We start from the raw sequence: 57671 nt of genomic DNA, 5'->3' as shown, positions 1-57671 counted from the left end.
CCATGGAAGTCGACGCCGATGCCGACGTTCGGACCGACCGCATCCCGCACGGCGGCGACGTTGGCCAGGGCCTGGTCGACTTTTTCGAAGCTGTCGAGAAATTGCAGCTCTTCGGTGCCGTTCATTTTCACCGCGGTAAAACCACGGGCCACGGCTTCCTTGGCGGCGCGGGCAGTGTCGGCCGGGCGGTCGCCACCGATCCACGAATACACGCGGATCTTGTCGCGCACCTGGCCACCCAGCAGGTCGCTGACCGACACGCCGAGGGCCTTGCCCTTGATGTCCCACAGCGCCTGGTCGATACCGGCGAGAGCGCTCATATGGATCGCGCCGCCACGGTAGAAACCGCCGCGATAGAGCACGGTCCAGATGTCCTCGATATTGCGTGGGTCCTTGCCGATCAAGTAGTCGGACAATTCTTCGACGGCGGCAGCCACGGTATGGGCGCGGCCCTCGACAACGGGCTCGCCCCAACCAGTCACGCCCTGGTCGGTTTCAACCTTGAGGAAGCACCAGCGCGGCGGGACGATGAAGGTGGTCAGTTTGGTGATTTTCATCTTCTTATCTCTCTTGTAGATGGAGAACGCTGATCAGCCCAAGGCATGCCAGGCGGCGACGTAGGCCTGGGCGTTGCTCGCCACTTGGGCGACGCTCATGCCCGGCTTGAATAACCCGGAGCCCAGGCCGAAGCCTTTGACGCCCGCGTCGAAAAATACCTGCATGTTGTCCGGGGTGATGCCGCCTACCGGCAGCAGCACGGTGCCGGCGGGCAGTACTGCGAGCCAGGCCTTGACCACCGCCGGGCCCATTTGCTCGGCCGGGAACAGCTTCAGCACGTCGGCGCCTTCGGCCAGCGCGGCAAACGCTTCGGTGGGCGTGGCCACACCCGGCGACAGATACAGGCCCGCGGCCTTGGCGGCTCGCAGCACCTTGGCATCGCTATGGGGCATGACGATCACCTGGCCGCCGGCGGCTTTGACTTGATCGACCTGTTCCGGGGTCAGCACGGTGCCGGCGCCGATCAGGCAATCGGCGGGCAGGCTGTCCCGCAGGATGCGGATGCTGGAATAAGGATCCGGCGAGTTCAGCGGCACTTCGATCACCCTGAAGCCCGCCGTGTACAACACCTCGCCGATCGCCAGCGCCTCCTCCGGTCGCAGGCCGCGCAGGATCGCGATCAAACCGTTGTGTGTCAGTGCTTGCTTGAGCATGTCGGGCCTCTCGTCAGGTTGCAGGCAGCAGCCCCGCCGCCATGGCCAGTTGCCAAAGGCCACGCTCGGTAGCCTCCTGCGCCAGGGTCACGTGGGGGAAGCCACAGAGTTGGAGTGCACGCTGGTAGCGGGTGCAGAGTTGGGGTGTGCCGACCAGGACGATGTCGCGCTGCTGGCTGGGCTTGCGAGTGCGCAGGCCGGTCAGTTCGTGGCCGATCAACAGCCCGGACAGATAGTCCGGTTGCTCGTCAGGCGCCAGCTCGCCGGTCAATCCCAGGGAGCGTGCGCTGAACAAGTTCGACAACAGCCCCGTTTGGCCGTCTGCCGACAGCGCAACCTGAACACCGCGATCAAAAGCGGCCACCTGGAACTGTTCGGAAGGGCGCTGGGTGCGCCCCAGAATGCTGTGTTGACTGAGCACGGCGAACAACTCGCCGGTCATGAAAGTATCGAAGTGAGTGATGCAGCCTTCCACCACCTCCACCCACTTGGAATGGCTGCCCGGCAGGCCGATCAATACGTCGCGCCCGGTATGGGCAGCCAGGCTTTGCAGCACGCCGAGCACCTGGGTTTCTTCACCGCGCATCACATTGGGCAACGCGCCGCGTTGAATCACGCCGGGCACGATGTGCACCGCTGCGCCCCGCAGGCTGCGCACCACATGCAGCGCCTGGCCGAGGGTAGAGACGTCGGCCGGGGTGTCGCGGTAAGCCGCTTCGCTCCAGCCCTGGGCGCTGCCGACCATGCCGCAAGCGATAACGGGAAGGTCGGGCTGGGTGTCGAGCCAGTCACCGCAGGCTGCGTCGAATGCCAGCTCGAACCCGTTGCTGCAGCGAACACCGGCTATTTCCCGGGCTTCAGTGGGCAGGTGCATGATCCCCGACGCCAAGGTGCGCCGTTCGATCACGACGCCTGCCGGGCCGAGCTTGTAAGCACGAAGGGAACTGGTTCCCCAATCGAGCGCGATCAATTGCGCCTGCATCGCTTCACCTGAGTGTTCTGAGCGGATGAGGCGAATATAAACCCAAGACCGGCAAAGTCTCAATATATAAATATCAGTCCCATATATAGGGAAATTAAAGGCTTAAAATATTGACAGATCCAGCGTGCGCATCGCCCCCATCCAGATCGCGTGTTCGGTGTGGTCCTTGAGGTCATCACCGGTGGTCGGGTGCAGGAACACCACCAGGCCGTTGCGGTTGAGGGCCAGCCAAGGCAGCACGACGCCGATGTATTCAGGTTCGAATGCCAGCTGGCAGCTCCAGTCCGGGTGCGGGCCCACCGGGCGTTCATGCACGCGGCCCATGCGCAGCGGAAACAATTGCGCGGCGTCTTCGCAGAGTTTGCGCGCCTGGTCGATGGTGTTGGCGTCGAAATAGATATGGGCGTGGTAGCCCTTGATACGTTGCATGACAGGCTCCGGGCTCATTGATCGGCAAATCCTAGACCGCAATGGACGGCAGGGCCAGACCGGTCAGCGATTGTGCGCTGCTGGCCTGTTCGGTCATCAGCCAGTCGACGAAACGCTCGATCAACTGGCTGCGGCGTTTGCGCTGGGGCAGCACCACGTAATAGCCGAAGCGCGAGATCACCGTGTCGCCAATCGGCCGGCACAGCCATTTTTGCTCCAGCAGGTTATCCACAAGGTGACGCCAGCCGATGGCCACGCCCTGGCCCGCGATCGCGGCCTGGATCAACAGCGTGTAATTGTCGAAACGCAGTTGGCCCGGAGTGGGCGCGGTGGTGATGCCCAGTTCGCGAAACACCCCGCTCCAGTCGAACCACTGGTTGTTGTTTTGCTGGCGCAGGTGCAGCAAGGGGAACTCCAGCAGGCTCTGCACCGACAGTGGCGCGACTCGGTCCTGGAGTAGCTGCGGGCTGCACACCGGGAACACTTCCTCGTTGAACAGCCACAGGCTGTCGCCCTGTTTGAAGCGGCCGTCACCGAACAGCACCGCTACGTCGATATCGCTGCGCAACGTGGCGTGGTTACGCTCGCTGGTGACCAGGCTCACGTCCACCTGCGGGTTGGCTTCATGGAAACGATGCAGGCGTGGCATCAGCCAATACGCGGCGAAGGCAAAGTCGGTCGCCACCTGCAGGACTTCATGCTGGTCCTGCTCGGCAATCGCGCTCAGGCCCTGGTTGATGCTCTGCAAACCGGCCTGTACCTGCTCGAATAACAAGGCGCCCGCGTCGGTCAGCTCGATGCCACGGTAGATGCGATCAAACAGGCGCACCTTCAGCTGTTCTTCCAGGCGCTTGATCTGCTGGCTGATGGCCGGCTGGGTGGTGCCCAACTCCATCGCCGCTGCCGTAAAGCTGCGTTGGCGCGCTGCGGATTCAAAGGCACGCAGCAGGTCGAGTGACAGGTGACCGAGGGATTCATACATAAGCTGGGCTTATCCTAGACATTGCTTCTCATGGGCTTTACCACGATTTCCATGGCCTGCATGCTCATTCGCATAAACATCGACTATGGAATGCCGCGAAAACCATGAAGCGCAAGAACATTCTTTTTATCATGGCCGATCAAATGGCCGCGCCGATGCTTCCGTTCTACGGTCCTTCGCCTATCAAACTGCCAAACTTGAGTCGCCTCGCCGCTGAGGGCGTGGTGTTCGACGCCGCTTACTGCAACAGTCCGCTGTGTGCGCCATCGCGCTTTACCCTGGTGAGTGGGCAGTTGCCGAGCAAGATCGGCGCCTACGACAACGCGGCCGATTTCCCCGCCGACGTGCCGACCTATGCCCACTACCTGCGCCGCCTCGGCTACCGCACTGCGCTGTCGGGCAAGATGCATTTTTGCGGCCCCGACCAGCTCCACGGCTATGAAGAACGCCTGACCAGTGACATCTACCCGGCCGACTATGGCTGGGCCGTGAACTGGGATGAGCCGGACGTGCGCCCCTCCTGGTACCACAACATGGCGTCGGTGCTGCAGGCCGGGCCGTGCGTGCGCACCAACCAGCTGGATTTCGACGAAGAGGTGGTGTTCAAGGCCCAGCAGTACCTGTTCGACCATATCCGCGAGGATGGCGACCAGCCGTTCTGCCTGACCGTGTCGATGACTCACCCACACGACCCTTACACCATTCCCAAACCGTTCTGGGACCTGTACGACGACAACGACATCCCGCTGCCTGCAACACCGCCACAGGCTGACCTCGACCCTCACTCCCAGCGCCTCCTCAAGGTCTATGACCTGTGGGACAAGCCGCTGCCGCTGAACAAGATCCGCGATGCACGCCGCGCCTACTTCGGCGCGTGCAGCTACATTGACAGCAACGTCGGCAAGCTCCTGCAAACCCTGGAAGACACGGGCCTGGCCGATGACACCATCATCATCTTCTCCGGCGACCACGGCGACATGCTCGGCGAACGCGGGCTCTGGTACAAAATGCACTGGTTTGAAATGGCCGCCCGGGTGCCGCTGCTGATCAGCGCGCCGGGGCAGTTTGCCGCCGGCCGGGTGACCGCCGCCGTGTCCACCGCCGACCTGCTGCCTACCCTGGTGGAACTGGCCGGCGGCGAGCTGGACCCGAGGCTGGCGCTGGACGGCCGCTCGTTGGTGTCTCACCTGCAAGGGCAGGGCGGGCACGACGAAGTGTTCGGTGAGTACATGGCCGAGGGCACCATCAGCCCGCTGATGATGATTCGCCGTGGCGCCTACAAGTTCATCTACAGCGAGGACGATCCTTGCCTATTGTTCGATGTGCACAACGACCCGCACGAGCGGGAGGACCTCAGCCAGTCACCGGAACACCGGCCACTGTTCGAGGCGTTTTTGCGTGAGGCGCGGGCCAAATGGGACATCCCGGCGATCCACCAGCAGGTGCTCGCCAGCCAACGCCGTCGCCGCCTGGTGTTCGAGGCGCTGACCCAGGGCAAGCTGAAGAGCTGGGACCACCAGCCACTGGTAGACGCCAGTCAGCAATACATGCGCAACCACATCGACCTCGACGATCTGGAGCGCAAGGCACGTTTTCCACAACCCTGCCAAAACCAATAAAACTGAGGGGAAGGCCATGCAAAAGTTATCCACCGTGTTGAGCGTTGCGCTGCTGGCATTGAGCAGTGCCGGCGTCTACGCGGACACCAGCTGCGACACCGTGAAGATGGCCGATCCGGGCTGGAGCGATATCGCCGCCACCAATGCCATTACCGGTTTCCTGTTGAACGGCATGGGCTACAAGGCCAAGGTCGACACCCTTGCGGTGCCGATCACCTTTGGCGGGCTCAAGGACGGCCAGGTGGATGTGTTCCTGGGTAACTGGATGCCGGCGCAGCAAGGCTTCTACGACAAGTTCGTGGCCAATGGCGATGTGGTGCAACTGGCGAAGAACCTCGACGGTACCGAATTCACCCTGGCCGTGCCGGACTATGTCTGGGACGCCGGGGTGCATGACTTTGCCGACCTGAACAAGTTTGCCGACAAGTTCGACAAGAAGATCTATGGCATCGGTTCGGGTGCGCCGGCGAATCTCTCGTTGCAGGAAATAATCAAGAAGAACGACTTTGACCTGGGCCAGTGGAAGCTGATCGAGTCCAGTGAACAGGCGATGCTGGCCGAAGTGTCCCGGGCGGTGAAAAAGCAGAAGTTCGTGACCTTCCTCGGCTGGACGCCGCACCCGATGAACGTGCAGTTGAAGATGCATTACCTCAAGGGTGGGGAGAAGTACTTTGGTGACACCGGCAGCGTGTATACGTTGACCCGCAAGGGCTATGCACAGGCGTGCCCGAATGTGGGGAAATTGCTGACCAACCTGAGTTTCACCCAGGAGCTGGAGAACGCCATCATGGCTGAGGTGGTGAACAAGAAAGTCAGTAATGCGGACGCGGCGAAGGCGTGGATCAAGGCGAACCCGGCGGTGCTGGACAAGTGGCTGGACGGGGTTAAAACCGTGGACGGCCAGGATGCACTGGCCGCTGTAAAAGCCACACTCTGATGCACTGATCGTTCCCACGCTCTGCGTGGGAACGATCATCATGAGCCTGATACTCTGATTCAAACCTCTTCAACCGAGTTTCCAATGCCCTGGCCCAACCGCCATACACTCTTTCCCTTCCTCAGCTGGCTCCCGCGCCAAACCCGCGCCAGCGTCGGAAGGGACGCGGTCGTCGGCCTGAGCGGTGCAGTCCTGGCATTACCCCAGTCCATTGCCTACGCGCTGATCGCCGGTCTCCCACCGGAGTATGGCCTGTACGCCGCGATCATCCCGGTATTGATCGCCTGCTTGTGGGGCTCTTCCTGGCACCTGATCTGCGGCCCCACGGCAGCCATCTCTATCGTGCTCTACGCCAGCGTCAGCCCGCTGGCCGTGCCCGGCTCCCAGGACTACATCACACTCATCCTGCTGCTGACGTTCCTGGCCGGCGTCTTCCAATGGCTGTTGGGCATGCTGCGCTTCGGCGCCCTGGTGAATTTCGTCTCGCATTCAGTGGTGCTCGGCTTCACCCTCGGCGCTGCGGTGGTGATCGCCCTGGGCCAACTGCCCAACCTGCTGGGGCTGGACCTGCCCAGCCAGGCCACGGCGATCAACAGTCTGCTGGCGCTGATCAACCATGCCGGGGAGTGGAATCGTCCTTCACTGGTGCTCGGGCTCGGCACCTTGCTGGTGGGGGTGCTGCTGAAACTCTGGGTACCGCGCTGGCCAACCCTGTTGATCGCGCTGGCCCTGGGCAGCCTCATCCCGTGGCTGTGGCCGACGATGTTCGGGGAGGTGGCGCGGGTCAGTTCATTTGTCGGCAAGCTGCCACCGTTCAGCCCGCTGCCGATGGACCTGGACATGGTCCTGCGCCTGCTGCCGAGTGCCGTGGCGGTGGGCATGCTGGGGCTGGTGACCAGCCTGTCGATTGCGCGCTCACTGTCGGCCCGCTCCCAACAATTGCTCGATGCAAATCAGGAAGTGCGCGCCCAGGGTTTATCCAACATTGTCGGCGGATTTTTCTCGGGGTACTTGTCGGCAGGTTCCTTCACACGGTCGGGCCTGAGTTATGAGGCAGGCGCCTGTTCGCCGCTGGCGGGGGTGTTTTCCGCATTGTGGGTGGCGTTGTTCGCGCTGTTCGGTGCGGCATTGATCGCGCATATCCCGATCCCGAGCATGGCCGCCAGCATCCTGCTGATTTGCTGGGGGTTGGTCGACCATCGCGGTATTCGGGCGCTGTTCCGGGTCAGCCGCGCAGAGTTCGTGGTGATGAGCCTGACTTGCATCGCCACGCTGTTGCTGGAGTTGCAAACGGCCATTTACGCCGGGGTGCTGGCGTCGCTGTTTTTCTACCTCAAGCGCACCTCACAGCCGCGGGTCCAGCAATGGCGTGACGGAGAGGACGATGTGCTGCGGGTCGGCGGGTCGATCTTTTTCGGCGCCAGCCATTACCTGCAGGTGCGGCTGCAAAGCCTGCACGGCCAGCGGGTGGTGATCGAGGCGCAGCAGATCAACTTCATCGACTATTCCGGGGTGGAGATGCTGCACCAGGAAGCGCGCCGATTGAATGGAGTGGGGCGCAGCCTGGCGTTGCGCAAGGCCCGGCCGCAGGTGGTGGAAGAGCTGAAGAAACTGGAAGGGGCCGACCAATGCCCCATCCATTTCGAAGACTGAATGCGGTTAAAACTGTGGGAGCGGGCTTGCTCGCGAATGCGGTGTGACAGTCGCCGTATGTATCGACTGATCCACCGCATTCGCGAGCAAGCCCGCTCCCACATTTGGATTGCGTCAGGCCAGTTGGCTACGCAATTCAGCCAGCACCGGCGCGGAGTCCGGTCGAACGCCGCGCCACAGGAAGAACGCTTCCGCGGCCTGTTCCACCAGCATCCCCAGGCCATCCATTGCCACCGCCGCGCCCTGCTCACCGGCCCAGCGGCAGAAAGCCGTAGGCTCTTTGCCGTACATCATGTCGTAGCAAAAAGTCTTTCCGGGTTCGATCAGGCTGCCGGCAATCGGCGGTACATCGCCTGACAGGCTGGCGGACGTGGCATTAATGATCAGGTCCACCGGTTCACGCAGCCAGTCGAAACCGCTGGCGGACACCGGGCCGAGATCGTCGAACAGCTCGGCGAGCAATTCGGCTTTTTCCACGGTGCGATTGGCAATGATCAGCGAAGCCGGCTGCTCAGCCAGCAATGGCTCCAACGCGCCGCGCACCGCACCACCGGCGCCCAGCAGCAGGATGCGTTTGCCTTGCAGGCTGAACCCGGCATTCACCGTCAAATCCCGCACCAGGCCGGCGCCGTCGGTGTTGTCTCCCAACAGGCTGCCATCGCCGAGCTTGCTCAGGGTATTCACCGCGCCGGCCCGTTGGGCGCGTTCGGTCAGGGTATTGGCCAGGCGATAGGCCTCTTCCTTGAACGGTACGGTGACGTTGGCGCCACGGCCTTGTGCGAAAAATGCTTTTGCACAGCCGGTGAAATCCTCCAACGGCGCGAGCAAGGTGCTGTAGTCCAGTTGCTCGCCGGTCTGTTCGGCGAACAGACGGTGAATCAGCGGCGACTTGCTGTGGCCGATGGGGTTGCCGAAGACGACATAACGATCCATCAGACCGCCGCCTTGGGCAGCACACCCAGCCAGTCGCGGTCTTGCAGGAAGTAGTCGGTTAGGCGCGCTTCTTCGCTGTCGGGGGCGGCTTTCCAGTCATAGCTCCAGCGCACTTGGGGTGGCAGCGACATCAGGATCGATTCGGTACGCCCGCCCGATTGCAGGCCAAACAAAGTGCCGCGGTCGTAGACCAGGTTGAACTCGACGTAGCGGCCACGGCGGAATTCCTGGAATTCGCGCTGCTGCTCGGTATAGGCCATGGCCTTGCGGCGCTGGACGATTGGCAGGTAGGCGTCGATGTAGGCGTCGCCGATGGCGCGCATGAAGGCGAAGCTGGTGTCGAAGTCCCACTCGTTCAAATCATCGAAGAACAAACCGCCGATGCCCCGCGGTTCGTTGCGGTGCTTGATGTGGAAGTAGGTGTCGCACCAGGCCTTGTAGCGCGAGTACACGTCCGGGCCAAACGGCGCGCAGGCCTGTTCGGCGACGCGGTGCCAGTGGATGCAGTCTTCTTCGTTGCCGTAGTAGGGCGTCAGGTCGAAGCCGCCGCCAAACCACCACACCGGCTCTTCGCCTTCTTTTTCAGCGATGAAAAAACGCACATTGGCGTGGGAAGTCGGCACATGCGGGTTGTGCGGGTGGATCACCAGCGACACGCCGAGGGCTTCAAAACCGCGACCGGCCAATTCCGGGCGATGGGCACTGGCGGACGGTGGGAGGCCGCTGCCAAACACGTGGGAAAAGTTAACGCCGCCTTTCTCGATTACCGAACCGTTTTCGATCACACGGGTGCGACCGCCGCCGCCGGCAGGCCGGGTCCAGGCGTCTTCGATGAAGCGAGTGTCCGTCTCGAAGGTTTCCAGGGCGCTGCAAATGCGGTCTTGCAGGTCAAGCAGGTAGGCTTTGACAGCCTCGGTGCGGGTAGTCATGACATCACCTTGAATCGGGCAACGCTACACGAGGCCATTGGGCATCGGCGGCAAATGGGCGCACAGGATACCACTGCACCCACTGCTGCCACAGTTGACGAAGATCAAGCTTAGGAGTCCGATAGGGGGCTACGCGAGATGACTTAAGGAGAGTGCAGATGGCCAAACGTATCCAGTTCCGTGCCCATGGCGGCCCCGAAGTGCTTGAGTATGTGGACTACACCCCGGCAGAACCCGGCCCGCAGCAGGTTCGCGTGCAGAACAAGGCCATTGGCCTGAACTTCATCGACACCTATTTCCGCAGCGGCCTATATGCACCACCGGCCTTGCCGTCGGGCCTGGGCGCAGAAGGTGCCGGCGTGGTTGATGCGGTGGGCAGCGAAGTCACTCAATTCAAGGTCGGCGATCGCGTGGCCTACGGCAGCGGCCCGCTGGGCGCCTACAGCGAATTGCATGTGTTGCCGGCTGCCAACCTGGTGCACCTGCCGGACGACATCAGCTTCGAACAGGCCGCCGGCGCGATGCTCAAGGGCCTGACGGTGCAGTACCTGTTGCGCCAGACCTATGAGTTGAAGGGCGGCGAAACCATTCTGTTCCACGCCGCTGCCGGTGGCGTCGGCTCCCTGGCTTGCCAATGGGCCAAGGCCTTGGGCGTGAAGCTGATCGGTACCGTGAGTTCGCCGGAAAAAGCGGCGCTGGCCAAATCCCTCGGCGCCTGGGAAACCATCGACTACAGCAAGGAAAATGTCGCACAACGCGTGCTGGAACTGACTGACGGCAAGAAGTGCCCAGTGGTGTACGACGGCGTAGGCAAGGACACCTGGCTCACCTCGCTGGACAGTGTTGCACCACGCGGGCTGGTGGTGAGTTTCGGTAATGCTTCGGGGGCGGTGGATGGGGTCAACCTGGGGATTCTGGCGGCCAAGGGCTCGCTGTATGTGACCCGGCCGACATTGGCGACCTATGCCAACAACCCGGAAAACCTGCAGGCGATGGCGGATGATCTGTTTTCGATGATCATCAGCGGGAAGCTGCAGATTGATATTAACCAACGGTTTTCGTTGGGGGATGCGGCGAAGGCTCAGGCAGAGTTGTCGGCGCGGCGCACGACTGGGTCGACCATTCTGCTGCCATAGGGCGTTGGATTTTCAGCGGCTTTGAGGGCCTCTTCGCGAGCAAGTCGAATCGTCGCACCGCCGCTCCCACATTTGACCGCGTTCCAAAAGTTGGACTCGGTCAAATGTGGGAGCGGGCTTGCTCGCGAATGCAGGCGACTCGGTCTCAGGAAGGCCGCACAACCTCACCCGTCGCCAGATCCCGAATCAAACTCGGGTTCTTGCGCCCCCCCAGATTCCCCCCCAACACCAGATCCACCTGCCCACGGAAATACTGCTCCACACGAATCCGCGTGCGCGCCGCCGGGCGGCCCTGCGGGTTGGCCGAGGTGGAAATCAGTGGCCCGACCAGCGAGCACAGATCCCGCACTTGCGGATGATCAGTCACCCGCAACGCCACCGTGTCATGCACCCCGGTAATCCACTCGGGCAGCAAGTCCTGATGGGGCACCAGCCACGTATTCGGGCCAGGCCAGGTACTGGCCATGCGGTCCATCCACTCATCGGGAAAGTCTTCGAAGAGAAAATCGAACTGACGGATATTGTCGGCAATCAGGATCAACCCCTTATCCACAGACCGGCCCTTGATCGCCAGCAACCGATCCACCGCTTCTTCGTTCCAAGGGTCACAGCCCAGGCCCCAGACCGCCTCGGTTGGATAGGCAATCACTGCGCCTGCGCGAATTTCTCGTGCGGCTTCTCGCACCCGCCACCTGTTGACCATTACTCACTCTCCGGACTAAAGCTCTGCGCAGTTTACCGATCTTCGTTACAAAACCTAGCCGCGCGCAAGCCAGCGCCCGCTTTCGCAGATCACCCGGCCTTCCAGTTCCAGCTCCGTCAGGCTGGCCAGCACCTCGGACAAGGCCCTGCCGCTGGCAATCGCCAGGGCTTCACTGGTGTGGGGCGCCGCGTGCAACAGCGCCACCAGCGGATGATTGACCGCAATCGGCGCCGGGCGGGAGAGGGCCTGCCAGCCACGCAGGTTTTCGAGAATGTGTTCGATGGTTTCCACCAGCACCGCGCCATCGCGGATCAGTTGATGGCAGCCTTTGGCCCCGGGGTGATGGATGGAGCCGGGGATGGCGTATACCTCGCGCCCTTGCTCCGCCGCCAGCCGCGCGGTGATCAGCGAACCGCTGGCCATGCTGGCCTCCACCACCAGTACCCCAAGCGACAGGCCACTGATAATACGGTTGCGGCGCGGGAAGTTGCCGGCCTGGGGCGCGGCGTCCAACGGAAACTCGGAAACCACGGCACTGCCTTGGGCAATCATCGCCTCGGCCAAGCGTCGATGGCGCTGTGGATAAAAATTTTCGAGCCCGGTGCCCAGCACGCCGATTGTATGTCCACCAACATCCAAAGCCGCCTGGTGAGCAGCACCGTCGATACCCAGGGCAAGGCCACTGGTGATGACAAAACCGGCACTCGCCAGGCTGCGGGAAAACGCGGCGGCGGTATCCATTCCTGGCCTGGAGGCGCGACGGCTGCCGACCATCGCCAGCTGCGGTTTCTCCAGAATCGCCGGGTTGCCGGCGACGAATAATAGCGGGGGTGCGTCATCCAATTCTGCAAGCAATGCCGGGTAGTCGGGTTGGTCCCACATCAGCAAATGCTGGGCCGGACGCTCCAACCAGGCCAATGCCGCACTGGCACCATCACGTACTTCCTCGCAACGCCGGGCATCGGCGCTGGCCACCTTGAGCCCCAGGGAGCGCCAGGCACTGGCCGGTGCGCTGATGGCTTTTGACGCAGAACCAAAGGCCTCGATAAGTTTTTTAAAGCCCTTGGGCCCCAGTTCCGGCAGCCTGTGCAAGCGTAGTCGGGCTTCCAGTTCTGCCGGGGAAATTTCACGGTCATTCGTCGGTAACATTTGATCGTCCTTGATCGGAACAAGCTGTGGATAACTCTGTTGGTAACTTATTTAGCAACCTAATTATTGTCTTTGATCAGGCGCCTCAAAACGGTCCATTACCGCCAGCGATCGCGACGCGCTGAGCACCAGGCCGTAGCTGAGCTTTTCGTAGGTGCGGAACACCAATAGCGTCCCGGCCGGCTCGTCGGGCATCTTCACCGGAGCACCGGTCACTCGGTCCCGAACGGTTTCCCCGGTTTTCACCACGGCCAGCAAATGGCCTTCCGTCAGGCCGTCACGACGGCCCTTGTTCAGCGTCACCGCGTCCAGCACGCCGATCTGCGTCACGCCCCGTGGCACGTCGATGATGTGCCCGGCAGTGGCGCGAGCAGGCATCTGAATCACCAGGCTGGCCAGGTCGATGGGCGCTTGCTGGCTGAGCAATCGGTCGCCGGGCCGCACTTCCTGGGTGACGCGCTGCACACCCAACGTGCTGACATCGCCCGCCGTCACAAAACGTGCGGTGCCAATGTCGTCGACGTTGATACCCAGCAATTCCTGGCTTTGCGGGTCGGTATAGGCCTTGCCGCGACGGAAGATCCCGTAGCTTTCGACTGCAGGGTCCAGGGCACCTCGCGCATAAATACGCTCGCCATCGGCGCCCAATACTCGTCCGGCATCTGCTGCAACAATATAGGGAGCGTGCTCCAGTTCCTGGGGGGTATCGAGAATGCGGTTGTGCAGTAAAAAGCGCTGGATGGCCTGCTGCGTATGAAGTGGCAACGGTTGGCCGGGCTGTGGATAGCTCTCGGGAACCTGGGCAATAACGGCCTGGGCCCACAGCAGCAAGACGAGTAGCGATTTCCTCATGGGGTGAATCTCCTTTATTATGTGCATTCGCGTGAAACGCCTTGGCCTTCGCGGCTTTCGGACGTTTTCCCACGGCACTTATCCCGGCACATCAAGGGTCCATCCCCGGCGCCGACTTGCCTTTACCTCACATGTGCAGCAATTACGCTTATGGCTATTTTGAACATCCTCGAATTTCCGGACTCACGCCTGCGCACCATCGCCAAGCCAGTGGCCGTAGTGGACGCCAAGGTTCGTCAGTTGGTCGATGACATGTTTGAAACAATGTATGAAGCCCCGGGTATCGGCCTCGCCGCGACCCAGGTCGACGTGCATCAGCGCGTCGTGGTCATGGACCTGTCCGAAGACCGCAGCGAGCCCCTGGTGTTTATCAACCCTGAGTTCGAAACCCTGACCGACGAGATGGGCCAGTACCAGGAAGGCTGCCTGTCGGTGCCCGACTTCTACGAGAACGTCGACCGTCCCCAGCGCGTCAAGATCAAGGCCCTGGACCGTGACGGCAAGCCGTTCGAGATGATTGCCGAAGGCCTGCTGGCGGTGTGCATCCAACACGAGTGCGACCACCTCAACGGCAAGCTGTTTGTCGATTACCTGTCCACGCTTAAACGCGACCGGATCAAGAAGAAGCTGGAAAAGAAGCATCGCCAGCAAGCTTGATTCCCTTCTTTCAAAGGCTTGCTCCGGCAAGCCTTTTTCTTTTGTGAGACGTTTCCCATGACCGAGCCACTGCGCATCGTTTTTGCCGGCACCCCCGAATTCGCCGCCGAACACCTCAAGGCCCTGCTCGCCAGCCCTTATGAAATCGTGGCGGTCTACACCCAGCCCGATCGCCCGGCCGGTCGTGGGCAAAAACTGATGCCCAGCCCGGTCAAGCAGCTGGCACTGGAAAACAACATTGTGGTGCTGCAGCCGCCGACCCTGCGCAACGCCGATGCCCAGGCCGAACTGGCTGCGCTGAAGCCAGACCTGCTGGTGGTGGTGGCCTACGGCTTGATCCTGCCCCAGGCTGTGCTGGATATCCCGCGCCTGGGCTGCATCAACAGTCACGCCTCGCTGCTGCCTCGCTGGCGTGGCGCGGCACCGATCCAGCGTGCCGTCGAAGCCGGTGATGCGCAAAGCGGGGTGACCGTGATGCGCATGGAAGCAGGCCTGGACACCGGGCCGATGCTGCTGAAAGTCACCACCCCGATCACCGGGCAAGACACCGGCGGCAGCCTGCATGATCGCCTCGCCGAAATGGGCCCGCCGGCTGTCGTCCAGGCCATCGCAGGCCTGGCTGCCGGCACTCTGCAAGGTGAAGTGCAGGACGACAGCCTCGCCACCTACGCCCACAAATTGAACAAGGATGAAGCCCGCATCGACTGGAGCCGCCCGGCCGTTGAGCTGGAGCGTCTGGTGCGTGCCTTCAACCCGTGGCCGATCTGCCACAGCACGCTCAATGGCGAGGCCTTGAAAGTACTGGCCGCCACCCTGGCCGAAGGCAAGGGCGCCCCCGGCGAGATCATCGGCGCCAGCAAGGACGGCCTGTTGGTAGCGTGCGGTGAACAGGCGCTGTGTCTGACCCGTCTGCAATTGCCCGGCGGCAAGGCGCTGAACTTCAGCGATTTGTTCAACAGCCGCCGTGAGAAATTTGCCGTTGGCATCGTCCTCGGCCAAGCGGTGGACGCGCAATGAACCCACGTCTGGCCGCCGCCAAGGCCCTGGCCGCCGTGCTCAACGGCAAGGCTTCTCTCAACAGTTCGTTGCCGACCCAACTGGATAAAGTCGAAGACCGCGATCGCGGCTTTACCCAGGACCTGGCCTTCGGTACCGCCCGCTGGCAGCCACGTTTATCGGCGCTGGCGGCCAAGCTGCTGCAAAAGCCGTTCAAGGCGGCGGACGCCGATGTCGAGGCGCTGCTGCTGGTGGGCCTGTATCAACTGCTCTACACCCGCGTGCCGGCCCACGCGGCCATCGGCGAAACCGTCGGTTGCGCCGACAAGCTGAAAAAGCCTTGGGCCAAGGCCCTGCTCAACGCCGTGCTGCGCCGCGCCCAGCGCGAAAGCGAAGCGCTGCTGGCCGAACTGGAACATGACCCGGTGGTGCGCACCGCCCACCCGCGCTGGCTGCAAAAATCCCTGAAGGCATTCTGGCCCGAGCAATGGGAAGCCATCTGCGCCGCCAACAATGCGCACCCGCCGATGATCCTGCGGGTCAATCGCCGTCATCACACTCGCGATGCATATCTCGCGCTGCTTGGCGAAGCCGGCGTAGCAGCCACGGCCTGTGTCTACAGCCAGGACGGCATCGTTCTTACAGAACCGGGCGATGTCCGTAATCTGCCCGGGTTCGCCGAAGGCTGGATCAGCGTGCAGGACGAAGCCGCTCAACTGGCCGCCGACCTGCTGGACCTGGCCCCGGGCCAACGCGTACTGGACGCCTGTTGCGCCCCCGGCGGCAAGACCTGCCACATCATGGAAGTGCAAGCAGACCTGGCCGGTGTCGTCGCCGTCGACCTGGAAGCCAAGCGCCTGGTGCGTGTGCGGGAAAACCTCGCCCGCCTGGGCCTCAGCGCCGAGCTGATCGCCGCTGACGGCCGCGACACCGCCACCTGGTGGGACGGCAAGCCGTTCCAGCGCATCCTGCTGGACGCACCGTGCTCCGCCACCGGCGTGATCCGCCGCCACCCGGACATAAAGCTGACCCGCCAACCCGACGACATCGCCGCCCTGGCCGTGCTGCAAGGCGAGTTGCTGGACGCGTTGTGGCCGACCCTCGAAGTAGGCGGCATCCTGCTGTACGCCACCTGCTCGACGCTGCCTACCGAAAACACTGAAGTCATCGAAGCCTTCCTTGCCCGCACCAGCGGCGCACGGGAACTGGACCTCGACATCCAGGCCGGGATCAAGCAGCCTCATGGCCGCCAGTTGCTGGCCCAGGAAGGCGGTCACGACGGGTTCTATTACGCCAAGCTGATCAAGATTGCCGCCGCTCGCGGCTGAATGGTTTTAAGGGAGTGACCGGATGAAAATCATCATCCTCGGCGCAGGGCAGGTTGGCGGTACGCTGGCCGAGCATTTGGCCAGCGAAGCCAACGATATCACCGTGGTCGACACCGACGCGGAGCGCCTGCGGGATTTGGGCGACCGTTTGGACATCCGTACCGTACAAGGCCGCGCCTCGTTTCCTACAGTGCTGCGCCAGGCCGGTGCCGACGATGCCGACATGCTGGTGGCAGTCACCAACAGTGACGAGACCAACATGGTTGCCTGCCAGGTCGCCCACACCCTGTTTCACACTCCGACCAAGATCGCCCGAGTGCGTGAGGCGGCCTACCTGACCCGCGCCGGACTGTTCGACAACGACGCGATCCCGGTCGATGTGCTGATCAGCCCGGAACAGGTGGTGACCCATTACATCAAGCGCCTGATCGAACACCCGGGCGCCTTGCAGGTGATCGACTTCGCCGAAGGCAAGGCACAGCTGGTGGCGGTCAAGGCCTACTACGGCGGGCCGTTGGTGGGCCAGCAACTGCGCCAACTGCGCGAGCACATGCCCAACGTCGAGACGCGGGTGGCGGCGATCTTCCGTCGCGACCGGCCGATCCTGCCCCAGGGCGATACGGTGATCGAGGCTGACGACGAGGTGTTTTTCATCGCCGCCAAAGCGAACATTCGCGCGGTGATGAGCGAAATGCGCCGTCTGGATGAGACCTATAAACGCATCGTCATCGCCGGCGGCGGGCAGATCGGTGAGCGCTTGGCCGAGGCCATCGAAAGCCGCTACCAGGTGAAGATCATCGAGATGAATCCGGCACGCTGCCGGTATTTGTCCGACACCCTCGACAGCACCGTGGTCCTGCAGGGCAGCGCCTCGGATCGTGATCTGCTGCTGGAAGAAAACATCGCCGACGCCGACATCTTCCTGGCCCTGACCAACGATGACGAAGCCAACATCATGTCGTCGTTGCTGGCCAAGCGGCTGGGGGCGAAGAAGGTGATGACCATCATCAACAACCCGGCCTACGTCGACCTGATCCAGGGCGGCGATATCGACATCGCCATCAGCCCGCAACTGGCGACCATCGGCACCTTGCTGGCCCACGTGCGCCGCGGCGATATCGTCAGTGTGCACTCGTTGCGCCGGGGTGCGGCGGAAGCCATCGAGGCGATTGCCCACGGTGATTCAAAATCGAGCAAGGTGATTGGCAAGGCGATCCGCGATATCGGCCTGCCGCCGGGCACCACCATCGGCGCAATCATTCGCGATGAAGAAGTGATCATCGCCCACGACGACACGGTGATCGCCACGGGCGACCACGTGATTCTGTTCCTTGTGGATAAAAAACATATCCGCGATGTGGAGAAGCTGTTCCACGTGGGCCTGAGCTTTTTCTGATCAAACGGAGTGACCGACATGCTCGAATCCCTGGAAAAAATGCTCGCCAAGGGCGTGGATAACTCACTGCTGCGGTTTGGTTTGGGCAAGGGTTATCTTGATCTGAAGGACAACGCCAAAGCGGCCGAGCATTTGCAGAAATGCGTCGAGTTCGATCCGAAGTATTCGGCGGCGTGGAAGCTGTTGGGCAAGGCGCAGCTGGGGCAGGGTGATAACGCTGCAGCGCGGTTAGCTTGGGAGAAGGGTATTGAAGCGGCCCTGGCACATGGCGACAAGCAGGCCGAAAAGGAAATGACCGTATTCCTGAAGAAACTCGACCGCCAAGCTTAAGCAGAACCCAATGTGGGAGCGGGCTTGCTCGCGAAGGCGTCGTGTCAGTCACCGAATTTGTGTCTGATACACCGCCTTCGCGAGCAAGCCCGCTCCCACATTTTGTTTTGTGCCAACCTTGAGTCAGCCGTACATCAATACCACCGCGCCTCACCCGGCGGGCGTTTCTTGAAGCGTTTCATGCTCCACATGTACTGGCTCGGGTAAGCCCCCACATAGCGCTCCACCACCTTGCTCATCGCCGCACACGAAGTGGCTGTATCGGTGCTGTACATGTCTTCCGGCGCCGCTTCCAGGATCACTTTGTAGCCCGAGCCATCCGGCAGCCGCAGGGCATGCAGGAACACCCCGACCGCCTTGTGCCCCGCCAGCATGTTCGGCACGAACTTGCTGGTCAGCGCCTGGGTGGCGAAGAACGGCACGAAGATCCCGGCCGATTCCGCCGGCTCCGGATCCGCAGGAATCCCCACCTGGCCGCCTTTGCGCACTTCCTTGATGACGCTGAGGATGCCTTCCTTGGTGGACGCCGCCACGCGGTTACCCAGTTGCACCCGCTGTTTGCGCAGCAAGTCATCCACCGCCTTGAGCTTCGGCGGGCGGTAGAAAATGATCGGTTTACACTGGCTGCAATAGAAGTGGTTCAACACTTCCCAGTTGCCCAGGTGGCTGGTGATGCCGACCACGCCTTTGCCCGAAGCCAGGGCTTCGTGCAGCACTTCCAGGCCTTCGACCTCGCGCACCAGGTCGATGGAACGCTGGGCCGGCCAGATCCAGGCGCAGGCGCTTTCGGTCAGGGACTTGCCGATGTCCATCAGGCTGCGTCCAACGAGACGCTCGCGCTCGGCCGGATCCATGTCCGGGAAGCATTTGGACAGGTTGATCCGCACCGTCTCACGGGAACGGTTGGGGGTTTTCCACATGATCCAGCCAATTGCCGAACCGACCGCTTGCACCGCGCGCCAGGGCAGCAGGGCAAACAACCGAAGAGCGCCTACCAGCAAGGCGCCTTTAAACTTTTCCACAGGTCACTCCTGATCGTGTGTGGTGCGCAAAGCCGCCATTCTAACCGGCGTTGGCGAGGTCCGCGTAACGGTCGCAGTCCTGAGTGTGGTCCATGACCATGCCCGAGGCCTGCATGAACGCGTAGCAGATGGTCGGCCCGACGAAGGTGAAGCCGGCTTTTTTCAAGGCTTTGCTCATGGCCTCAGCCTCCGGCGTAATGGCCGGGACCTGGCTGCGGTCCTTGAAATGATTGACCTTGGGCACGCCGCCCACAAACGACCACAGAAACTCCACGGGGTCCTGCAGCGCCAGCCAGGCGGCGGCATTGCGCCGGGTGGCATTGAGTTTCAGGCGGTTACGCACGATGCCCGAATCGAGCATCAGCGCTTCGATCTCGGCATCGCTCAGTTGGGCCAGACGCTGCGCATCAAAGCCGAACAAGACCTTTCGATAATGCTCGCGTTTGCGTAAAACGGTGATCCAGGACAGACCCGCCTGGAACCCTTCGAGCAAAAGCAACTCGAACAGTCCCTGCGCATCGCGCAGCGGCGTTCCCCACTCCTGATCGTGATAAGCCATGTACAGCGGATCTTCAGAACACCAAAAGCAGCGTGGCATAAGGCTCCAGGGGATGGTGGCGCGGCCGAATCGGGTATACTCCCGCTCTTTAAATCGCAGCCCAAGTAACAGGTGAATTTCGTGAGCCAGCCTACGCCAGCCGTGCGTACCTTCCAAGACTTGATCCTCGCCCTCCAGCAATACTGGGCCGAGCAAGGTTGTGTGGTACTTCAGCCCTACGATATGGAAGTAGGCGCCGGCACTTTCCACACCGCTACCTTCCTGCGGGCCATCGGCCCGGAAACCTGGAACGCCGCTTATGTGCAGCCCAGTCGTCGCCCGACTGACGGCCGCTACGGCGAAAACCCGAACCGCCTGCAGCACTACTACCAGTTCCAGGTGGTTCTGAAGCCAAACCCGGACAACTTCCAGGAGCTGTACCTGGGCTCGTTGAAACATGTCGGCCTGGACCCGCTGGTCCACGACATCCGTTTCGTCGAAGACAACTGGGAATCGCCAACCCTGGGCGCCTGGGGCCTGGGCTGGGAAGTCTGGCTCAACGGCATGGAAGTGACGCAGTTCACTTACTTCCAGCAAGCCGGCGGCATCGAGTGCTACCCGGTGACCGGCGAGATCACCTACGGTCTCGAGCGCCTGGCCATGTACCTGCAAGGCGTGGACTCGGTCTACGACCTGGTGTGGGCTGACGGCCCGTTCGGCAAGGTGACCTACGGCGACGTGTTCCACCAGAACGAAGTGGAGCAGTCGACCTACAACTTCGAACACGCGAACGTCGAGAAGCTGTTCGAACTGTTCGACTTCTATGAAAGCGAAGCCAAGCGCCTGATCGAACTGGATCAGCCGCTGCCGTTGCCAAGCTATGAAATGGTTCTGAAGGCATCCCACACCTTCAACCTGCTGGACGCCCGTCGTGCCATCTCGGTAACTGCGCGCCAGCAATACATCCTGCGTGTACGCACCCTGGCGCGTTCCGTCGCCCAAGCCTACCTGTTGGCTCGCGCCAAGCTGGGCTTCCCGATGGCCACCCCGGACCTGCGTGATGAAGTGTTGGCTAAGCTGGAGGCTGCACAATGAGTGCTCAAGATTTCCTGGTTGAACTGGGCACCGAAGAGCTGCCACCCAAGGCACTGAATACCCTGGCCGACGCATTCCTGGCCGGTATCGAAAAAGGCCTGCAAACCGCTGGCCTGAAGTTCGCCGCAAAAAAAGTCTACGCCGCGCCGCGCCGACTGGCGGTGTTGCTCACCGCACTGGAAACCCAGCAGCCGGACCGCAGCATCAACCTCGACGGCCCGCCACGCCAGGCCGCCTTCGATGCTGAAGGCAACCCGACTCAAGCCGCCCTTGGTTTTGCCAAGAAGTGTGGCGTCGAGCTGAGCGAAATCGACCAGAGTGGCCCGAAGCTGCGTTTCAGCCAGGTCATCACCGGCAAGCCGACCGCCAGCCTGTTGCCGACCATCGTTGAAGACTCGCTGAACGACCTGCCGATTCCCAAGCGCATGCGCTGGGGTGCCCGCAAGGAAGAGTTCGTGCGCCCGACCCAATGGCTGGTGATGCTGCTCGGTGACCAGGTCATCGACTGCACCATCCTCGCCCAGAAGGCCGGCCGTGATTCACGTGGCCACCGCTTCCACCATCCTGAAGCCGTGCGAATCACCGCGCCCGCCAACTACCTCAATGACCTGCGTGCAGCCTATGTGCTGGCGGATGCCAATGAGCGCCGCGAGCTGATCAGCAAGCGTACCGAAGAGCTGGCCCGCCTGCAGGAAGGCACCGCCATCGTGCCGCCAAGCCTGCTGGACGAAGTGACCGCTTTGGTTGAATGGCCAGTGCCGCTGGTGTGCTCGTTCGAGGAGCGTTTCCTCGACGTGCCGCAGGAAGCGCTGATCACCACCATGCAGGACAACCAGAAGTATTTCTGCCTGCTGGACGTCGACGGCAAGCTGCTGCCGCGCTTCATCACCGTGGCCAACATCGAAAGCAAGGACCCGCAGCAGATCATCGCCGGTAACGAAAAAGTCGTTCGCCCGCGCCTGACTGACGCCGAGTTCTTCTTCAAGCAAGACAAGAAGCAGAAGCTCGAAGACTTCAACCTGCGCCTGCAGAACGTGGTGTTCCAGGAAAAACTCGGCAGCGTATACGACAAGGCCGTGCGGGTTTCCAAGCTGGCGGCCTACATCGCGCCACGCATTGGTGGCGATGCTGCCTGGGCTGCGCGTGCCGGCCTGCTGTCCAAGTGCGACCTGGCCACCGAGATGGTCGGCGAGTTCCCGGAGATGCAAGGTGTTGCCGGTTACTACTACGCCCTGAATGATGGCGAGCCGCAGGACGTCGCCCTCGCGCTGAACGAGCAGTACATGCCGCGCGGTGCCGGCGCCGAGCTGCCGACCACCCTCACCGGTGCGGCCGTGGCCATCGCTGACAAGCTGGATACCCTCGTCGGTATCTTCGGTATCGGCATGTTGCCTACCGGCAGCAAAGACCCGTATGCGCTGCGCCGTGCGGCCCTGGGCGTGCTGCGCATCCTGATCGACAAGAAGCTCGACCTCGACCTGACCCAGGCCGTGGTGTTTGCGGTTGGCCAGTTCGGTGCCAAGGTCAAGCAAGCGGGCCTGGCCGAGCAAGTGCTGGAGTTCGTGTTCGACCGTCTGCGTGCGCGTTACGAAGACGAAGGCGTGGACGTTTCGGTGTACCTGTCGGTACGTGCCCTGCAACCAGGTTCGGCGCTGGACTTCGACCAGCGTGTGCAGGCCGTACAGGCCTTCCGCAAGCTGCCGGAAGCCGGTGCCCTGGCCGCCGTGAACAAGCGTGTGTCGAACCTGCTGAGCAAGGCCGACAACCTCGGCAATGCCGAAGTCGACCCGGGCCTGTTTGCCGATGCCAAGGAGTTCTCGCTGAACTCGGCCATCGCCAAGGCGGAAAACGCAGTGAAGCCGCTGATCGTCGAACGCAACTACGCCGAAGCCTTGGCGCGCCTGGCCACCTTGCGTGAGCCGGTGGATGCGTTCTTCGAAGCGGTGATGATCAATGCCGAAGACGCGGGCGTGCGGAAAAACCGCTACGCCATGCTGGCGCGCCTGCGCGGCCTGTTCATCAATATCGCTGACATTTCCGTACTGAGCTGACCATGTTGAAACTGCTGATTCTCGACCGGGACGGAGTGATCAATTACGACTCCGACGCTTACATCAAATCGGTGGCGGAATGGATTCCACTGCCCGGCTCGATCGAGGCCATCGCGCAGTTGAGCAAAGCGGGCTGGACAGTGGCCATCGCCACCAACCAGTCCGGCATCGCTCGCGGCTACTACGACATCGCCACCCTCGACGCCATGCACGCGCGCCTGCGCACGCTGGTGGCCGAGCAGGGCGGTGAAGTAGGGCTGGTGGTGTATTGCCCGCACGGCCCGGATGAAGGCTGCGATTGCCGCAAGCCCAAACCGGGTATGCTTAAAACTATTGCTGAACATTACAACGTGCCGTTGGCTGGGCTATGGTTTGTCGGGGACAGCCTCGGTGACCTGGAAGCCGCCAAAGCCGTCGACTCTCAGCCAGTTTTGGTAAAAACCGGGAAAGGCGAAAAGACCCAGGCTAAAACCCTGCCGGTAGGTACTTTGATTTTTGACGATCTGGCGGCGGTTGCCGCAGAACTTATCAACAACTAGCAGCCCTTCTGACTTCCTGACCAAGGACTGTTCGGGAGCGCGCTTTTAACAGGCGGGCGTTGTCCCGCAACGGTAAATGCCGCCATGTCGATTTTGCAGGCCATCAGAACCTTCTTCTTTTACCTGCTGTTGGGCACCAGCTCTTTTCTCTGGTGCACCCTGAGCTTTTTTATCGCGCCTTTCCTGCCGTTCAAGGCGCGCTATCGTTTCATCAACGTCTTTTGGTGCAACTGCGCGCTGTGGTTGACCAAGGTGTTCCTGAACATTCGTTTCGAGATCAAGGGCGCCGAAAACGTCCCGGACCAGCCTTGTGTGATTCTGTCGAACCACCAGAGCACCTGGGAAACCTTTTTCCTGTCTGCGTACTTCTCGCCCCTGAGCCAGGTGCTCAAGCGTGAGCTGCTGTACGTGCCATTCTTCGGCTGGGCCATGGCCATGCTGCGACCGATCGCCATCGACCGCGACAACCCCAAGGCCGCACTCAAGCATGTGGCCAAGAAGGGCGATGAGCTGTTGAAGGATGGGGTTTGGGTGCTGATCTTCCCTGAAGGCACACGCGTGCCCTACGGCACTGTGGGCAAGTTCTCACGTGGCGGTACGGCCCTGGCGGTGAACGCCGGGCTGCCGGTGCTGCCGATTGCCCACAACGCCGGCAAGTTCTGGCCAAAGACCGGCTGGGCCAAGCGTGAAGGCACCATCACTGTAATCATTGGCGAGCCCATGTATGCCGAGGGCGAAGGCCCACGTGCCATTGCAGCGCTGAACGACCGTGCCCAGGCATGGAATGAAGCGCAACAAAGGGCCATGGGTTCGTTGCCGCCGGAGCCGGTTGTGGTCGACACGCCGGTGATTTGAGTTTCTGTGGATAACCTGTGTACGGTTTGTTGGCGAATTGCTCTTTTTGGCTTATAGGCTGCTGATTTACTTACATATTTCCCAAGCTCATAAAACAGCGGAAAAGGTGCATAAGTTTTTCCCGCATTAAAAAACCGGTCCTTGAGACCGGTTTTTTATGCACAGGTGAAAAGCCGCGATTCAGTCTCGCCACAATGGCAGCTGAAGGATGAAGGTCGTACCTTTATCCACCTCGCTTTCGCAGCGAATTCTCCCACCGTGACGATCCACGACGGCCTTGACCATGGTCAGCCCCAACCCCAATCCTTCACTGCCCTGAGCCGAGGCGAAGCGCCGGTATTGAGCGAAGAGTTCGGGCAAATCCTGCGGGGAGATTCCTCGCCCCTGGTCGCTGATGCGGCACTCCAACGCGTCTTCATGGCGGGTCAGGCTTAACGTAACGGTGGTGCCCGATGGGCTGTATTTCACCGCATTTTCCAACAGGTTGAATAAGGCGCGGGTCAGCAGCGATTGATCCGCCCACACCATTTCTTCGCCGTCTTCATCCAGGTGATGGACCAGGCGAATGCCTTTCAACTGGGCGTGCACTGCGACTTGATCAAATGCGTCGAGCACCAACATGGCGAACAGGCTGGGCTGGAATTGGTAGCCATCGGATTCGGCTTTCGCCAGCTGCACGAATGATTCGGTCAGGTTCAGGGCACGGCGGACTTGTTGTTCGATCAGCGCAAATATCGGCGCGGCGGAGTCCTGAACATCCAACAGGGCCAGGATCGCCGAATGCGGCGCACGCAGGTCATGGGACAGAAAGCGCAGCAGGGTCTCCCGTTGCTGCTGGGTATCACGCTCAATGCTCAGGTCTGTGAGGCTCAGCAGCCAGCCCAGGGCCACGTCACCGTCTGCAGGCAGCAGCGGCGCCAGGTCGAGGCGCAGGCTGCGGTCAAGGGTGTCGCGGAACTCGACAATCTCCAGCGTCGACAGGGCAGGGCGAACACCGTCCTGCAGCGGTGGATAACCTAATGTGGCGAGCTGATCCAAGAGGTTTTCGGCCACCAGTTCATTGTCGAACACATCGCGGGCAATTCGATTGGCCAGCAGGACGTTGCCCTTGGGATCGGTAATCAAGGTTGCTACAGGCAAACATTCCAGCCCATCGGCCATGAAGCGACGAGTGTCCCGGGTACGGCTGACCGCTTGTTCGAGGGCGAAGATTCGTCCCTGCAATACATCACCCTGGCTGGCGGGCGCTCGACGGCGCTCCGGGAGCACTTTGGGTTCGTTGTCCAGGCGTGCCAGTTCCCAGCCGAAGTAGGCCAGGATCACGCTCAGGCGCCGCCAGTTCCAGATCAGGTAGCTGAGCAGCATGCCAATCAGACTTGCTGCCGGCGACCACCAATGGCCCAGGCGCAACAGGCCCCATGAACCCAGAAGCGCAGCCCCCATGCAACCGAGGGTCAGCCACAGTGCATAACGCGGGCGAAACAGCAGAAGGCCCAACAGCACCGCGACCATCGCGGTGGCCAGTAGCGTCGCCATCCACACGGGCAGATCGACAATACTGCGCCCTTGCAGCAAGCCATTGAGAATATTTGCCTGGATCTCCACGCCCGGGGTGGTGCCGACACTGGCCGAAAGCGGCGTAACATAACGGTCGCCCATGCCCGGTGCCGTAGCGCCAATCAGGATCAAGCGGTCGCGCAGCAACTCGGATGGCACCTCCCCGCGCAAGACACTGATATACGGCACGCTGGGAAAGCCGGCATGACTGGCAATAAAAGGAATTCGAATGGCATTTTCCCGCTGCCAGCTGGAGCTTTCCGACGGACCAGGTGCGCCTGGCATTCCGGATGGCTGGCCGCTCAGTTCAAACGCCAGCCAAGCTAACTGCGGTGTCAAATTACCGGGTGGACCTTCACGCAAATACAGGCTTCGAACGATGCCGTCGCTGTCCGCTTCCACGTTGATATGGCCGACGCTACGGGCACAATCACGCAAGGGCAACACGGGCAGGATTTGCGCCACAGGCTGGCCGTAGCGTGGCGAGCCTTCACGAATCAAAGGCAACAGGACGTTGCCAGCGTTGCACATAGCCTCGGCCAGGCGCAGGTCATTGGCAGGCTCCCGGGCGGGCTCGCTGAAGATCACATCGAACAGGATGCCGGCAGGCTTGGCGGCGCTCAGCCGATCAAGCAGGTCGGCATGCACACGTCGGGACCATGGCCATTGGCCAAGTTCCTTCAGACTTCGGTCGTCGATCGTTACCAGCAGGATGCGTGGATCCACCGATAAAGGCGCCAGCCGGCGGAGGCTGTCATACAGCAGGTTATTGAGGGCCAGGCCAGGGCTCAGGGACAGGAAGGCCGAGATGGGTAATAGCAACAGGCTGACCCACAGCCATTCGCGCACCAGGCCATTGAACAGCCGCTGAGCCTGAGTCGGTTGGCGCTTTTCAGCCCTGTGCCACAGCCTCACCGGCTCGCGTCCAGGGCACTACTGCACGCGGTTCGCGGGTGGGTAATAGAAAATGTCATAAACCCCGGTTTCTCCCTCAAGCCCGTGTTCATCATATGCCGACAAGCGAACGTGATAGAACGATGCTTTCAGCCCAGTGAAGCGCATTTGCGGCTTGTCGGAGAAGTTTTCCTGCTTGATGTTCAGAAACTCCTTATCGGTCGCGACCTGGGCCCGGTAGCGTTGGGCCCCGGCCAATGGCCGCAGGAACAGGGTCCAGACAGGCGCATCGCCCTTTTGGCCGTCCTGGCCGACCAACCGTGGCGCATCAAGCAGTTCCACGGGTTTGAGTTCGCCTTGTTTCTTGAACGCGAGGCCCTGCCGCGCACCAACCTTTACTTCACCAGAGACTGGGCCGGTAATGGGCTTCTTCTTGATAGGGTGCGGGGTCGGTGGAGCGTCATCACGATTGACCGCCACTTGCCCGTTGAGTACTTCCACCAGCGATTGTTCGCCATCGTTACGTACACGGAAATGCGTGCCGCGTACCCCCAGAACGCCCACCGGGGTCATGATCTGGAAACGGTCATAGTCGCTGGCACGCTTGATCACGTAAGCCTCGACCTGACCCTCTTCAAGAATCACCTGGGGAATGGATTGCTCCTCGACCAGATGCAATCGGACCTGGGAGCTGGAGGGCAAGACAATCCGCGAGCCGTCCCCCAGCAACAGGCTGACAAATGCGCCCGATGAGGTTTTCACGCTTTCTTGTTCATTAATGAACATGCCTTCTTCCAGGGCCGCGGACACACCCTTGGCATCCAGTTTCCAGGCTTCGCCCGTGAGGTGCTGCACCACTGCCGGAAGCGGTTGCGCGCGGCACATCCGGTTGTCGTCGATATAGGGTGCACGGGGAGGGGCAGGGCGTGCCAAGGCCGGAAGACTCACTACGCCAAGCGTAACGATCAGGCCCGAACTCAACAGCGTAGAAGCGGCAGAGCGGAATCGGCAAGGGAAAAAGGTCATGGCGCTCATCAAGATTCTAGTTCTAATGGGTCATCAGAAAGCACTTTCAGGCAGCGTCTTGCAGCGGGAAGACCTTGAGTACCGTCTACGATACTCGATGAGGTATCCAGTCGATAGCCGAAATATCTGGGAGCGTGAGATCCATTGCAGAAGATGACACGTCCCTGTGTCGGAGCACTTCCGTCGCTCCAATCCGTGTGTCATCCAGCGAGAGCGAATTTACCTACAACATAGGTGCATCGGACCGATTCGCAACATTTCTTCAGATTTGCGGGTACTTAAAATACCCAACGTTGGGTCTGCTGCTGTTCGCTGAGTTGCTGAAACGGTGAACGGGCGAAGCCCATGCCATTGCCGGGCTCACTCAAAGTCTGCCGTTCCTCGAACGGCATAGGTATCGCCGGCTTAATGGCCCCGACCGTTTCCGTGCCCAGCGTAGCAACCATCACCACCAATACCAGTCTTCCCCATACATCAACCTTCCCCAGAACGGCCATACGTCTCGAAACAGCATAAAACCAGATTGCCATTGATCCTTTTCCTGAAGGTCTCGAGCCGGTATCTTCCCAGCTTGGGTGTTGACGATTTCCAATGGCTTGCGGCCATTTGATATCAGCGTACCGAGAGATTCAGAGGGCCTGAGAATCTGGCCATAATTGTTCAGATTCGATGCCCGCATTCTTCAATAAGAAAGGACCCTGCCATGCGTGTCGCAATATTGGATGACGAACCTGCTGAACTGCGGCGGGTGGAACAGACACTGCGACAAATCCCCAGCGCTGCGGATCAGCCATGGGCCCTGCACTGCTTCGAGCGTGGAGAAGACCTGCTGCGACAACTGCGCCGCGAGACCTTTGACTTGCTGATCCTTGACTGGCAACTACCTGACCTCAGTGGCCTGGCATTGCTGCGCTGGACCCGCGAGCACATGGAAGCGCCGCCAGCCGCCATCATGCTTACCAGCCGCGATGCCGAGAGCGATATCGTCCAGGCGCTGAACAGTGGTGCCGATGATTACGTCAGCAAGCCGTTTCGTCCCAATGAGCTTAAGGCTCGGGTGAATGCCGTTCTGCGTCGCCACGGGTTGCAGAAGTCTGCAGCCAGTGAGGTGCATACCTTCAATGACCTGACCTTTGATGATGCTGAACTCACGGTGAGCAGGGCGGGAAAACCCATCAGCCTGACGGAGCGCGAATACCGCCTGGCGCGGTGCCTGTTTGAGAACCTGGCGCGGCCGCTGTCTCGAGAGTACCTGTATGAACGGTTCTGGACCCATGAGGAGATGGTGTCGTCGCGGCCGCTGGATACGCATATTTATCGGCTGCGGAATAAGCTCGGGCTGACGGCGGATCGGGGTTGGCAGTTGCTGACGATCTATGGGTACGGATATCGGTTGGAGAGTGTGACGGCGGCTTCCGAGGACTGAGATGTTCCACGTGGAGCATTTATAAAATGCTCATATCCAGCCCATAAAAAAGGCCAACGCTAAGCGTTGGCCTTTTTTTTTGCTACAACCTGATCAGAAGTCCAGGTTGGAAACCGCCAGGGCATTGCTCTCGATGAAGTCACGACGAGGCTCGACCGCATCACCCATCAGGGTGTTGAAGATCTGGTCCGCGCCAATGGCGTCTTCGATGGTCACGCGCAGCATGCGACGCTGAGCTGGGTCCATGGTGGTTTCCCACAGCTGATCCGGGTTCATTTCGCCCAGACCTTTGTATCGCTGAATGGTATGGCGCTTGGTGCTTTCCGCCATCAACCAGTCCAGGGCTTCCTTGAACTCTTTGACCGCTTTCTTGCGCTCGCCACGCTGAATGTAAGCACCGTCGTCCAGCAGGGTGCTCAGTTGCGCGCCGAGGGTAACAACCGTCTTGTAGTCGTTGCTGCCGAAGAAGTCGCGGTTGAAGGTGACGTAGTTCGACAGGCCGTGGGAGATCAGTTCGACCTCTGGCAGCCAGACGTTACGTTCACGGTCTTCACGCAGGCTGGCTTTGTAGACCAGGCCGGATTTTTCAACGGTACGCAGGCGGACTTCGTACTGGGCCAACCAAGCCTGCATGTGGGCATGATCACCCAACTGCTCCAGGCTGACGGATGGCAGGTAGATGAAGTGCTCGGTCAGCTCCTGGGGGTACAGGCGCGACAAACGCTTGAGGGTCTTCATCACCATGCGGAAGTCGTTTACCAGGCGCTCCAACGCTTCACCGGAGATGCCCGGGGCTTCGTCGTTCAAGTGCAGGCTCGCATCTTCCAGGGCCGACTGCGTCATGTACTCTTCCATGGCGTCGTCGTCTTTGATGTATTGCTCTTGCTTGCCTTTTTTCACTTTGTACAACGGTGGCTGGGCGATGTAGATGTAGCCACGCTCGATCAACTCCGGCAACTGACGGAAGAAGAACGTCAGCAGCAGGGTGCGGATGTGCGAACCGTCAACGTCAGCATCGGTCATGATGATGATGTTGTGATAGCGCAGCTTGTCGATGTTGTACTCATCGCGGCCGATGCCACAGCCCAGGGCGGTGATCAAGGTGCCGACTTCCTGCGAGGAAATCATCTTGTCGAAACGCGCCTTCTCGACGTTGAGGATCTTACCCTTCAACGGCAGGATGGCCTGGGTGCGACGGTTGCGACCCTGCTTGGCGGAACCGCCAGCAGAGTCACCTTCCACCAGGTACAGTTCGGAGAGGGCAGGGTCTTTCTCCTGGCAGTCAGCCAGTTTGCCCGGCAGGCCGGCGATATCCAGCGCACCTTTACGACGCGTCATCTCACGGGCTTTACGCGCCGCTTCACGAGCCCGTGCTGCGTCGATCATCTTGCCGACAACCAGCTTGGCTTCGTTCGGGTTTTCCAGCAGGAAGTCGGAGAAGTACTTGCCCATTTCCTGTTCGACCGCTGTCTTCACTTCGGAGGACACCAGCTTGTCTTTGGTCTGGGAGCTGAACTTCGGATCCGGAACCTTGACCGAGATAATGGCGGTCAGGCCTTCGCGGGCATCGTCACCGGTGGTGGCGACTTTGTGTTTCTTCGCCAAGCCTTCCGCTTCGATGTAGGTGTTCAGGTTACGCGTCAGTGCAGAACGGAAACCCACCAGGTGAGTACCGCCATCGCGCTGAGGAATGTTGTTGGTGAAGCACAACAGGTTCTCGTTGAAGCTGTCGTTCCACTGCAGGGCGATTTCTACGCCGATGCCGTCTTCACGCTGGATGTTGAAGTGGAACACCTGATTGACCGCGGTCTTGTTGGTGTTCAGGTATTCAACGAACGCACGCAGGCCGCCTTCGTACTTGAACAGCTCTTCCTTGCCGCTGCGTTCGTCCTTGAGGACGATACCCACACCGGAGTTCAGGAAAGACAGTTCACGAATCCGCTTGGCCAGAATGTCCCAGCTGAAGTGGATGTTCTTGAAGGTTTCAGCCGAAGGCTTGAAGTGAATCTGCGTACCAGTGCTTTCGCTGTCACCGACGATTTTCATCGGTTCCTGTGGAACACCATGAACGTAAGTCTGTTCCCAGATCTTGCCGCTACGACGTACAGTCAGGATCAGCTCTTCAGAAAGGGCGTTTACTACCGAAACACCTACACCGTGCAAACCGCCAGATACTTTATAGGAGTTATCGTCGAACTTACCGCCGGCGTGGAGCACGGTCATGATGACCTCTGCCGCCGAAACGCCTTCTTCTTTATGCACATCTACCGGAATGCCGCGACCGTTGTCGCGTACGGTGATGGATTCGTCCGGGTGGATGATGATGCTGATGTCGTCGCAGTGACCGGCCAAAGCTTCGTCGATCGAGTTATCGACCACCTCGAACACCATGTGGTGCAGACCGCTGCCATCATCGGTATCACCGATGTACATACCGGGACGTTTGCGTACGGCATCCAAACCTTTAAGCACTTTAATGCTGGTCGAGTCGTACGTATTCGTATTTTCTTCGCTCATGCCTTCACTCCCGATGGTCGTGGGTCTGGGTGATACGGCCTTGTTCCACGTGGAACAAAGCGACTGGCGTTTCCGTCTGCCAGCCTTCCCTCAATAATTCGTGGTCTACACAGGTGATAAACACCTGGCAGCGTAAGTCTTCCAACAAGCGGCATAACGCGCGGCGGTGCTGCTCGTCCAGTTCGGACGGCAAGTCATCCACCAGATAAATACATTGCCCGCGCCGGGCCTGGCTAACCAGATGCCCCTGGGCGATACGCAAAGCGCAGACCACCAACTTCTGCTGACCGCGGGACAAGATATCCGCAGCATTATGTGCGCCCAATCTAAGGCGCAAATCAGCCCGTTGTGGTCCGGCCTGGGTGTGACCAATTTGCTGATCCCGTTGCAAGGACGTCGCGAGCACTGCACTCAGTTCCCGGTCTTTGTCCCAACCACGGTAGTAGCTCAACGTCAGCCCCTCGAGTTCAAGTAACTCGCTCAAGGTCTGCTCAAAGACTGGTTTCAAGGCTTTGATATAGGCGCGGCGGTATTCATCTATTTCAGCGCTGGCCAGGCACAGTTCCCGGTCCCAAGCAGCTTGCGAAGCGGCGTCAAGTGTACCATGCCGCAGCCATGAGTTCCGCTGCCGCAGGGCCTTCTGCAGGCGCTGCCAAGTGGCCATGAAACGCGGTTCCACGTGGAACACTCCCCAATCGAGGAATTGCCTGCGGATTTTTGGCGCGCCTTCCAGCAAGCGGAAGCTGTCCGGGTTGATCAGTTGCAGTGGCAGGATTTCTGCCAGCTGCGCAGCACTGCGAGCATTCTGCCCATCGATGCGGATTTGAAACTCCCCCTGACGATCACGAGAAATCCCCAGGCTGCTATGACCGCCTTCGGCCAATTCGACTTGGCCAAATACTGTGCACGCCAGTTGTTCGTACTGAATCACCGGTAACAAGCGGGCACTGCGAAAGGAACGAGCGAGCCCCAGCAGGTGAATGGCTTCCAGCACGCTGGTTTTGCCACTGCCGTTGGCGCCGTGGAGGATATTGATGCGGGGGGAGGGGGAGAAGGTCACCGGGTGCAAATTGCGCACCGCGGTGACCGAGACGCGACTGAGGGACATCTAGCTTCTGCTGAACATGATTACAGGCGCATCGGCATGACAACGTAAGCCGAGTCATCGTTGTCGGATTCTTGTACCAGGGCGCTGCTGTTGGAGTCAGACAGAATCAGGCGAACCTGTTCAGTGGTCATCACGCCCAGCACGTCCAGCAGGTAGCTGACGTTGAAGCCGATTTCCAGGTTGCCGCCGTTGTAGTCGACGCCCACTTCTTCTTCCGCTTCTTCCTGCTCAGGGTTATTCGCCTGGATTTTCAGTTGGCCGTTGGCCAATTGCAGGCGGATACCACGGTATTTCTCGTTGGAAAGAATAGCGGTACGGCTGAACGCTTCACGCAGGGCCTGACGATCACCGATCACCAGCTTGTCGCCGCCTTTAGGCAGAACGCGCTCGTAATCCGGGAACTTGCCGTCAACCAGCTTGGAAGTGAAGGTGAACTCGCCAGTGGTCGCGCGGATGTGGTGCTGGCCCAGCACGATACTGACATTGCCATCCGGCTCAGTCAGCAGGCGCGCGAGTTCCAGAATACCTTTACGCGGCACGATCACCTGGTGGCGATCCGGCTGACCGATATCGGCCTTCATCGAGCACATGGCCAGACGGTGACCGTCGGTGGCTACGGCGCGGATGATGCCTTCGGAGACTTCCAGCAGCATGCCGTTAAGGTAATAACGCACGTCCTGCTGGGCCATGGCGAAGCTGGTGCGCTCGATCAAGCGGCGCAGTCGGCTTTGTTCCAGGCTGCAGGTCAGCGAGCCTGGACCTTCTTCCACGGTCGGGAAGTCGTTGGCCGGCAAGGTCGACAGGGTGAAACGGCTGCGACCGGCCTTGACCACCAGCTTTTGCTCATCAACCTTGATGTCGATCAGCGCGTCGTTGGGCAGGCTTTTGCAGATGTCCATCAGCTTGCGCGCCGGCACGGTGATCTCGCCGGGTTCGGCGGGCTCTTCGAGCTGGACACGACCAACCAGTTCGACTTCCAGGTCGGTACCGGTCAAGGACAATTGCTGGCCTTCGACAACCAGCAATACGTTGGAAAGCACCGGCAAGGTCTGTCGGCGCTCGACGACGCCTGCGACCAGTTGCAGGGGTTTCAACAGGGCTTCGCGTTGAATGGTGAAATGCATGGTCTAGTCCCTTGCCTTAATAAGCTGCGCTGGTGTTCATCAAGTAGTCAGTGTACGCAGCAGGTTCTTGTAGTCCTCGCGAATATCCGCGTCGGATTCCTTAAGTTCGTTGATCTTGCGGCACGCGTGCAAGACCGTGGTGTGGTCGCGACCGCCAAACACATCACCAATTTCCGGCAGGCTGTGGTTGGTCAGCTCTTTGGAGAGCGCCATCGCTACCTGGCGGGGACGTGCCACCGAGCGCGAACGGCGCTTGGACAGCAGGTCGGAAATCTTGATCTTGTAATACTCGGCCACGGTGCGCTGGATGTTATCCACACTCACCAGCTTGTCTTGCAACGCCAGCAGGTCTTTCAGGGATTCGCGAATCAGCTCGATGGTGATGTCACGACCCATGAAGTGCGAGTGAGCGATGACCCGCTTGAGTGCGCCTTCCAGTTCACGCACGTTGGAGCGAATGCGCTGGGCGATAAAGAACGCGGCGTCGTGCGGCAGGTCGACTTTGGCCTGGTCGGCCTTTTTCATCAGGATCGCGACGCGGGTTTCAAGCTCCGGCGGTTCTACCGCTACGGTCAGGCCCCAGCCGAAGCGCGACTTCAGGCGCTCTTCCAGGCCTTCGATTTCCTTCGGATAACGGTCACTGGTCAGGATGACCTGCTGGCCACCTTCGAGCAACGCGTTGAACGTGTGGAAAAACTCTTCCTGGGAACGTTCCTTGCGGGCGAAGAATTGAATGTCATCGATCAGCAAGGCATCAACGGAACGGTAGAACCGCTTGAACTCGTTGATGGCGTTTAGCTGCAACGCCTTGACCATATCGGCCACGAAGCGCTCCGAGTGCAGGTACACGACCTTGGCATTCGGGTTCTTCTTTAATAGGTGGTTACCCACGGCGTGCATCAAGTGAGTTTTACCCAAGCCAACGCCACCATAAAGGAAGAGCGGGTTGTAACCGTGCTTGGGATTGTCGGCGACCTGCCAGGCAGCCGCGCGGGCCAGCTGGTTGGATTTACCTTCGACAAAGTTCTCAAAGGTGAACGTGCGGTTCAGATAGCTGGTGTGCTTGAGCGCACCCTCTACCTGGACGGTGCGCTGTTCGGCACGAACCGGGGCCTGTTGTGAACTGGCGCCGGCCATTGGGTCAAAGCTGTCGCGGGACGGCTCTTCATTTATAGGCGCGTTTTTCTGCGACGAGGATTTCGAAGGCGTCTGGGCGACCGGGGCTGGCGAGTTATTAACAGGTGCCGCAGCGGCCTGAGCCTGGGAGGCACTGGCTGCCAACGGTGCATTCGGCGCAGCACGAGGTGCCGAGCTACGTTTGCTGCCTATTAATAAGGAGAGCACCGGAGCAAGCCCGTTGCCATGTTCATCGAGCAATTCGAGAACGCGGCTCAGGTATTTCTCGTTGACCCAGTCGAGAACAAAACGATTGGGTGCGTAGACACGCAACTCGTCGCCTTCGGCTTCGACCTGTAGCGGACGGATCCAGGTGTTGAATTGCTGGGCAGGCAGCTCATCGCGCAAAAGCTCCACGCACTGCTGCCAAAGTTCCACTGACACGGATATCCCCTAAGTTGAAAGCCGGTGAGGCAAAAACAGCCGCCATTGTAGCGGCCAGCCGCCCACTTATCCACATGTAGGTTGCTCACAGGGCGCCAAGAATCAATGCCTTAACCGTAAAAAAGGCGACAAATGGTCTGTGCATAAGCTCTGTGGATAAGCGCCCCTAAGCTCGTTGTACAAGTGGGGTCGAAAGTCTGTGGGTAACTGGCCTGTGGATAACTAGCCATTCCACACACAGCTTATCCGATAGCGCAGCACAGGCAGAGCACCGTTTCTCCCCCGTGTTGTCATTCTCTGTACAGCCCGTAGAATATGGCCTAAAGGCAGTTATCCACAGAAGATGGGGTGCCTAGCTTTTATAAGCTTTACAGAAAAGCTTTAAATAACTTCCTTCTTTATTTTTATATATATGGCATTGCTCGTGAAAGGCGAATCGCCCGGATTCGGTCCGCAGGCCTCCAGATATCTAATTAAAGGAAAAGCTGGTTGGAAATTGACCTAGAGGCTTGCTTTCTCTAGAATCGCCGGTCTCTTAAAACGGGGGCCATTCCGGCCCGTTGTGGACGAACCAGGTAACACGCCATGAAACGTACTTTCCAACCAAGCACCATCAAACGCGCCCGTACTCACGGCTTCCGTGCTCGCATGGCCACCAAGAACGGCCGTGCTGTCCTGTCGCGTCGCCGCGCCAAAGGTCGTGCGCGTCTGGCAGTTTGATAATCCGGTACTGGTGGTGAGTCAGGACTTCAGTCGGGAAAAGCGTCTGCTAACCCCCCGGCATTTCAAGGCAGTCTTTGACTCCCCCACCGGCAAGGTTCCGGGGAAAAATCTCCTGCTCCTTGCGCGTAACAACGATCTGGATCACCCCCGTCTCGGGTTGGTGATCGGCAAGAAGAGCGTAAAGCTCTCCGTTGAGCGCAATCGCCTCAAGCGTCTGATGCGCGAATCGTTTCGCCTCCACCAGGAAACTCTGGTTGGTTGGGATATTGTTATCGTCGCGCGCAAAGGCTTGGGGGACGTAGAAAACCCCGAATTGATTCAGCATTTCGGCAAGCTCTGGAAACGTTTGGCTCGTACCAACAAGCCAGCACCAGCTGTCAGCACCGAAACTGTAGGGGTAGACAGTACTGATGCGTAAACTGGCCCTCGTTCCGATCCAGTTTTACCGCTATGCCATTAGTCCCCTGATGGCAAACCACTGTCGTTTCTACCCCAGTTGTTCCTGCTACGCGTTGGAAGCCATAGAAAATCATGGCCTTCTGCGCGGTGGCTGGCTGACCTTTCGTCGTTTAGGTCGCTGTCATCCGTGGAATCCCGGTGGTTATGACCCGGTTCCGCCTATCCCTACCTCCCGTTCTTCTTCGATGGCCGAGTAATCATGGATATTAAACGCACGATCCTGATCGTCGCCCTGGCAATCGTGTCCTACTCTATGGTTCTTAAGTGGAACCAGGATTATGGCCAAGCTGCCCTGCCGACTCAGAATGTTGCTACCAATCAGTCGGCGCCGGCTATTCCGGATACGCCACTGGGTAACAATGCTGCCGCCAGTGCCGATGTACCCAGCGCGAATGCCGATACCAGTACCCCGGTAGAAACCCCGGTCGTCACCAATAAAGACCTCATCCATGTAAAAACGGATGTACTGGACCTGGCAATCGACCCACAGGGTGGTGATATCGCCCAGCTCAAGCTGCCGCTGTATCCACGTCGCCAAGACCATCCGGATGTTCCGTTCCAGCTGTTCGATAACGGTGGCGAACGTGTATATCTGGCGCAAAGTGGCCTGACCGGTACTGACGGTCCGGATGCTCGTGCTACCGGTCGTCCGGTTTATTCGACCGAACAGAAGACTTATCAACTGGCCGATGGCCAGAACCAGTTGAACGTCGACCTGAAATTCAGTCACGACGGCGTCAACTACATCAAGCGTTTCAGCTTCACCCGCGGTTTGTACGATCTGAAAGTCACTTACCTGATCGACAACGAAAGCGCGAAGCCGTGGACGGGCAACCTGTTTGCCCAGCTCAAGCGTGACAACAGCGCCGATCCTTCTTCCAGCACCGCCACCGGCACCGCGACTTACCTGGGCGCAGCCCTGTGGACAAGTAGCGAGCCGTACAAAAAAGTGTCGATGAAAGATATCGACAAGGGCGCGCTGAAAGAAACCGTTCAAGGTGGCTGGGTTGCCTGGTTGCAACACTACTTCGTGACCGCATGGATCCCGAACAAAGGTGATGCCAACCTGGTTCAAACCCGCAAAGACAGCCAAGGCAACTACATCATTGGCTTTACTGGCCCGACGTTGACCGTCGCGCCGGGTGCCAAGGCTGAAGCCAGCGCCACGTTGTACGCCGGTCCGAAGAGCCAGGCAGTCCTCAAAGAGTTATCCCCAGGTCTGGAACTGACTGTGGATTACGGCATTCTGTGGTTCATTGCCCAGCCGATTTTCTGGCTGCTGCAACATATCCACAGCATTGTGGGTAACTGGGGCTTCTCGATTATCCTGCTGACCATGCTGATCAAGGGGATCTTCTTCCCACTGTCGGCCGCCAGCTACAAGTCGATGGCGCGTATGCGTGCCGTGGCCCCGAAACTGGCTGCGCTGAAAGAACAACATGGCGATGACCGGCAGAAAATGTCCCAGGCCATGATGGAGCTGTACAAGAAAGAGAAGATCAACCCGCTGGGTGGATGCTTGCCGATTCTGGTGCAGATGCCGGTGTTCCTGTCGCTGTACTGGGTGCTCCTGGAAAGCGTGGAAATGCGCCAGGCTCCGTTCATGCTGTGGATAACTGACCTGTCGATCAAAGACCCGTTCTTTATCCTGCCGATCATCATGGGCGCGACCATGTTCATCCAGCAGCGCCTGAACCCGACTCCGCCGGACCCGATGCAGGCCAAGGTAATGAAAATGATGCCAATCATCTTCACCTTCTTCTTCCTGTGGTTCCCGGCTGGTCTGGTGCTGTACTGGGTGGTCAACAACTGCCTGTCGATCTCCCAACAGTGGTACATCACACGTAAAATCGAAGCGGCTACCAAAAAAGCCGAGGCGTAATTTACTCTGTGGATAACACCACTCAAGACGCCCCCTAGTGGGGCGTTTTGCTTTCTGTCACTTTTATCCGGGTACCCGCCATGAGCGCTCCTCGTGAAACCATCGCCGCTGTCGCCACCGCTCAAGGTCGTGGTGGTGTCGGTATCGTTCGTATTTCCGGGCCGCTCGCCAGCGTGGCGGCCCAGGCCATCAGCGGGCGGGAACTGAAGCCGAGGTATGCGCATTACGGGCCGTTTTTAGGTGCTGATGAAGAAGTGCTGGATGAAGGTATCGCCCTTTATTTCCCGGGGCCGAACTCCTTTACCGGCGAAGACGTCCTCGAGCTGCAAGGCCACGGCGGCCCGATCGTTCTGGACATGCTGCTGCAGCGTTGCCTGCAGTTGGGTTGCCGCCTGGCACGTCCGGGTGAATTCAGCGAACGCGCGTTCCTCAACGACAAACTCGACCTGGCCCAGGCCGAGGCGATTGCCGACCTGATCGAAGCCAGCTCTGCACAAGCTGCGCGCAATGCGTTGCGCTCGTTGCAGGGCGCGTTTTCCCTGCGTGTGCATAACCTCACCGAGCAATTGATCAGCTTGCGCATCTACGTGGAGGCCGCGATTGATTTCCCGGAGGAAGAAATCGACTTCCTTGCCGATGGGCATGTCCTGGCGATGCTGGATAAGGTTCGCGACGAGTTATCCACAGTGCTGTGCGAAGCCGGGCAAGGTGCCTTGCTGCGTGACGGTATGACCGTGGTGATTGCCGGCCGTCCCAACGCCGGCAAGTCGAGCCTGCTCAATGCCCTGGCCGGGCGAGAGGCCGCGATCGTCACCGAGATCGCCGGCACCACGCGGGATATCCTGCGCGAACATATCCACATCGATGGCATGCCCCTGCATGTGGTGGACACCGCTGGACTGCGTGACACCGATGACCAGGTGGAAAAGATCGGGGTGGAACGCGCGTTGAAGGCCATCACGGAAGCTGACCGCGTGTTGCTGGTGGTGGATGCCACCGCGCCAGAGGCTGCAGACCCGTTCGCACTGTGGCCGGAATTCCTCGAACAACGGCCGGACCCGGCCAAGGTCACGCTGATTCGCAACAAGGCTGACCTGACGGGCGAGGCAATTGCCCTGGAAGTCAGTGAAGATGGCCACGTGACAATCAGCTTGAGTGCCAAGGCTGCAGGAGAAGGGCTGGAACTGCTGCGCGATCATCTGAAAGCGTGCATGGGCTACGAGCAGACTTCGGAAAGCAGCTTCAGCGCTCGTCGCAGGCACCTGGAGGCACTGCGGCATGCCAGCGCCGCCCTCGAGCATGGCCGTGCGCAACTGACGCTGGCAGGAGCCGGTGAGCTGCTGGCTGAGGATTTACGCCAGGCGCAGCAGCTGTTGGGTGAGATCACCGGCGCATTCAGCTCCGATGATTTGTTGGGGCGGATCTTTTCAAGCTTCTGTATCGGGAAATAGGCGGTTATCCACAGCTGGCTGGTTACCAGTTGTAGGAAACAGTTCCGAGTAGCGTCCGGCTTTCACCCCAGTAGCAGCGGCCCGCATCGTTGCAGCCGGACACATACTCCTTGTCGAACAGGTTCTTCGCATTCACGTCTACCGACCAGTGCTGGTCAATCTGGTAACCAATGGCGGCATCCGCCAACGTCACGCTTCCAGCATCCAGCTTCCCGTAAAGAGAAGGCGCGGTGTAAGCGAAAGTGCTGTCGAAGTAGCGCACGCCGCCACCGACGGACAAGCCCTTGAGCTGGCCATCAAGAAAGCGGTATTTGCCCCAGACCGAAGCCTGATTACGCGGAACACCGGTCATCTGGTGACCTTCCACGAGCGACGTTGCCGAATCCTTGGTAATCCGAGCATCGGTGTAGGTGTAGGCCGCAGTCACGTTCAAATTAGGTGTGAGGTTGCTGTTGACCTCCACTTCCACACCCTTGGCCCGGCTTTCGCCGACCTGGCGGTAGGTATTGGTCGTGGTGTCGAGGTACGTGTCGTCCTGCTTGCGCAAGTCATAGACCGACAACGTCATCGCCGTGTCCCAGCCGATCGGCTCGTACTTGAGGCCTACTTCATATTGACTGCTGGTGATCGGGTCCAGCGGTGTGCCGGCATTGGAGATCTGCTGTACCGGAACGAACGCGGTCGAGTAGCTGACATATGGCGTCAGGCCATTGTCGAACTGGTACATGATCCCGCCCTGATAGGTGAACTTGCGGTCTTCAGAGCTGATGCTGCCGGCCTTGGCCACCTTGTCGCGAAAATCACTGTCGACCCAGTCCTGCCGCCCGCCGAGCAAGAATAACCAGTGGTCATACTTGCTCTGAAGCTGTGCATAAACACCTTTCATCTGCTGTTCGAGCAACGTGTTTTGCACTGCGAGAGGCGTCAATGGGTCCCTTAGGTACACCGGGTTATACACATTGATCGTGCCTGCAAATCCGGCATTCCAATCCTGGCTGAACGAGGTACGGTCATAGCTGGCACCGAACAGCACGGTATTTTCCAGCCCGCCTACCTGGAATTTGCCTTCCAAGTGGTTATCCAGCGAGTAGACCATCGATTTGTTGTAGCGGTCGTAGGCATTCATGTTCAGCTGTGTGCCGAACCCCGCATTATTCAGGTTGCCTGGCCAGGTTTCATGGCGGGTGATTCGCGACTGCATGTAGCGCGAGTTCTGCCGAAACTGCCAGTCATCATTGAAGCTGTGGCTGAACTCGTAGCCGGTGCTCCAGGTTTCCCGTTCGAAGGTGTTCCAATCCGGGTCACCGAGCATGGTGTGCTTGGAGAGCTTTCCGTTGGGGTTGGTCAGTAACGTGCCTGCTGCAGGTAGGCCAAGTTCAAGATTGGTGTGGTCTTTCTGGTAGTTGGCCAGCAGCGTCAGGGTGTTGTAGTCGTCGAAATTGAGGGTCAGGGACGGTGCGATATACAGGCGGTCATCGGGAACGTGATCGGTCTGGGTGTCGGACTTCCTGCCGAGCATCACCACCCGTCCAAGGATATTGCCGCTGTCGTCCAAGGGACCGGAGATATCCACACCCACCTGGCGCCGGTTATTAGAACCGTAGGTCAGCTGAACTTCGCCTTGTGGTGTAGCTGTCGGGTGTTTACTCACCAGGTTGACCAGGCCACCGGGTGCGTTTTCGCCGTAGAGCAGGGAAGAAGGGCCACGGAATATCTCCACCCGTTCCAGGCCATAAGGTTCGCTGGTGGTGTCATACCGGTTGCCTTGGACTCGCAAGCCATCGCGCAGCAGGCCGTAGCCATAATCCGTAGCGTTGAAACCGCGAATGAAGAACAAGTCACCGGCCAGCCCGTCGCCCGCAGCGAAGGGAGGGGCAAAGATTCCCGGCACATAGCCCAGCACTTCTGTGAGCGTCTGGGATTTTTGATCCTTGATGCGCTGACCGGTCACCACCGACACCGAGCGCGGGGTTTCCGACAATGGTGTGCTGGTCTTGGTACCGATTCGGCTGTTTTGCGCCTTGTAACCTACGTCCCCGGCAATTTCCTGATTGAACCCAGTCTGTTGATAAGTGCTGACAGTAGTGGGGGCCAGCATGAGCTGTTCCCCGCTCGCAGCCGGCTGCAGCGCGTAGCTGCCGGGGCCTTGAACCGCCGCCTGCAATCCCGAGTTTTGCAGCAATAACGCAAACCCTTGCTCCACCGAGTAGTCACCCTCCAGCCCAGGACTTTGCAGGCGCGCCGTCTGCTGCGGCGAGAATGACAGAATCACATTGGCCTTCGACGCGAATTGGCTCAAGGCATTGTCGAGTGGCCCGGAGGCGATCACGTAATGTTGCACTGGGCTGGCAGCAATGGCCCGAGTGCATAGCAAGGTGCTGGCAGTCGCTGCCGTGGCCAGCAGCAAGCCATACGTGATGCCGTGATGGGAGAGACGCTGGCGAAGTTTTGTAGGAAGGCGCATGTGTGAGTAAGCCCTGAAGGTAGCATCGTGATTACCTGTAGGGCCGCGCCAGGTAAAAAAAAGATAACCCCCGCTGAGAGTATTTTTTCAGTATCAAGCTGTAAGCGTGACGGAGACCCAATAGCGCGTGAAATACTTCACGTGGATCGGCAGCGTGACCTGCAGGTTGGCCAATACGGCGTCGGTGGAATCCAGACGGAAAGTGCCGGACACCCGCAGCCGCGCTGATGCGGCATCGCACTGCATAACGCCCGGCCGATAGCGCGCCAGTTCGTCGATGACATCCCCCAGTCGCGCATCCAGAACGATCAGTTGGCCGTCGACCCATGCGGCTTGGTTCCCGCGATAGATATGGCTGGGGCCTACGTCTTGCGTGCCGAAGTCGACACTTTCACCAGGTCCGAGCACTCGGCTATGGGCCGGCTGGTCGACGGGTTGCACGCTGACCCGGTCTTCCAGCACACCAACCCGCGTCGACCCTTGCAGTTGGCGAACAGTGAACCGCGTACCCAAGGCTTGAACACGACCCTCATGGGTTTCGACATAAAACGGTGTTTGCCGGCCCGACTTTCCGGTGTGGATAAGTACTTCCCCCTCACGCAAACGGACCAGTCGCTGCTGCCCATCGAAAAGTACGTCGATAGCCGTGTTCGTATTGAGGTCAATTTGAGTGCCGTCGGCCAACCCGATTCGCCGTCGTTCGCCGACCTTGGTCCGATAGTCAGCCCAGAGGTTGCCCAGGGATGTGTGTTGTTGAACGTTCCACCCCAAGTACCCGGCGGCACCGAGCATCAGCATCAGCTTGAGCACTTGCCGCCGTTGTTGACTGGCCGAGAGCGCACGACGGGTGAAGTCCTTGGGTAGCGCACCGAGGCCACGTTGCAACTGCTCCATCTGGTTCCAGGCCGCCTGATGGGAGGGATCGCCGTTGAGCCATTGCTGCCAGGCACTTTGTTGCGCGGGTGTCGGTGGCTGCGATTGAAATTGCACGTACCAACTGGCGGCGGCTTCGAACGTCTTGCGATCCGGGGCCGCCATTACATGCCCGCCATGATCAAGGCGCATTCAGTCAGGGCCCGAACCATATGTTTCTTGACGGTGGTCAGCGAGACACGCAACTGATCGGCGATCTGTTGATAAGTCAGGCCTTCGACCTGGGACAGCATGAAAATTCGCCTGGCCCGTTCCCCCAGCCCACACAAGGCTTTATCCACAGCAACGAGGGTTTCAATGATGATGGCCTTGTCTTCTTCACTGATTGCGATCGCTTCGGGCCGGTCTGCCAGGGTTTGCAGATAGGCCTGCTCAATGGCGCGGCGGCGATAGCGGTCAATCACCAGTCCCCGGGCAACTGTGGCCAGGTAGTCCCTGGGCTCGAGGATCTGCGTCGCATTGCGGCCGCCCAGGATCCGCACGAACGTATCGTGTGCCACGTCAGCTGCATCGCAGGCGTTATGCAACTTTCCCTTGAGCCAGCTGTGCAACCACGAATGGTGCTGCTCATAGATGTGTTGGACTGCAACGGTATGAGAGGGAAGGGCCATGAGAGGTGACGAGGCAGGTTAATGATAATAACTATTATTAACTGCCGTGACGCTTTCTCACAATAGGCGTTCCATCAACCCGTTTCACAAATGCAAATGAACTGTTTCCTGCCTGACCGAGGATTTTCGGAGGCATCTGCCTGCCTGAAACTTATCGGGATCCGTATTTTCTGTGGATTAAGCCCTGTGAATAACCGCCCCTGTGCCCAGTTGATAACCAGGCTTGAAACCTGAGTAAAAACCCCTCTGTGGATAACCACCCGTTTAATCCACAGGCTTAAAGCACTTATCCAAGGGCCTCATTGGCACCTAACCACAGACTTTTGAATCTCTGTACATAAAGTAAATAAAGGCCTGTAGAGATCTATCCACAGAAACATGCCTCAGTAGAAATAAACATAAAAACAAAGATTTAATAAATTTCTCTCTTTTAATTTCTATTGTTCGTGATTCATCCACAGCTGGTTAAATTTTGTGCAAAGGGTTCTTTAGGAAGGGCGAAGTCCCTATACTTGCCGACTCGTTCGAAAACCTGATCTCGAACGCTCATTCCTAATTACCTACAGAAGCAGGCACGAGGTGCGTGGTGGATTTCCCTTCCCGTTTTGAAGTGATCGTCATCGGCGGCGGTCATGCCGGTACCGAGGCAGCACTGGCGTCAGCACGCATGGGGGCAAAAACCCTGTTGCTGACGCATAACGTGGAAACCCTCGGCGCCATGAGCTGCAACCCCGCGATCGGCGGGATTGGCAAAAGCCACCTGGTCAAGGAAATCGATGCCCTGGGCGGCGCGATGGCCATGGCCACCGATAAGGGTGGTATTCAATTTCGCGTATTGAACAGTCGCAAAGGCCCGGCCGTACGAGCCACACGTGCTCAAGCCGACCGCATCCTGTACAAGGCCGCTGTCCGCGAAACCCTGGAAAACCAGCCGAACCTGTGGATATTTCAACAGGCAGCCGATGACCTGATCGTCGAACAAGACCAGGTACGCGGTGTTGTCACGCAAATGGGCCTGCGTTTCTTCGCAGAATCCGTGGTGTTGACCACCGGTACCTTCCTCGGCGGACTTATCCACATCGGTATGCAGAACTATTCCGGTGGCCGCGCCGGTGATCCACCGTCAATCGCCCTGGCTCAGCGCCTTCGCGAACTGCCACTGCGTGTTGGTCGCCTGAAAACCGGCACGCCGCCGCGAATTGATGGCCGGTCTGTGGATTTCTCGGTGATGACCGAGCAAGCCGGTGATACACCGATCCCGGTGATGTCGTTCATGGGCTCCAAGGAACAGCATCCGAAACAGGTCAGTTGCTGGATTACCCATACCAACGCTCGCACCCACGAAATCATTGCTGCGAACCTCGACCGTTCGCCGATGTATTCCGGGGTGATCGAAGGTATTGGCCCGCGCTACTGCCCGTCGATCGAAGACAAGATCCACCGCTTTGCCGACAAGGAAAGCCACCAGGTCTTTATCGAACCGGAAGGTCTGACTACCCACGAGCTGTACCCGAACGGGATTTCAACTTCCTTGCCGTTCGACGTGCAAATCCAGATCGTGCAGTCGATTCGCGGTATGGAAAATGCGCACATCGTGCGTCCTGGCTACGCCATCGAGTACGACTACTTCGACCCGCGTGACCTGAAATACAGCCTGGAAACCAAGGTCATCGGTGGTTTGTTCTTTGCAGGGCAAATCAACGGCACCACCGGTTACGAAGAAGCCGGCGCCCAGGGTTTGCTGGCCGGAACCAACGCGGCACTGCGTGCACAGGGCAAAGACAGCTGGTGCCCGCGTCGCGATGAGGCGTACATCGGTGTGTTGGTCGACGACCTGATCACCCTCGGAACCCAGGAACCGTACCGGATGTTTACGTCCCGGGCCGAATACCGCCTGATCCTGCGGGAAGACAACGCCGACCTGCGCTTGACCGAAAAAGGTCGCGAATTGGGCCTGGTCGACGACGTGCGTTGGGCGGCCTTCTGCAAAAAACGCGAAAGTATCGAGTTGGAAGAGCAACGCCTGAAAAGTACCTGGGTTCGCCCGGGCACCGAGCAAGGCGATGCGATTGCCGAAAAATTCGGCACGCCGCTGACTCACGAATACAACTTGCTGAACCTGCTGTCCCGGCCGGAAATCGACTACGCTGGTCTGATCTCGGTCACCGGCGCTGGCGCAGAAGATCCACAGGTTGCCGAGCAGGTCGAAATCAAGACCAAATACGCCGGTTACATTGACCGTCAGCAGGATGAGATCGCTCGTCTGCGGGCCAGCGAAGACACCAAGCTGCCTGTGGATATCGATTACACAAACATTTCCGGGCTGTCGAAAGAGATCCAAGGCAAGCTGGGGATAACTCGACCGGAGACCCTGGGCCAGGCGTCCCGTATCCCGGGCGTCACGCCGGCAGCCATTTCGCTGTTGATGATTCATTTGAAAAAACGCGGCGCGGGCCGTCAGTTGGAGCAAAGCGCTTGAGTTCGTTGGTCACCTCGCAACACGCCGAAGAGTTATCCACAGGTGCTCGCCAGCTTGGCGTCAACTTGACCGAAGCCCAGCACGAGTTGCTGCTGGGTTATCTGGCCCTGTTGATCAAATGGAACAAGGCTTACAACCTCACGGCGGTGCGTGACCCGGACGAAATGGTCTCCCGCCATCTGCTCGACAGTCTCAGCGTGATGCCGTTTATCGAAAACGGCCGCTGGCTCGACGTTGGCAGCGGCGGCGGCATGCCCGGCATCCCGCTGGCGATCCTGTTTCCGGAGTCGCAAGTGACCTGCCTGGACAGCAACGGCAAGAAAACCCGCTTCCTGACCCAGGTCAAACTCGAACTCAAGCTGGATAACCTGCAAGTTATCCACAGTCGCGTCGAAGCCTTTACGCCTGAACAGCCTTTCAACGGAATTGTTTCCCGGGCGTTCAGCAGCATGGAGAACTTCAGCAACTGGACCCGCCACCTCGGCGACCGCGATACCCGTTGGCTGGCAATGAAGGGCATTCATCCAAGCGACGAGCTGTTAGCATTGCCGGCAGACTTCCACCTCGATAGCGAACACGCCTTGGCCGTACCCGGTTGCCAAGGCCAACGCCATCTGCTGATACTGCGCCGCACGGCATGATTGGGAACACAAGCAAGAATGGCTAAGGTATTCGCGATAGCGAACCAGAAAGGTGGCGTGGGCAAAACCACCACCTGCATCAACCTCGCAGCATCCCTGGTCGCTACCAAGCGTCGGGTGCTGTTGATCGATCTCGATCCACAGGGCAACGCCACCATGGGTAGCGGTGTGGATAAACACGGCCTGGAAAACTCGGTCTACGACTTGCTGATTGGCGAGTGCGACCTGGCCCAGGCCATGCACTTCTCCGAGCACGGCGGTTATCAACTGCTGCCGGCCAACCGCGATTTGACCGCGGCGGAAGTGGTGCTGCTGGAAATGCAGATGAAAGAAAGCCGTCTGCGCAGCGCCCTGGCGCCGATCCGCGAGAATTACGACTACATTTTGATCGACTGCCCGCCGTCGCTGTCGATGCTGACGTTGAACGCACTGGTTGCGGCCGACGGGGTGATTATCCCCATGCAGTGCGAGTATTTCGCGCTCGAAGGCTTGAGCGACCTTGTGGATAACATCAAGCGTATCGCCGAGTTGCTCAACCCGAACCTGCAAATCGAAGGCCTGCTGCGGACCATGTATGACCCGCGCCTGAGCCTGATGAACGATGTGTCGGCACAGCTCAAGGAACACTTCGGCGATCAGCTCTACGACACCGTGATTCCACGCAACATCCGCCTGGCCGAAGCGCCAAGCTATGGCATGCCCGCGCTGGCGTACGACAAGTCTTCCCGCGGCGCCATTGCCTATCTGGCGCTGGCCGGCGAGATGGTTCGCCGTCAACGCCGTAATTCACGCACCGCTGCAGCCCAGCCAACTTAAGGAATCCCCATGGCCGTCAAGAAACGAGGTCTCGGACGTGGACTGGATGCACTGCTGAGTGGTCCGACTGTCACTTCGCTTGAAGAACAGGCAGTGCAGGCCGACGAGCGCGAGCTGCAGCACCTGCCGCTGGACCTGATCCAGCGCGGCAAATACCAGCCGCGCCGGGACATGGACCCGCAGGCGCTGGAGGAATTGGCGAATTCGATCAAGGCCCAGGGCGTGATGCAGCCGATCGTGGTGCGCCCGATTGGTGCAGGCCGCTTTGAAATCATCGCCGGCGAGCGCCGCTGGCGCGCCAGCCAGCAGGCCGGCAAGGAAACCATTCCGGCAATGGTGCGCGATGTGCCGGATGAAACCGCCATCGCCATGGCGTTGATCGAGAACATCCAGCGTGAAGACCTCAATCCGATCGAGGAAGCGATCGCCCTGCAGCGTTTGCAGCAGGAATTCAAACTGACTCAGCAGGAAGTCGCGGATGCGGTGGGCAAGTCCCGGGTTACCGTGTCCAACCTGTTGCGCCTGATCGCGCTGCCGGAAGTCATCAAAACCATGCTTTCCCATGGCGACCTGGAAATGGGTCATGCCCGTGCTTTGCTCGGTTTGCCGGAAAATCAACAGGTTGAGGGGGCGCGACACGTTGTCGCACGAGGCCTCACCGTTCGTCAGACCGAGGCCCTGGTTCGCCAGTGGCTCAGTGGCAAACCTGCACCGGTCGAAACCGCCAAACCTGATCCGGATATTGCACGCCTGGAGCAGCGCCTGGCCGAACGCCTAGGCTCTGCGGTGCAAATTCGTCATGGCAAGAAAGGCAAAGGGCAATTGGTCATCGGATATAACTCATTGGATGAGCTTCAGGGCGTCCTTGCCCACATCCGCTGAAACAATTGCTTCTGTAGCGCGCAGTCGGAAATCACTACCCGGCAGTTGAATAGGGGCAGAACCGCCCCTATACTCTGCGCGCATTTTGTCGGCACAAATTATGCCAAGTTATTGATTTCCGGCAGCCGACCATTGAGGAGCAAGAGTGATGGAAACCCGCACGCCAAACACGTTGCCGTTCCATCGCTTGGCCGTTTTCCCGGTTTTAGTGGCTCAATTTGTCATTTTACTGATCGCCTCTTTGGCGCTCTGGTATTGGTATGGAGTCGTAGCCGGATACTCGGGACTCTGCGGAGGCCTGATAGCCTTGCTGCCCAATATGTATTTTGCTCACAGGGCCTTTCGGTTTTCCGGCGCCCGAGCAGCCCAGGCTATCGTCCGGTCTTTTTATGCCGGCGAAGCGGGGAAATTGATTTTGACGGCAGTGCTGTTTGCACTGACCTTTGCAGGTGTGAAGCCATTGGCGCCGCTGGCTGTATTCGGCGTCTTCGTGTTGACCCAACTGGTCAGCTGGTTCGCTCCCCTGCTAATGAAAACAAGACTTTCGAAACCTTAGGGCGTTTGAGGCAACCATGGCAGAAACAACCGCTTCGGGCTATATCCAGCACCACTTGCAGAACCTGACCTTCGGTCAGCTTCCCAACGGCGGCTGGGGCTTTGCCCACTCCGCAGCAGAAGCCAAAGAAATGGGCTTCTGGGCATTCCACCTGGATACTCTGGGCTGGTCTGTCGCATTGGGCCTGATCTTCGTCCTGATTTTCCGCATGGCGGCAAAGAAGGCGACTTCCGGTCAGCCAGGTGCTTTGCAGAACTTCGTTGAAGTATTGGTCGAATTCGTCGATGGCAGCGTGCGGGACAGCTTCCATGGTCGTAGCGCGGTGATTGCACCGTTGGCACTGACCATCTTCGTCTGGGTGTTCCTGATGAACGCCGTCGACCTGATCCCGGTCGACTGGATTCCTCAGCTGGCCATCCTGATCTCCGGCGATCACCACATTCCATTCCGTGCGGTTTCGACCACGGACCCTAACGCCACCCTGGGCATGGCCCTGTCGGTGTTCGCGTTGATCATTTTCTACAGCATCAAGATCAAGGGCATCGGCGGCTTCATCGGCGAACTGACCCTGCACCCGTTCGGCAGCAAGAACATCTTCGTTCAAGCGCTGCTGATCCCGGTGAACTTCCTGCTGGAGTTCGTGACCCTGGTCGCCAAGCCGATTTCCCTGGCCCTGCGACTGTTCGGCAACATGTATGCCGGCGAGCTGGTGTTCATTCTGATCGCTGTGATGTTCGGCAGTGGTCTGCTCTGGCTTAGCGGCCTGGGCATTGTTCTGCAGTGGGCGTGGGCTGTGTTCCACATCCTGATCATCACCCTGCAGGCGTTTATCTTCATGATGCTGACCATCGTCTACCTGTCGATGGCGCACGAAGAGAACCATTAAGACCAGTCTCGACTAGTCTGATGTCCCTCCCGGTCAAACGGGAGGGTAGCCCTGAAGGGCTATGAAACGATTTGTTTTACCGCTTTAAAATCTAAAAAACCTAAACCATACGACGTAAAAGTCGGGAGGAAAGATGGAAACTGTAGTTGGTCTAACCGCTATCGCTGTTGCACTGTTGATCGGCCTGGGCGCCCTGGGTACTGCCATTGGTTTCGGCCTGCTGGGCGGCAAGTTCCTGGAAGGCGCAGCGCGTCAGCCAGAAATGGTTCCAATGCTGCAAGTTAAAATGTTCATCGTCGCCGGCCTGCTCGACGCCGTGACCATGATCGGTGTTGGTATCGCTCTGTTCTTCACCTTCGCGAACCCCTTCGTTGGTCAACTCGCCGGTTAATCACTCGTTTTTTCGAGTGATTGGTGTGTTGTGCAACGAACGAGCGAGGTATTGGCGTGAACATTAATGCAACCATTATTGGTCAGTCCTTAGCGTTCTTGATTTTTGTAGTTTTCTGCATGAAGTTCGTATGGCCTCCGGTCATCGCGGCTTTGCACGAACGTCAGAAGAAGATCGCAGACGGACTGGACGCTGCCGCACGAGCAGCTCGCGACCTGGAGTTGGCCCAAGATAAAGCGGGTCAACAACTGCGCGAAGCGAAAGCTCAGGCAGCTGAAATCATTGAGCAAGCCAAGAAACGCGGTAACCAGATCGTTGAAGAGGCTGTTGAAAAAGCCCGTATCGACGCTGACCGTGTGAAGGTTCAGGCTCAAGCCGAGATCGAGCAGGAACTGAACGGTGTCAAAGATGCGCTGCGTGCCCAACTGGGTGCTCTGGCCGTCGGCGGTGCTGAGAAGATCCTGGGTGCCACAATCGATCAAAACGCGCACGCGGAGCTGGTAAACAAACTGGCTGCTGAAATTTAAGCGAGGGCGATCATGGCAGAATTGACCACGTTGGCCCGACCTTACGCTAAGGCAGCCTTCGAGCACGCCCAGGCCCACCAGCAGCTGGCCTCTTGGTCAGCCATGCTCGGCCTGGCTGCAGCAGTGTCGCAAGACGACACCATGCAGCGCGTGCTCAAGGCCCCGCGACTGACGAGCGCAGACAAGGCCGCCACGTTTATTGACGTGTGCGGCGACAAGTTTGATGTGAAAGTGCAGAACTTCATCCACGTCGTTGCCGAAAACGACCGTCTCCCGCTTCTGCCGGAGATCGCCGCTCTGTTTGACCTGTACAAGGCCGAACAAGAGAAATCGGTAGATGTTGAAGTGACCAGTGCTTTTGCATTGAACCAAGAACAGCAAGACAAACTCGCCAAGGTTCTCAGTGCACGACTCGACCGGGAAGTGCGCCTGCAAGTTGCGGAGGATGCCACCCTGATTGGTGGTGTCATCATTCGCGCCGGCGACCTGGTTATCGATGGCTCGATTCGCGGCAAACTCGCGAATCTTGCCGAAGCATTGAAATCTTGAGTTTGAAGGGGCAGCAGAGCAATGCAGCAACTCAATCCTTCCGAAATAAGTGAAATTATCAAGGGCCGCATCGACAAGCTCGATGTGACCTCCCAAGCCCGTAACGAAGGCACTGTCGTCAGCGTATCTGACGGCATCGTGCGGATTCACGGTCTGGCCGACGTAATGTACGGCGAGATGATCGAGTTTCCGGGCGGCGTCTACGGTATGGCCCTCAACCTGGAGCAAGACTCTGTAGGTGCCGTTGTATTGGGCTCCTACCAGACTCTGGCCGAAGGCATGAGCGCCAAGTGCACAGGCCGCATCCTGGAAGTTCCGGTTGGTAAGGAACTGCTGGGTCGCGTTGTCGACGCACTGGGTAACCCAGTTGACGGCAAAGGTCCGCTGAACAACACCGAGACCGATGCGGTCGAGAAAGTTGCTCCAGGCGTGATCTGGCGTAAGTCGGTAGACCAGCCTGTACAGACTGGCTACAAGGCTGTCGATGCCATGATTCCTGTCGGCCGTGGCCAGCGTGAGCTGATCATCGGTGACCGTCAGATCGGTAAAACCGCTCTGGCGATCGACGCGATCATCAACCAGAAAGACAGCGGGATTTTCTGCGTCTACGTAGCCATCGGTCAGAAACAATCGACCATCGCCAACGTGGTTCGCAAGCTGGAAGAAAACGGCGCCCTGGCTAACACCATCGTCGTGGCCGCCAGTGCTTCGGAATCCGCTGCACTTCAGTTCCTGGCACCGTACTCCGGTTGCACCATGGGCGAATACTTCCGCGACCGCGGTGAAGACGCGCTGATCGTTTATGACGATCTGTCCAAGCAAGCAGTGGCTTACCGCCAGATTTCCCTGCTGCTGCGCCGTCCACCAGGCCGTGAAGCTTACCCAGGCGACGTGTTCTATCTCCACTCCCGTCTGCTGGAGCGCGCATCCCGCGTTTCGGAAGAATACGTAGAGAAGTTCACCAACGGCGCAGTGACCGGCAAAACCGGTTCCCTGACCGCACTGCCGATCATCGAAACCCAGGCTGGCGACGTTTCCGCGTTCGTTCCGACCAACGTGATTTCCATCACCGACGGTCAGATCTTCCTGGAATCGGCCATGTTCAACTCCGGGATCCGTCCTGCAGTGAACGCCGGTGTTTCGGTATCCCGTGTGGGTGGTGCCGCTCAGACCAAGATCATCAAGAAGCTCTCCGGTGGTATCCGTACCGCTCTGGCTCAGTACCGTGAACTGGCGGCATTCGCCCAGTTCGCTTCTGACCTGGACGAAGCGACCCGTAAGCAACTTGAGCATGGTCAGCGCGTTACCGAGCTGATGAAGCAGAAGCAATACGCACCAATGTCGATCGCTGACATGGCGCTGTCGCTGTATGCCGCTGAGCGTGGGTTCCTGACCGACGTTGAAATCACCAAGGTCGGCAGCTTCGAACAAGCGCTGATTGCTTACTTCAACCGCGATCACGCCGAATTGATGGCGAAGATCAACGTGAAGGGTGACTTCAATGACGACATCGACGCTGGCATCAAAGCCGGTATCGAGAAGTTCAAGGCCACCCAAACCTGGTAAGCCGCAGCGGGGGCCGCGAGGCTCCCGCTTGCTAACCTGATAGGTGTTACATGGCAGGCGCAAAAGAGATTCGCAGTAAGATTGCGAGCATCAAAAGCACGCAAAAGATCACCAGCGCCATGGAAAAAGTGGCGGTCAGCAAAATGCGCAAGGCACAAATGCGCATGGCTGCTAGCCGTCCCTACGCGGAGCGTATCCGCCAGGTTATTGGTCATCTGGCCAACGCCAACCCGGAATATCGCCACCCGTTCATGATCGATCGCGAAGTAAAGCGCGTCGGTTATGTCGTGGTGAGCAGTGACCGTGGTTTGTGCGGTGGTTTGAATACCAACCTGTTCAAGGCCCTGGTCAAGGACATGGCGGTAAACCGCGAAAAAGGCGTCGAGATCGATCTGTGTGTGGTCGGTAGCAAGGGTGCGGCCTTTTTCCGCAACTTCGGCGGTAACGTCGTTGCAGCTATCAGCCACCTGGGTGAAGAACCGTCGATCAATGATTTGATCGGCAGCGTCAAGGTGATGCTGGATGCATACCTGGAAGGCCGGATTGACCGCCTCTCCGTGGTATCCAACAAGTTCATCAACACCATGACGCAACAGCCTACCGTGGAGCAGTTGATTCCATTGGTGGCCGCCCCGGAACAAGAACTCAAGCACCACTGGGACTACCTCTACGAACCAGACGCCAAAGAGCTGCTTGACGGCTTGATGGTGCGCTACGTGGAGTCGCAGGTGTACCAGGCGGTGGTCGAGAACAACGCGGCTGAACAAGCTGCGCGGATGATCGCGATGAAGAACGCTACCGACAACGCCGGTGATTTGATCAGCGATTTGCAGCTGATCTACAACAAGGCGCGTCAGGCTGCGATCACCCAAGAGATCTCGGAAATCGTCGGCGGCGCTGCCGCGGTTTAACGGTTCAAATATTCAGAGGATCCAGCTATGAGTAGCGGACGTATCGTTCAAATCATCGGCGCCGTTATCGACGTGGAATTCCCACGCGACAGCGTACCGAGCATCTACAACGCTTTGAAAGTCAAAAGCGATGCAGGCACCACCCTGGAAGTTCAGCAGCAGCTGGGCGACGGCGTGGTTCGTACCATTGCAATGGGTTCCACCGAAGGCTTGAAGCGCGGTCTGGAAGTCACTGACTCTGGCGCAGCCATCTCCGTACCGGTCGGTAAAGCGACTCTGGGCCGGATCATGGACGTCCTCGGTAACCCGATCGACGAAGCCGGTCCAATCGACACCGAAGAGCGCTGGGGCATTCACCGTCCTGCGCCTTCCTTCGCGGAACAAGCAGGCGGCAACGACCTGCTGGAAACCGGCATCAAGGTTATCGACCTGGTTTGCCCGTTCGCCAAGGGCGGTAAAGTCGGTCTGTTCGGTGGTGCCGGTGTAGGCAAAACCGTAAACATGATGGAACTGATCCGTAACATCGCCATCGAGCACAGCGGTTATTCCGTGTTCGCCGGTGTGGGTGAGCGTACTCGTGAGGGTAACGACTTCTACCACGAGATGAAGGATTCCAACGTTCTGGACAAAGTGGCACTGGTTTACGGTCAGATGAACGAGCCGCCGGGTAACCGTCTGCGCGTAGCACTGACCGGCCTGACCATGGCCGAGAAGTTCCGTGACGAAGGTAACGACGTTCTGCTGTTCGTCGACAACATCTATCGTTACACCCTGGCCGGTACTGAAGTATCCGCACTGCTGGGCCGTATGCCTTCCGCAGTAGGTTACCAGCCGACCCTGGCCGAAGAGATGGGTACTCTGCAAGAGCGTATCACTTCGACCAAAAACGGTTCGATCACCTCGATCCAAGCGGTATACGTACCTGCGGATGACTTGACTGACCCGTCGCCAGCGACCACGTTCGCCCACTTGGACGCCACCGTCGTACTGTCCCGTGACATCGCCTCCCTGGGTATCTACCCAGCGGTCGATCCACTGGACTCGACTTCGCGCCAGCTGGACCCGAACGTCATCGGCCAGGAACACTACGACACCGCTCGCGGCGTCCAGTACGTTCTGCAGCGTTACAAAGAACTGAAGGACATCATTGCGATCCTGGGTATGGACGAGCTGTCGGAAACCGACAAGCAGTTGGTATCCCGCGCTCGTAAGATCCAGCGCTTCTTGTCGCAGCCGTTCTTCGTGGCTGAAGTCTTCACCGGTGCCTCGGGTAAATACGTTTCCCTGAAAGACACCATTGCTGGCTTCAAAGGCATCCTCAACGGTGACTACGACCACCTGCCAGAACAAGCGTTCTACATGGTCGGCGGCATCGAAGAAGCGATCGAGAAAGCCAAGAAACTGTAATTCCGGCGCCCGGTAACGGGCGCTAATCAGGTTGAGGCAAGCAGATGGCTATGACATTCCATTGCGATATCGTCAGCGCGGAAGGGGAAATCTTCTCCGGTCAGATCGAGAGTGTGATTGCACACGGCGAACTGGGCGACCTGGGTATTAACTTTGGCCACGCGCCATTGATTACATCCTTGAAGCCTGGTCCGATCACTCTGACCAAGCTGGGCGGGGAACGGGAGGTGTTTTACATCTCCGGTGGTTTCCTCGAGGTTCAGCCGAACATGGTCAAGGTACTTGCCGACACCGTGCAACGTGCTGCCGACCTGGATGAAGCCTCCGCTCAGGAAGCCGTCAAGGCTGCCGAGAAGGCCCTGAACGAAAAAGGCGCAGATTTCGACTACGGTTCTGCTGCTGCACGTCTGGCCGAGGCCGCAGCTCAGCTGCGCACCGTCCAGCAGATCCGCAAGAAGTTTGGCGGCTAAGCCGTCAAACCTCATGCGTGATTGATTAAAAAGGGTAGCCTCGGCTACCCTTTTTCTTTTTTTGCAAAACACTTCTTTGGTCTGAAGTCTGACCGCCCAGGATTGGTAGCCATTCATGTCTCTCGAAATCGTAATTCTTGCCGCAGGCCAGGGCACCCGTATGCGTTCGGCCCTGCCCAAGGTGCTGCACCCGGTTGCCGGCAACTCCATGCTTGGCCATGTTATCCACAGCGCCCGGCAGCTGGATCCACAGCGCATTCATGTGGTGATCGGCCACGGTGCCGATGTGGTGCGTGAGCGGCTGGCGGCGGATGACCTGAATTTCGTATTGCAGGACAAGCAATTGGGTACCGGCCATGCCACCGCGCAGGCCGTGCCGTTCATCAAGGCCGACACCGTGCTGATCCTCTACGGTGACGTGCCGCTGATCGAAGTGGAAACCTTGCAGCGCCTGCTCAAGCACGTGGTGCCAGGCCAGATGGGCTTGCTCACTGTCGAGTTGGACGACCCGACCGGCTACGGTCGCATCGTGCGCAACGCTGACGGCAAGGTCGCCGCCATCGTCGAGCATAAAGACGCCAGCGAAGCCCAGCGCGCCATCACTGAAGGCAACACCGGCATCCTCGCTGTGCCGGCTGACCGCCTGGCTGACTGGATGAGCCGCTTGTCCAACAACAACGCCCAAGGCGAGTACTACCTGACCGACGTCATCGAGATGGCCGTCAGCGATGGCCTGGTGGTAGCCACCGAACAGCCCCACGACCCGATGGAAGTGCAGGGCGCCAACGACCGCAAGCAACTGGCGGAGCTGGAGCGTCACTACCAACTGCGTGAAGGCCGCCGCCTGATGGCGCTGGGCGTGACGCTGCGTGATCCGGCACGTTTCGATGTGCGGGGTGACGTCACCGTTGGCCGCGACGTGCTGATCGATATCAACGTGATTCTCGAAGGCCGCGTGGTCATTGAAGACGACGTGGTGATCGGGCCGAACTGCGTGATCAAGGACAGCACCCTGCGCAAGGGTGTGGTGATCAAGGCCAACAGCCATATCGACGGTGCGGTGATGGGCGAGGGCAGCGATGCCGGCCCGTTCGCGCGTTTGCGTCCGGGCAGCGTGTTGGGAGCCAGGGCCCACGTGGGTAACTTTGTCGAACTGAAAAACGCCCGGATGGGTGACGACGCCAAGGCCGGCCATCTGGCTTACCTCGGCGATGCAGTGATCGGTGCCCGCAGCAATATCGGCGCAGGCGCCATCACCTGCAATTACGACGGCGCCAACAAGTACCAGACGACCATTGGCGAAGACGTGTTTATCGGCTCCAACAACTCGCTGATCGCCCCCGTCACTATCGGTGATGGTTCAAACACCGCCGCAGGTTCCACCATCAACCAGGATGTGGATAAGTCCCAGTTGGCCGTCGCCCGCGCCCGCCAGCGCAACATCGACGGCTGGAAACGCCCGGTCAAAATCAAAAAGACCTGAGTTATCCACAACCCTCAAACACTGCGGTACTTATGTGGGAGCGGGCTTGC

At 59.3% G+C, this 57671-nt stretch carries 55 protein-coding genes (1 of these 55 running past the window's edge); 33 read left to right on the top strand and 22 right to left on the bottom strand.

All coding sequences use genetic code 11. The features are described 5' to 3' along the window. The 5 genes from dgoD to HX869_RS07595 all read right to left on the bottom strand — a co-directional run. Positions 1–557 carry the 5' end (the start) of a galactonate dehydratase gene (gene dgoD / locus HX869_RS07615; protein WP_003213645.1) on the bottom strand. The gene continues 592 nt to the left of window position 1, outside the view, so the window shows 557 of its 1149 coding nt (coding positions 1–557); the start codon lies at positions 555–557; its stop codon lies beyond the left edge, outside the window. 33 nt (positions 558–590) lie between these two features. Next, positions 591–1211 carry a 2-dehydro-3-deoxy-6-phosphogalactonate aldolase gene (locus tag HX869_RS07610; RefSeq protein WP_003213643.1) on the bottom strand — a complete coding sequence of 207 codons (621 nt, stop codon included), beginning with the start codon at positions 1209–1211 and terminating at the stop codon, positions 591–593. A 13-nt stretch (positions 1212–1224) separates the two neighbouring features. After that, the gene (locus tag HX869_RS07605; RefSeq protein ID WP_008439579.1) at positions 1225–2193 is read right to left on the bottom strand and encodes a 2-dehydro-3-deoxygalactonokinase; all 969 of its coding nucleotides are present in this window, start codon (positions 2191–2193) and stop codon (positions 1225–1227) included. Positions 2194–2295: 102 nt separating this feature from the next. After that, positions 2296–2622: a DOPA 4,5-dioxygenase family protein gene (locus HX869_RS07600; protein ID WP_003213639.1), complete on the bottom strand. Its 327-nt coding sequence runs from the start codon at positions 2620–2622 to the stop codon at positions 2296–2298. Between the two features lie 31 nt (positions 2623–2653). Continuing rightward, positions 2654–3604 carry a LysR family transcriptional regulator gene (locus HX869_RS07595; protein WP_008439576.1) on the bottom strand — a complete coding sequence of 317 codons (951 nt, stop codon included), beginning with the start codon at positions 3602–3604 and terminating at the stop codon, positions 2654–2656. Positions 3605–3708: 104 nt separating this feature from the next. On the opposite strand from HX869_RS07595, the gene betC reads away from it, so the two are divergent. The 3 genes from betC to HX869_RS07580 all read left to right on the top strand — a co-directional run bounded on the left by betC (position 3709) and on the right by HX869_RS07580 (position 7813). After that, a complete protein-coding gene (gene betC / locus HX869_RS07590) occupies positions 3709–5223 on the top strand; it encodes a choline-sulfatase (RefSeq protein ID WP_178902942.1) in 1515 nt (504 codons plus the stop codon). A 16-nt stretch (positions 5224–5239) separates the two neighbouring features. Beyond that, on the top strand, positions 5240–6160 hold the full coding sequence (gene choX, locus HX869_RS07585) for a choline ABC transporter substrate-binding protein (protein WP_178902941.1): 921 nt from the start codon (positions 5240–5242) through the stop codon (positions 6158–6160). A gap of 84 nt (positions 6161–6244) precedes the next feature. Beyond that, the gene (locus HX869_RS07580) at positions 6245–7813 is read left to right on the top strand and encodes a SulP family inorganic anion transporter (protein WP_003213628.1); all 1569 of its coding nucleotides are present in this window, start codon (positions 6245–6247) and stop codon (positions 7811–7813) included. A gap of 114 nt (positions 7814–7927) precedes the next feature. On the opposite strand, the gene aroE is transcribed toward HX869_RS07580, so the two are convergent. Beyond that, positions 7928–8746 carry a shikimate dehydrogenase gene (gene aroE / locus HX869_RS07575; protein ID WP_003213626.1) on the bottom strand — a complete coding sequence of 273 codons (819 nt, stop codon included), beginning with the start codon at positions 8744–8746 and terminating at the stop codon, positions 7928–7930. Beyond that, positions 8746–9675 carry an oxygen-dependent coproporphyrinogen oxidase gene (gene hemF / locus HX869_RS07570; protein WP_003213625.1) on the bottom strand — a complete coding sequence of 310 codons (930 nt, stop codon included), beginning with the start codon at positions 9673–9675 and terminating at the stop codon, positions 8746–8748. The genes aroE and hemF overlap by 1 nt, the downstream gene beginning before the upstream one ends. 158 nt (positions 9676–9833) lie before the next feature. On the opposite strand from hemF, the gene HX869_RS07565 reads away from it, so the two are divergent. Further along, the gene (locus tag HX869_RS07565; RefSeq protein ID WP_008439566.1) at positions 9834–10811 is read left to right on the top strand and encodes an NADPH:quinone reductase; all 978 of its coding nucleotides are present in this window, start codon (positions 9834–9836) and stop codon (positions 10809–10811) included. Between the two features lie 145 nt (positions 10812–10956). Here the strand turns inward: HX869_RS07565 and HX869_RS07560 are convergent, their stop codons facing one another. The 3 genes from HX869_RS07560 to HX869_RS07550 form a co-directional block, all read right to left on the bottom strand. Next, positions 10957–11514, bottom strand: a complete 558-nt coding sequence (locus HX869_RS07560) for an L-threonylcarbamoyladenylate synthase (RefSeq protein ID WP_003213622.1) — start codon at positions 11512–11514, stop codon at positions 10957–10959. Between the two features lie 54 nt (positions 11515–11568). Further along, the gene (gene dprA, locus HX869_RS07555; protein WP_003213620.1) at positions 11569–12663 is read right to left on the bottom strand and encodes a DNA-processing protein DprA; all 1095 of its coding nucleotides are present in this window, start codon (positions 12661–12663) and stop codon (positions 11569–11571) included. A gap of 63 nt (positions 12664–12726) precedes the next feature. Continuing rightward, positions 12727–13515 carry a peptidoglycan-binding protein gene (locus tag HX869_RS07550; protein WP_178902940.1) on the bottom strand — a complete coding sequence of 263 codons (789 nt, stop codon included), beginning with the start codon at positions 13513–13515 and terminating at the stop codon, positions 12727–12729. Between the two features lie 150 nt (positions 13516–13665). On the opposite strand from HX869_RS07550, the gene def reads away from it, so the two are divergent. Genes def through HX869_RS07525 form a run of 5 tightly spaced genes read left to right on the top strand, consistent with a single transcriptional unit; the run spans position 13666 to position 18222 of the window. Further along, positions 13666–14172 (top strand): peptide deformylase, encoded by a 507-nt coding sequence (gene def / locus HX869_RS07545; protein WP_003213617.1) that lies wholly within the window; start codon positions 13666–13668, stop codon positions 14170–14172. 57 nt (positions 14173–14229) lie between these two features. Next, on the top strand, positions 14230–15189 hold the full coding sequence (gene fmt, locus HX869_RS07540) for a methionyl-tRNA formyltransferase (protein ID WP_003213615.1): 960 nt from the start codon (positions 14230–14232) through the stop codon (positions 15187–15189). Further along, positions 15186–16496, top strand: coding sequence for a 16S rRNA (cytosine(967)-C(5))-methyltransferase RsmB (gene rsmB / locus HX869_RS07535; protein WP_177069844.1), 1311 nt, complete (start codon positions 15186–15188; stop codon positions 16494–16496). Before fmt ends, rsmB begins: the two co-directional genes overlap by 4 nt. Positions 16497–16518: 22 nt before the next feature. Next, on the top strand, positions 16519–17892 hold the full coding sequence (gene trkA, locus HX869_RS07530) for a Trk system potassium transporter TrkA (RefSeq protein WP_003213611.1): 1374 nt from the start codon (positions 16519–16521) through the stop codon (positions 17890–17892). A gap of 18 nt (positions 17893–17910) precedes the next feature. After that, the gene (locus HX869_RS07525; RefSeq protein ID WP_003213608.1) at positions 17911–18222 is read left to right on the top strand and encodes a lipopolysaccharide assembly protein LapB; all 312 of its coding nucleotides are present in this window, start codon (positions 17911–17913) and stop codon (positions 18220–18222) included. Between the two features lie 134 nt (positions 18223–18356). On the opposite strand, the gene HX869_RS07520 is transcribed toward HX869_RS07525, so the two are convergent. Both HX869_RS07520 and HX869_RS07515 read right to left on the bottom strand, forming a co-directional pair. Then, the gene (locus HX869_RS07520; protein ID WP_003213605.1) at positions 18357–19244 is read right to left on the bottom strand and encodes a lysophospholipid acyltransferase; all 888 of its coding nucleotides are present in this window, start codon (positions 19242–19244) and stop codon (positions 18357–18359) included. A 40-nt stretch (positions 19245–19284) separates the two neighbouring features. Beyond that, a complete protein-coding gene (locus HX869_RS07515; RefSeq protein WP_003213603.1) occupies positions 19285–19842 on the bottom strand; it encodes a DNA-3-methyladenine glycosylase I in 558 nt (185 codons plus the stop codon). Between the two features lie 81 nt (positions 19843–19923). On the opposite strand from HX869_RS07515, the gene glyQ reads away from it, so the two are divergent. The 4 genes from glyQ to HX869_RS07495 all read left to right on the top strand — a co-directional run bounded on the left by glyQ (position 19924) and on the right by HX869_RS07495 (position 24322). Further along, complete coding sequence (glyQ, locus tag HX869_RS07510; protein ID WP_003213601.1) at positions 19924–20877, top strand: glycine--tRNA ligase subunit alpha; 954 nt, start codon at positions 19924–19926, stop codon at positions 20875–20877. Beyond that, positions 20874–22928 (top strand): glycine--tRNA ligase subunit beta, encoded by a 2055-nt coding sequence (glyS, locus tag HX869_RS07505; RefSeq protein ID WP_178902939.1) that lies wholly within the window; start codon positions 20874–20876, stop codon positions 22926–22928. Before glyQ ends, glyS begins: the two co-directional genes overlap by 4 nt. 2 nt (positions 22929–22930) lie before the next feature. Beyond that, entirely contained in the window at positions 22931–23467 is a 537-nt protein-coding gene (gene gmhB / locus HX869_RS07500; RefSeq protein ID WP_166742131.1) for a D-glycero-beta-D-manno-heptose 1,7-bisphosphate 7-phosphatase, read from the top strand. Positions 23468–23551: 84 nt separating this feature from the next. Next, positions 23552–24322: a 1-acyl-sn-glycerol-3-phosphate acyltransferase gene (locus HX869_RS07495; RefSeq protein WP_003213596.1), complete on the top strand. Its 771-nt coding sequence runs from the start codon at positions 23552–23554 to the stop codon at positions 24320–24322. Positions 24323–24502: 180 nt separating this feature from the next. Here HX869_RS07495 and HX869_RS07490 read toward each other — a convergent pair whose 3' ends face one another. From HX869_RS07490 to HX869_RS07480, 3 genes are all read right to left on the bottom strand, one after another. Continuing rightward, positions 24503–26794 (bottom strand): CHASE2 domain-containing protein, encoded by a 2292-nt coding sequence (locus HX869_RS07490; protein ID WP_178902938.1) that lies wholly within the window; start codon positions 26792–26794, stop codon positions 24503–24505. Between the two features lie 18 nt (positions 26795–26812). Further along, positions 26813–27808 (bottom strand): FecR domain-containing protein, encoded by a 996-nt coding sequence (locus HX869_RS07485; RefSeq protein WP_256736753.1) that lies wholly within the window; start codon positions 27806–27808, stop codon positions 26813–26815. Between the two features lie 269 nt (positions 27809–28077). Beyond that, on the bottom strand, positions 28078–28329 hold the full coding sequence (locus HX869_RS07480; RefSeq protein ID WP_178902937.1) for a hypothetical protein: 252 nt from the start codon (positions 28327–28329) through the stop codon (positions 28078–28080). Positions 28330–28502: 173 nt separating this feature from the next. Here HX869_RS07480 and HX869_RS07475 point away from each other — a divergent pair, with 173 nt between their 5' ends. Next, on the top strand, positions 28503–29225 hold the full coding sequence (locus tag HX869_RS07475; protein ID WP_178902936.1) for a response regulator transcription factor: 723 nt from the start codon (positions 28503–28505) through the stop codon (positions 29223–29225). A gap of 93 nt (positions 29226–29318) precedes the next feature. Here the strand turns inward: HX869_RS07475 and gyrB are convergent, their stop codons facing one another. The 4 genes from gyrB to dnaA are packed head-to-tail and all read right to left on the bottom strand — an operon-like array spanning position 29319 to position 35534. Further along, on the bottom strand, positions 29319–31742 hold the full coding sequence (gene gyrB, locus HX869_RS07470) for a DNA topoisomerase (ATP-hydrolyzing) subunit B (RefSeq protein ID WP_003213587.1): 2424 nt from the start codon (positions 31740–31742) through the stop codon (positions 29319–29321). 4 nt (positions 31743–31746) lie between these two features. After that, the gene (recF, locus tag HX869_RS07465) at positions 31747–32850 is read right to left on the bottom strand and encodes a DNA replication/repair protein RecF (protein WP_003213585.1); all 1104 of its coding nucleotides are present in this window, start codon (positions 32848–32850) and stop codon (positions 31747–31749) included. Between the two features lie 20 nt (positions 32851–32870). Continuing rightward, on the bottom strand, positions 32871–33974 hold the full coding sequence (gene dnaN / locus HX869_RS07460; RefSeq protein WP_003213582.1) for a DNA polymerase III subunit beta: 1104 nt from the start codon (positions 33972–33974) through the stop codon (positions 32871–32873). 39 nt (positions 33975–34013) lie between these two features. Then, positions 34014–35534: a chromosomal replication initiator protein DnaA gene (gene dnaA, locus HX869_RS07455; protein ID WP_032868695.1), complete on the bottom strand. Its 1521-nt coding sequence runs from the start codon at positions 35532–35534 to the stop codon at positions 34014–34016. Positions 35535–36119: 585 nt separating this feature from the next. Here dnaA and rpmH point away from each other — a divergent pair. From rpmH to mnmE, 5 genes are all read left to right on the top strand, one after another. Further along, entirely contained in the window at positions 36120–36254 is a 135-nt protein-coding gene (gene rpmH / locus HX869_RS07450; protein WP_003213577.1) for a 50S ribosomal protein L34, read from the top strand. 16 nt (positions 36255–36270) lie between these two features. After that, positions 36271–36675 (top strand): ribonuclease P protein component, encoded by a 405-nt coding sequence (rnpA, locus tag HX869_RS07445; RefSeq protein ID WP_010168490.1) that lies wholly within the window; start codon positions 36271–36273, stop codon positions 36673–36675. Beyond that, positions 36668–36913, top strand: a complete 246-nt coding sequence (gene yidD / locus HX869_RS07440; protein WP_003213574.1) for a membrane protein insertion efficiency factor YidD — start codon at positions 36668–36670, stop codon at positions 36911–36913. The genes rnpA and yidD overlap by 8 nt, the downstream gene beginning before the upstream one ends. Positions 36914–36915: 2 nt before the next feature. Beyond that, a complete protein-coding gene (gene yidC / locus HX869_RS07435; protein ID WP_003213572.1) occupies positions 36916–38598 on the top strand; it encodes a membrane protein insertase YidC in 1683 nt (560 codons plus the stop codon). 80 nt (positions 38599–38678) lie between these two features. Further along, entirely contained in the window at positions 38679–40049 is a 1371-nt protein-coding gene (gene mnmE, locus HX869_RS07430) for a tRNA uridine-5-carboxymethylaminomethyl(34) synthesis GTPase MnmE (protein ID WP_178902935.1), read from the top strand. 22 nt (positions 40050–40071) lie between these two features. Here mnmE and HX869_RS07425 read toward each other — a convergent pair whose 3' ends face one another. The 3 genes from HX869_RS07425 to HX869_RS07415 all read right to left on the bottom strand — a co-directional run bounded on the left by HX869_RS07425 (position 40072) and on the right by HX869_RS07415 (position 44057). Further along, a complete protein-coding gene (locus HX869_RS07425) occupies positions 40072–42513 on the bottom strand; it encodes a TonB-dependent siderophore receptor (protein WP_178902934.1) in 2442 nt (813 codons plus the stop codon). A 93-nt stretch (positions 42514–42606) separates the two neighbouring features. Further along, the gene (locus HX869_RS07420) at positions 42607–43551 is read right to left on the bottom strand and encodes a FecR domain-containing protein (RefSeq protein ID WP_087694576.1); all 945 of its coding nucleotides are present in this window, start codon (positions 43549–43551) and stop codon (positions 42607–42609) included. Further along, a complete protein-coding gene (locus HX869_RS07415; protein WP_008439546.1) occupies positions 43551–44057 on the bottom strand; it encodes a sigma-70 family RNA polymerase sigma factor in 507 nt (168 codons plus the stop codon). Before HX869_RS07415 ends, HX869_RS07420 begins: the two co-directional genes overlap by 1 nt. 586 nt (positions 44058–44643) lie before the next feature. Between HX869_RS07415 and mnmG the strand changes: the two genes are divergently transcribed. The 14 genes from mnmG (at position 44644) to glmU (ending at position 57621) form a co-directional block, all read left to right on the top strand. Further along, positions 44644–46536: a tRNA uridine-5-carboxymethylaminomethyl(34) synthesis enzyme MnmG gene (mnmG, locus tag HX869_RS07410; RefSeq protein WP_087694608.1), complete on the top strand. Its 1893-nt coding sequence runs from the start codon at positions 44644–44646 to the stop codon at positions 46534–46536. Then, positions 46533–47177 carry a 16S rRNA (guanine(527)-N(7))-methyltransferase RsmG gene (gene rsmG / locus HX869_RS07405; RefSeq protein WP_178902933.1) on the top strand — a complete coding sequence of 215 codons (645 nt, stop codon included), beginning with the start codon at positions 46533–46535 and terminating at the stop codon, positions 47175–47177. Before mnmG ends, rsmG begins: the two co-directional genes overlap by 4 nt. Positions 47178–47195: 18 nt before the next feature. Beyond that, a complete protein-coding gene (locus HX869_RS07400) occupies positions 47196–47993 on the top strand; it encodes a ParA family protein (protein ID WP_003213559.1) in 798 nt (265 codons plus the stop codon). A 9-nt stretch (positions 47994–48002) separates the two neighbouring features. Then, positions 48003–48875 carry a ParB/RepB/Spo0J family partition protein gene (locus tag HX869_RS07395; RefSeq protein ID WP_063033750.1) on the top strand — a complete coding sequence of 291 codons (873 nt, stop codon included), beginning with the start codon at positions 48003–48005 and terminating at the stop codon, positions 48873–48875. Between the two features lie 148 nt (positions 48876–49023). Further along, positions 49024–49431, top strand: coding sequence for a F0F1 ATP synthase subunit I (locus HX869_RS07390; protein WP_003213556.1), 408 nt, complete (start codon positions 49024–49026; stop codon positions 49429–49431). Between the two features lie 16 nt (positions 49432–49447). Next, positions 49448–50317 carry a F0F1 ATP synthase subunit A gene (atpB, locus tag HX869_RS07385; RefSeq protein ID WP_003213554.1) on the top strand — a complete coding sequence of 290 codons (870 nt, stop codon included), beginning with the start codon at positions 49448–49450 and terminating at the stop codon, positions 50315–50317. Between the two features lie 133 nt (positions 50318–50450). Further along, positions 50451–50708: a F0F1 ATP synthase subunit C gene (gene atpE / locus HX869_RS07380; protein ID WP_002555987.1), complete on the top strand. Its 258-nt coding sequence runs from the start codon at positions 50451–50453 to the stop codon at positions 50706–50708. Between the two features lie 56 nt (positions 50709–50764). After that, positions 50765–51235 (top strand): F0F1 ATP synthase subunit B, encoded by a 471-nt coding sequence (locus tag HX869_RS07375; protein WP_008439543.1) that lies wholly within the window; start codon positions 50765–50767, stop codon positions 51233–51235. Between the two features lie 12 nt (positions 51236–51247). Beyond that, positions 51248–51784 carry a F0F1 ATP synthase subunit delta gene (locus tag HX869_RS07370; RefSeq protein WP_003213551.1) on the top strand — a complete coding sequence of 179 codons (537 nt, stop codon included), beginning with the start codon at positions 51248–51250 and terminating at the stop codon, positions 51782–51784. 21 nt (positions 51785–51805) lie between these two features. After that, positions 51806–53350 (top strand): F0F1 ATP synthase subunit alpha, encoded by a 1545-nt coding sequence (atpA, locus tag HX869_RS07365; RefSeq protein ID WP_003213549.1) that lies wholly within the window; start codon positions 51806–51808, stop codon positions 53348–53350. Between the two features lie 50 nt (positions 53351–53400). After that, complete coding sequence (gene atpG, locus HX869_RS07360) at positions 53401–54261, top strand: F0F1 ATP synthase subunit gamma (RefSeq protein WP_003213547.1); 861 nt, start codon at positions 53401–53403, stop codon at positions 54259–54261. A gap of 27 nt (positions 54262–54288) precedes the next feature. Further along, positions 54289–55668, top strand: coding sequence for a F0F1 ATP synthase subunit beta (atpD, locus tag HX869_RS07355; RefSeq protein ID WP_003213545.1), 1380 nt, complete (start codon positions 54289–54291; stop codon positions 55666–55668). 44 nt (positions 55669–55712) lie between these two features. Further along, complete coding sequence (locus HX869_RS07350; RefSeq protein WP_008439541.1) at positions 55713–56138, top strand: F0F1 ATP synthase subunit epsilon; 426 nt, start codon at positions 55713–55715, stop codon at positions 56136–56138. A 115-nt stretch (positions 56139–56253) separates the two neighbouring features. Continuing rightward, positions 56254–57621 carry a bifunctional UDP-N-acetylglucosamine diphosphorylase/glucosamine-1-phosphate N-acetyltransferase GlmU gene (gene glmU, locus HX869_RS07345; protein WP_102370203.1) on the top strand — a complete coding sequence of 456 codons (1368 nt, stop codon included), beginning with the start codon at positions 56254–56256 and terminating at the stop codon, positions 57619–57621. Positions 57622–57671: the final 50 nt, after the last annotated feature.

It is taken from the genome of Pseudomonas sp. P7779, from assembly GCF_013386315.1.
Classification (GTDB): Bacteria; Pseudomonadota; Gammaproteobacteria; order Pseudomonadales; family Pseudomonadaceae; genus Aquipseudomonas.
Note: the sequence above shows the minus strand (reverse complement) of the source record. Positions and strands in the feature narration are given on the sequence as shown.

Coding starts and splice junctions, on each gene's coding strand:
- HX869_RS07480 (WP_178902937.1), bottom strand. CDS start 28,329: ATGGCAATCTGGTTTTATGCTGTTTCGAGACGTATGGCCGTTCTGGGG.
- atpA (WP_003213549.1), top strand. CDS start 51,806: ATGCAGCAACTCAATCCTTCCGAAATAAGTGAAATTATCAAGGGCCGC.
- HX869_RS07595 (WP_008439576.1), bottom strand. CDS start 3,604: ATGTATGAATCCCTCGGTCACCTGTCACTCGACCTGCTGCGTGCCTTT.
- HX869_RS07605 (WP_008439579.1), bottom strand. CDS start 2,193: ATGCAGGCGCAATTGATCGCGCTCGATTGGGGAACCAGTTCCCTTCGT.
- dnaN (WP_003213582.1), bottom strand. CDS start 33,974: ATGCATTTCACCATTCAACGCGAAGCCCTGTTGAAACCCCTGCAACTG.
- HX869_RS07420 (WP_087694576.1), bottom strand. CDS start 43,551: ATGGCGGCCCCGGATCGCAAGACGTTCGAAGCCGCCGCCAGTTGGTAC.
- betC (WP_178902942.1), top strand. CDS start 3,709: ATGAAGCGCAAGAACATTCTTTTTATCATGGCCGATCAAATGGCCGCG.
- choX (WP_178902941.1), top strand. CDS start 5,240: ATGCAAAAGTTATCCACCGTGTTGAGCGTTGCGCTGCTGGCATTGAGC.
- rpmH (WP_003213577.1), top strand. CDS start 36,120: ATGAAACGTACTTTCCAACCAAGCACCATCAAACGCGCCCGTACTCAC.
- aroE (WP_003213626.1), bottom strand. CDS start 8,746: ATGGATCGTTATGTCGTCTTCGGCAACCCCATCGGCCACAGCAAGTCG.
- def (WP_003213617.1), top strand. CDS start 13,666: ATGGCTATTTTGAACATCCTCGAATTTCCGGACTCACGCCTGCGCACC.
- HX869_RS07415 (WP_008439546.1), bottom strand. CDS start 44,057: ATGGCCCTTCCCTCTCATACCGTTGCAGTCCAACACATCTATGAGCAG.
- HX869_RS07560 (WP_003213622.1), bottom strand. CDS start 11,514: ATGGTCAACAGGTGGCGGGTGCGAGAAGCCGCACGAGAAATTCGCGCA.
- atpG (WP_003213547.1), top strand. CDS start 53,401: ATGGCAGGCGCAAAAGAGATTCGCAGTAAGATTGCGAGCATCAAAAGC.
- glyS (WP_178902939.1), top strand. CDS start 20,874: ATGAGTGCTCAAGATTTCCTGGTTGAACTGGGCACCGAAGAGCTGCCA.
- HX869_RS07395 (WP_063033750.1), top strand. CDS start 48,003: ATGGCCGTCAAGAAACGAGGTCTCGGACGTGGACTGGATGCACTGCTG.
- atpD (WP_003213545.1), top strand. CDS start 54,289: ATGAGTAGCGGACGTATCGTTCAAATCATCGGCGCCGTTATCGACGTG.
- HX869_RS07390 (WP_003213556.1), top strand. CDS start 49,024: ATGGAAACCCGCACGCCAAACACGTTGCCGTTCCATCGCTTGGCCGTT.
- HX869_RS07610 (WP_003213643.1), bottom strand. CDS start 1,211: ATGCTCAAGCAAGCACTGACACACAACGGTTTGATCGCGATCCTGCGC.
- HX869_RS07580 (WP_003213628.1), top strand. CDS start 6,245: ATGCCCTGGCCCAACCGCCATACACTCTTTCCCTTCCTCAGCTGGCTC.
- recF (WP_003213585.1), bottom strand. CDS start 32,850: ATGTCCCTCAGTCGCGTCTCGGTCACCGCGGTGCGCAATTTGCACCCG.
- glmU (WP_102370203.1), top strand. CDS start 56,254: ATGTCTCTCGAAATCGTAATTCTTGCCGCAGGCCAGGGCACCCGTATG.
- HX869_RS07550 (WP_178902940.1), bottom strand. CDS start 13,515: ATGAGGAAATCGCTACTCGTCTTGCTGCTGTGGGCCCAGGCCGTTATT.
- hemF (WP_003213625.1), bottom strand. CDS start 9,675: ATGACTACCCGCACCGAGGCTGTCAAAGCCTACCTGCTTGACCTGCAA.
- gyrB (WP_003213587.1), bottom strand. CDS start 31,742: ATGAGCGAAGAAAATACGAATACGTACGACTCGACCAGCATTAAAGTG.
- fmt (WP_003213615.1), top strand. CDS start 14,230: ATGACCGAGCCACTGCGCATCGTTTTTGCCGGCACCCCCGAATTCGCC.
- HX869_RS07600 (WP_003213639.1), bottom strand. CDS start 2,622: ATGCAACGTATCAAGGGCTACCACGCCCATATCTATTTCGACGCCAAC.
- rsmB (WP_177069844.1), top strand. CDS start 15,186: ATGAACCCACGTCTGGCCGCCGCCAAGGCCCTGGCCGCCGTGCTCAAC.
- HX869_RS07475 (WP_178902936.1), top strand. CDS start 28,503: ATGCGTGTCGCAATATTGGATGACGAACCTGCTGAACTGCGGCGGGTG.
- HX869_RS07485 (WP_256736753.1), bottom strand. CDS start 27,808: ATGAGCGCCATGACCTTTTTCCCTTGCCGATTCCGCTCTGCCGCTTCT.
- HX869_RS07400 (WP_003213559.1), top strand. CDS start 47,196: ATGGCTAAGGTATTCGCGATAGCGAACCAGAAAGGTGGCGTGGGCAAA.
- yidC (WP_003213572.1), top strand. CDS start 36,916: ATGGATATTAAACGCACGATCCTGATCGTCGCCCTGGCAATCGTGTCC.
- atpE (WP_002555987.1), top strand. CDS start 50,451: ATGGAAACTGTAGTTGGTCTAACCGCTATCGCTGTTGCACTGTTGATC.
- yidD (WP_003213574.1), top strand. CDS start 36,668: ATGCGTAAACTGGCCCTCGTTCCGATCCAGTTTTACCGCTATGCCATT.
- HX869_RS07425 (WP_178902934.1), bottom strand. CDS start 42,513: ATGCGCCTTCCTACAAAACTTCGCCAGCGTCTCTCCCATCACGGCATC.
- gmhB (WP_166742131.1), top strand. CDS start 22,931: ATGTTGAAACTGCTGATTCTCGACCGGGACGGAGTGATCAATTACGAC.
- atpB (WP_003213554.1), top strand. CDS start 49,448: ATGGCAGAAACAACCGCTTCGGGCTATATCCAGCACCACTTGCAGAAC.
- mnmE (WP_178902935.1), top strand. CDS start 38,679: ATGAGCGCTCCTCGTGAAACCATCGCCGCTGTCGCCACCGCTCAAGGT.
- HX869_RS07370 (WP_003213551.1), top strand. CDS start 51,248: ATGGCAGAATTGACCACGTTGGCCCGACCTTACGCTAAGGCAGCCTTC.
- HX869_RS07495 (WP_003213596.1), top strand. CDS start 23,552: ATGTCGATTTTGCAGGCCATCAGAACCTTCTTCTTTTACCTGCTGTTG.
- HX869_RS07525 (WP_003213608.1), top strand. CDS start 17,911: ATGCTCGAATCCCTGGAAAAAATGCTCGCCAAGGGCGTGGATAACTCA.
- HX869_RS07515 (WP_003213603.1), bottom strand. CDS start 19,842: ATGCCACGCTGCTTTTGGTGTTCTGAAGATCCGCTGTACATGGCTTAT.
- HX869_RS07565 (WP_008439566.1), top strand. CDS start 9,834: ATGGCCAAACGTATCCAGTTCCGTGCCCATGGCGGCCCCGAAGTGCTT.
- trkA (WP_003213611.1), top strand. CDS start 16,519: ATGAAAATCATCATCCTCGGCGCAGGGCAGGTTGGCGGTACGCTGGCC.
- HX869_RS07350 (WP_008439541.1), top strand. CDS start 55,713: ATGGCTATGACATTCCATTGCGATATCGTCAGCGCGGAAGGGGAAATC.
- dprA (WP_003213620.1), bottom strand. CDS start 12,663: ATGTTACCGACGAATGACCGTGAAATTTCCCCGGCAGAACTGGAAGCC.